General features: G+C 58.3%; 52 protein-coding genes, 4 tRNA genes and 1 pseudogene (2 of these 57 cut by a window edge). 21 read left to right on the top strand and 36 right to left on the bottom strand.

Annotated elements, in window-relative coordinates; translation table 11 throughout:
* Window positions 1-1,161, bottom strand: partial view of an FAD-dependent oxidoreductase gene (locus ICA15_RS09470; protein WP_210553098.1) — the 5' portion only. 231 nt of this gene lie to the left of the window's left edge; 1,161 of the gene's 1,392 nt are visible here — the first part of the coding sequence; its start codon is at window positions 1,159-1,161; the stop codon falls past the left edge of the window.
* Between the two features lie 73 nt (window positions 1,162-1,234).
* Complete coding sequence (locus ICA15_RS09475; protein WP_210553099.1) at window positions 1,235-2,569, bottom strand: MFS transporter; 1,335 nt, start codon at window positions 2,567-2,569, stop codon at window positions 1,235-1,237.
* A gap of 269 nt (window positions 2,570-2,838) precedes the next feature.
* Here ICA15_RS09475 and ICA15_RS09480 point away from each other — a divergent pair, with 269 nt between their 5' ends.
* A complete protein-coding gene (locus tag ICA15_RS09480) occupies window positions 2,839-3,711 on the top strand; it encodes a LysR family transcriptional regulator (RefSeq protein WP_150618333.1) in 873 nt (290 codons plus the stop codon).
* Window positions 3,712-3,824: 113 nt separating this feature from the next.
* On the opposite strand, the gene ICA15_RS09485 is transcribed toward ICA15_RS09480, so the two are convergent.
* Complete coding sequence (locus ICA15_RS09485) at window positions 3,825-4,685, bottom strand: LysR substrate-binding domain-containing protein (protein WP_210553100.1); 861 nt, start codon at window positions 4,683-4,685, stop codon at window positions 3,825-3,827.
* Window positions 4,686-4,797: 112 nt separating this feature from the next.
* On the opposite strand from ICA15_RS09485, the gene ICA15_RS09490 reads away from it, so the two are divergent.
* Complete coding sequence (locus tag ICA15_RS09490) at window positions 4,798-5,907, top strand: 2-aminoethylphosphonate--pyruvate transaminase (protein ID WP_210553101.1); 1,110 nt, start codon at window positions 4,798-4,800, stop codon at window positions 5,905-5,907.
* Between the two features lie 144 nt (window positions 5,908-6,051).
* Window positions 6,052-6,879, top strand: coding sequence for a phosphonoacetaldehyde hydrolase (gene phnX, locus ICA15_RS09495; protein ID WP_210553102.1), 828 nt, complete (start codon window positions 6,052-6,054; stop codon window positions 6,877-6,879).
* Window positions 6,880-6,988: 109 nt separating this feature from the next.
* On the opposite strand, the gene ICA15_RS09500 is transcribed toward phnX, so the two are convergent.
* Entirely contained in the window at window positions 6,989-7,660 is a 672-nt protein-coding gene (locus ICA15_RS09500) for a hypothetical protein (protein ID WP_210553103.1), read from the bottom strand.
* 325 nt (window positions 7,661-7,985) lie between these two features.
* Between ICA15_RS09500 and ICA15_RS09505 the strand changes: the two genes are divergently transcribed.
* Entirely contained in the window at window positions 7,986-8,534 is a 549-nt protein-coding gene (locus tag ICA15_RS09505) for a cytochrome b (protein WP_150605476.1), read from the top strand.
* Between the two features lie 329 nt (window positions 8,535-8,863).
* Here the strand turns inward: ICA15_RS09505 and ICA15_RS09510 are convergent, their stop codons facing one another.
* From ICA15_RS09510 to ICA15_RS09520, 3 genes are all read right to left on the bottom strand, one after another.
* Window positions 8,864-9,778 (bottom strand): 1-aminocyclopropane-1-carboxylate deaminase/D-cysteine desulfhydrase, encoded by a 915-nt coding sequence (locus ICA15_RS09510; RefSeq protein ID WP_210553203.1) that lies wholly within the window; start codon window positions 9,776-9,778, stop codon window positions 8,864-8,866.
* A 199-nt stretch (window positions 9,779-9,977) separates the two neighbouring features.
* Window positions 9,978-10,346, bottom strand: coding sequence for a hypothetical protein (locus ICA15_RS09515; protein ID WP_150618326.1), 369 nt, complete (start codon window positions 10,344-10,346; stop codon window positions 9,978-9,980).
* Window positions 10,347-10,894: 548 nt separating this feature from the next.
* Window positions 10,895-12,934 carry an FAD-dependent oxidoreductase gene (locus tag ICA15_RS09520; RefSeq protein ID WP_210553104.1) on the bottom strand — a complete coding sequence of 680 codons (2,040 nt, stop codon included), beginning with the start codon at window positions 12,932-12,934 and terminating at the stop codon, window positions 10,895-10,897.
* 208 nt (window positions 12,935-13,142) lie between these two features.
* Between ICA15_RS09520 and ICA15_RS09525 the strand changes: the two genes are divergently transcribed.
* Both ICA15_RS09525 and ICA15_RS09530 read left to right on the top strand, forming a co-directional pair.
* The gene (locus tag ICA15_RS09525; RefSeq protein ID WP_210553105.1) at window positions 13,143-14,270 is read left to right on the top strand and encodes a carbon-nitrogen hydrolase family protein; all 1,128 of its coding nucleotides are present in this window, start codon (window positions 13,143-13,145) and stop codon (window positions 14,268-14,270) included.
* A gap of 3 nt (window positions 14,271-14,273) precedes the next feature.
* Window positions 14,274-15,314 carry an AraC family transcriptional regulator gene (locus tag ICA15_RS09530; RefSeq protein WP_210553106.1) on the top strand — a complete coding sequence of 347 codons (1,041 nt, stop codon included), beginning with the start codon at window positions 14,274-14,276 and terminating at the stop codon, window positions 15,312-15,314.
* 360 nt (window positions 15,315-15,674) lie between these two features.
* Here ICA15_RS09530 and ICA15_RS09535 read toward each other — a convergent pair whose 3' ends face one another.
* The 11 genes from ICA15_RS09535 to ICA15_RS09585 all read right to left on the bottom strand — a co-directional run bounded on the left by ICA15_RS09535 (window position 15,675) and on the right by ICA15_RS09585 (window position 26,619).
* Window positions 15,675-16,529, bottom strand: a complete 855-nt coding sequence (locus tag ICA15_RS09535) for a DUF2242 domain-containing protein (protein WP_210553107.1) — start codon at window positions 16,527-16,529, stop codon at window positions 15,675-15,677.
* 691 nt (window positions 16,530-17,220) lie between these two features.
* Window positions 17,221-19,092, bottom strand: a complete 1,872-nt coding sequence (locus ICA15_RS09540) for a SurA N-terminal domain-containing protein (protein ID WP_210553108.1) — start codon at window positions 19,090-19,092, stop codon at window positions 17,221-17,223.
* 229 nt (window positions 19,093-19,321) lie between these two features.
* The gene (locus ICA15_RS09545; RefSeq protein WP_008077714.1) at window positions 19,322-19,594 is read right to left on the bottom strand and encodes an HU family DNA-binding protein; all 273 of its coding nucleotides are present in this window, start codon (window positions 19,592-19,594) and stop codon (window positions 19,322-19,324) included.
* A gap of 148 nt (window positions 19,595-19,742) precedes the next feature.
* Window positions 19,743-22,139 (bottom strand): endopeptidase La, encoded by a 2,397-nt coding sequence (lon, locus tag ICA15_RS09550; RefSeq protein WP_150592364.1) that lies wholly within the window; start codon window positions 22,137-22,139, stop codon window positions 19,743-19,745.
* 163 nt (window positions 22,140-22,302) lie between these two features.
* Window positions 22,303-23,586, bottom strand: coding sequence for an ATP-dependent Clp protease ATP-binding subunit ClpX (gene clpX, locus ICA15_RS09555; protein WP_042559947.1), 1,284 nt, complete (start codon window positions 23,584-23,586; stop codon window positions 22,303-22,305).
* Window positions 23,587-23,699: 113 nt separating this feature from the next.
* Complete coding sequence (clpP, locus tag ICA15_RS09560; protein WP_042559948.1) at window positions 23,700-24,335, bottom strand: ATP-dependent Clp endopeptidase proteolytic subunit ClpP; 636 nt, start codon at window positions 24,333-24,335, stop codon at window positions 23,700-23,702.
* Between the two features lie 92 nt (window positions 24,336-24,427).
* On the bottom strand, window positions 24,428-25,738 hold the full coding sequence (gene tig, locus ICA15_RS09565; RefSeq protein ID WP_042559949.1) for a trigger factor: 1,311 nt from the start codon (window positions 25,736-25,738) through the stop codon (window positions 24,428-24,430).
* A gap of 402 nt (window positions 25,739-26,140) precedes the next feature.
* Window positions 26,141-26,216, bottom strand: a tRNA-His gene (locus ICA15_RS09570).
* A 76-nt stretch (window positions 26,217-26,292) separates the two neighbouring features.
* Window positions 26,293-26,377: transfer RNA gene (locus ICA15_RS09575), tRNA-Leu, on the bottom strand.
* Between the two features lie 57 nt (window positions 26,378-26,434).
* A tRNA-His gene (locus tag ICA15_RS09580) sits at window positions 26,435-26,510 on the bottom strand.
* A 32-nt stretch (window positions 26,511-26,542) separates the two neighbouring features.
* A tRNA-Arg gene (locus tag ICA15_RS09585) sits at window positions 26,543-26,619 on the bottom strand.
* A gap of 275 nt (window positions 26,620-26,894) precedes the next feature.
* On the opposite strand from ICA15_RS09585, the gene folD reads away from it, so the two are divergent.
* On the top strand, window positions 26,895-27,749 hold the full coding sequence (folD, locus tag ICA15_RS09590; protein ID WP_150605370.1) for a bifunctional methylenetetrahydrofolate dehydrogenase/methenyltetrahydrofolate cyclohydrolase FolD: 855 nt from the start codon (window positions 26,895-26,897) through the stop codon (window positions 27,747-27,749).
* 230 nt (window positions 27,750-27,979) lie between these two features.
* The gene (gene pbpG, locus ICA15_RS09595; RefSeq protein WP_210553109.1) at window positions 27,980-28,918 is read left to right on the top strand and encodes a D-alanyl-D-alanine endopeptidase; all 939 of its coding nucleotides are present in this window, start codon (window positions 27,980-27,982) and stop codon (window positions 28,916-28,918) included.
* 54 nt (window positions 28,919-28,972) lie between these two features.
* Here the strand turns inward: pbpG and ICA15_RS09600 are convergent, their stop codons facing one another.
* The 3 genes from ICA15_RS09600 to ICA15_RS09610 form a co-directional block, all read right to left on the bottom strand.
* On the bottom strand, window positions 28,973-29,176 hold the full coding sequence (locus ICA15_RS09600) for a hypothetical protein (protein WP_150605372.1): 204 nt from the start codon (window positions 29,174-29,176) through the stop codon (window positions 28,973-28,975).
* Between the two features lie 12 nt (window positions 29,177-29,188).
* Window positions 29,189-29,395: a DUF6021 family protein gene (locus tag ICA15_RS09605; RefSeq protein ID WP_150605373.1), complete on the bottom strand. Its 207-nt coding sequence runs from the start codon at window positions 29,393-29,395 to the stop codon at window positions 29,189-29,191.
* A gap of 89 nt (window positions 29,396-29,484) precedes the next feature.
* The gene (locus tag ICA15_RS09610) at window positions 29,485-30,210 is read right to left on the bottom strand and encodes a peptidase C39 family protein (RefSeq protein WP_150618318.1); all 726 of its coding nucleotides are present in this window, start codon (window positions 30,208-30,210) and stop codon (window positions 29,485-29,487) included.
* Window positions 30,211-30,390: 180 nt separating this feature from the next.
* Between ICA15_RS09610 and ICA15_RS09615 the strand changes: the two genes are divergently transcribed.
* A complete protein-coding gene (locus ICA15_RS09615) occupies window positions 30,391-30,555 on the top strand; it encodes a hypothetical protein (RefSeq protein ID WP_191626516.1) in 165 nt (54 codons plus the stop codon).
* 144 nt (window positions 30,556-30,699) lie between these two features.
* Here ICA15_RS09615 and ICA15_RS09620 read toward each other — a convergent pair whose 3' ends face one another.
* Both ICA15_RS09620 and ICA15_RS09625 read right to left on the bottom strand, forming a co-directional pair.
* A complete protein-coding gene (locus ICA15_RS09620) occupies window positions 30,700-31,449 on the bottom strand; it encodes a TerC family protein (protein WP_150605375.1) in 750 nt (249 codons plus the stop codon).
* A 29-nt stretch (window positions 31,450-31,478) separates the two neighbouring features.
* Window positions 31,479-31,721, bottom strand: coding sequence for a hypothetical protein (locus ICA15_RS09625; protein WP_150605376.1), 243 nt, complete (start codon window positions 31,719-31,721; stop codon window positions 31,479-31,481).
* A gap of 235 nt (window positions 31,722-31,956) precedes the next feature.
* Between ICA15_RS09625 and nhaR the strand changes: the two genes are divergently transcribed.
* Window positions 31,957-32,856: a transcriptional activator NhaR gene (nhaR, locus tag ICA15_RS09630; protein ID WP_150605377.1), complete on the top strand. Its 900-nt coding sequence runs from the start codon at window positions 31,957-31,959 to the stop codon at window positions 32,854-32,856.
* Here the strand turns inward: nhaR and ICA15_RS09635 are convergent.
* Window positions 32,851-34,014: an MFS transporter gene (locus ICA15_RS09635; RefSeq protein WP_150605378.1), complete on the bottom strand. Its 1,164-nt coding sequence runs from the start codon at window positions 34,012-34,014 to the stop codon at window positions 32,851-32,853. The two genes, nhaR and ICA15_RS09635, sit on opposite strands and share 6 nt — an antisense overlap.
* A 335-nt stretch (window positions 34,015-34,349) precedes the next feature.
* Between ICA15_RS09635 and sstT the strand changes: the two genes are divergently transcribed.
* The gene (gene sstT / locus ICA15_RS09640; protein ID WP_210553110.1) at window positions 34,350-35,582 is read left to right on the top strand and encodes a serine/threonine transporter SstT; all 1,233 of its coding nucleotides are present in this window, start codon (window positions 34,350-34,352) and stop codon (window positions 35,580-35,582) included.
* 151 nt (window positions 35,583-35,733) lie between these two features.
* Here the strand turns inward: sstT and ICA15_RS09645 are convergent, their stop codons facing one another.
* Window positions 35,734-36,243: a DUF1993 family protein gene (locus tag ICA15_RS09645; protein WP_210553111.1), complete on the bottom strand. Its 510-nt coding sequence runs from the start codon at window positions 36,241-36,243 to the stop codon at window positions 35,734-35,736.
* A gap of 125 nt (window positions 36,244-36,368) precedes the next feature.
* Here ICA15_RS09645 and ICA15_RS09650 point away from each other — a divergent pair, with 125 nt between their 5' ends.
* On the top strand, window positions 36,369-37,016 hold the full coding sequence (locus ICA15_RS09650) for a YceH family protein (protein ID WP_210553112.1): 648 nt from the start codon (window positions 36,369-36,371) through the stop codon (window positions 37,014-37,016).
* Window positions 37,017-37,132: 116 nt separating this feature from the next.
* On the opposite strand, the gene ICA15_RS09655 is transcribed toward ICA15_RS09650, so the two are convergent.
* Window positions 37,133-37,651 (bottom strand): cupin domain-containing protein, encoded by a 519-nt coding sequence (locus ICA15_RS09655; RefSeq protein WP_150605382.1) that lies wholly within the window; start codon window positions 37,649-37,651, stop codon window positions 37,133-37,135.
* Between the two features lie 201 nt (window positions 37,652-37,852).
* On the bottom strand, window positions 37,853-38,671 hold the full coding sequence (locus ICA15_RS09660; protein ID WP_210553113.1) for a shikimate 5-dehydrogenase: 819 nt from the start codon (window positions 38,669-38,671) through the stop codon (window positions 37,853-37,855).
* Window positions 38,672-38,926: 255 nt separating this feature from the next.
* Here ICA15_RS09660 and ICA15_RS09665 point away from each other — a divergent pair, with 255 nt between their 5' ends.
* The 3 genes from ICA15_RS09665 (at window position 38,927) to ICA15_RS09675 (ending at window position 40,017) form a co-directional block, all read left to right on the top strand.
* Entirely contained in the window at window positions 38,927-39,307 is a 381-nt protein-coding gene (locus ICA15_RS09665; RefSeq protein ID WP_150605384.1) for a hypothetical protein, read from the top strand.
* 230 nt (window positions 39,308-39,537) lie between these two features.
* Complete coding sequence (locus ICA15_RS09670; RefSeq protein WP_016984641.1) at window positions 39,538-39,732, top strand: hypothetical protein; 195 nt, start codon at window positions 39,538-39,540, stop codon at window positions 39,730-39,732.
* 102 nt (window positions 39,733-39,834) lie between these two features.
* Entirely contained in the window at window positions 39,835-40,017 is a 183-nt protein-coding gene (locus ICA15_RS09675) for a hypothetical protein (RefSeq protein ID WP_150618313.1), read from the top strand.
* On the opposite strand, the gene ICA15_RS09680 is transcribed toward ICA15_RS09675, so the two are convergent.
* Entirely contained in the window at window positions 40,014-41,075 is a 1,062-nt protein-coding gene (locus ICA15_RS09680; RefSeq protein WP_150605386.1) for an AI-2E family transporter, read from the bottom strand. The two genes, ICA15_RS09675 and ICA15_RS09680, sit on opposite strands and share 4 nt — an antisense overlap.
* Before the next feature lie 156 nt (window positions 41,076-41,231).
* Between ICA15_RS09680 and yegQ the strand changes: the two genes are divergently transcribed.
* Entirely contained in the window at window positions 41,232-42,569 is a 1,338-nt protein-coding gene (yegQ, locus tag ICA15_RS09685) for a tRNA 5-hydroxyuridine modification protein YegQ (RefSeq protein WP_210553114.1), read from the top strand.
* A 145-nt stretch (window positions 42,570-42,714) separates the two neighbouring features.
* On the opposite strand, the gene ICA15_RS09690 is transcribed toward yegQ, so the two are convergent.
* Window positions 42,715-43,578, bottom strand: coding sequence for a LysR family transcriptional regulator (locus ICA15_RS09690; RefSeq protein ID WP_210553115.1), 864 nt, complete (start codon window positions 43,576-43,578; stop codon window positions 42,715-42,717).
* Window positions 43,579-43,678: 100 nt separating this feature from the next.
* Between ICA15_RS09690 and ICA15_RS09695 the strand changes: the two are divergent.
* Window positions 43,679-44,574: pseudogene (locus ICA15_RS09695) on the top strand (DMT family transporter).
* A 230-nt stretch (window positions 44,575-44,804) separates the two neighbouring features.
* On the opposite strand, the gene ICA15_RS09700 reads toward ICA15_RS09695, so the two are convergent.
* Together ICA15_RS09700 and ICA15_RS09705 are read right to left on the bottom strand one after the other, a co-directional pair.
* Complete coding sequence (locus ICA15_RS09700) at window positions 44,805-45,035, bottom strand: hypothetical protein (protein WP_150605390.1); 231 nt, start codon at window positions 45,033-45,035, stop codon at window positions 44,805-44,807.
* A 92-nt stretch (window positions 45,036-45,127) separates the two neighbouring features.
* The gene (locus tag ICA15_RS09705; RefSeq protein WP_150605391.1) at window positions 45,128-45,841 is read right to left on the bottom strand and encodes a FadR/GntR family transcriptional regulator; all 714 of its coding nucleotides are present in this window, start codon (window positions 45,839-45,841) and stop codon (window positions 45,128-45,130) included.
* Between the two features lie 365 nt (window positions 45,842-46,206).
* Between ICA15_RS09705 and ICA15_RS09710 the strand changes: the two genes are divergently transcribed.
* Window positions 46,207-47,553: an MFS transporter gene (locus tag ICA15_RS09710; protein ID WP_150605392.1), complete on the top strand. Its 1,347-nt coding sequence runs from the start codon at window positions 46,207-46,209 to the stop codon at window positions 47,551-47,553.
* A gap of 29 nt (window positions 47,554-47,582) precedes the next feature.
* Window positions 47,583-48,926, top strand: a complete 1,344-nt coding sequence (gene gudD, locus ICA15_RS09715) for a glucarate dehydratase (protein WP_210553116.1) — start codon at window positions 47,583-47,585, stop codon at window positions 48,924-48,926.
* Between the two features lie 119 nt (window positions 48,927-49,045).
* Here the strand turns inward: gudD and ICA15_RS09720 are convergent, their stop codons facing one another.
* Complete coding sequence (locus ICA15_RS09720; protein WP_150605394.1) at window positions 49,046-49,912, bottom strand: LysR family transcriptional regulator; 867 nt, start codon at window positions 49,910-49,912, stop codon at window positions 49,046-49,048.
* A 160-nt stretch (window positions 49,913-50,072) separates the two neighbouring features.
* On the opposite strand from ICA15_RS09720, the gene ampC reads away from it, so the two are divergent.
* On the top strand, window positions 50,073-51,239 hold the full coding sequence (gene ampC, locus ICA15_RS09725) for a class C beta-lactamase (protein WP_210553117.1): 1,167 nt from the start codon (window positions 50,073-50,075) through the stop codon (window positions 51,237-51,239).
* A 320-nt stretch (window positions 51,240-51,559) separates the two neighbouring features.
* Here ampC and ICA15_RS09730 read toward each other — a convergent pair whose 3' ends face one another.
* Window positions 51,560-52,129: a DUF4174 domain-containing protein gene (locus ICA15_RS09730; RefSeq protein WP_210553118.1), complete on the bottom strand. Its 570-nt coding sequence runs from the start codon at window positions 52,127-52,129 to the stop codon at window positions 51,560-51,562.
* 206 nt (window positions 52,130-52,335) lie between these two features.
* Here ICA15_RS09730 and ICA15_RS09735 point away from each other — a divergent pair, with 206 nt between their 5' ends.
* On the top strand, window positions 52,336-52,797 hold the full coding sequence (locus ICA15_RS09735; RefSeq protein WP_150618304.1) for a GNAT family N-acetyltransferase: 462 nt from the start codon (window positions 52,336-52,338) through the stop codon (window positions 52,795-52,797).
* Window positions 52,798-53,087: 290 nt separating this feature from the next.
* Here the strand turns inward: ICA15_RS09735 and ICA15_RS09740 are convergent, their stop codons facing one another.
* The 3 genes from ICA15_RS09740 to ICA15_RS09750 form a co-directional block, all read right to left on the bottom strand.
* Window positions 53,088-53,873, bottom strand: a complete 786-nt coding sequence (locus tag ICA15_RS09740; RefSeq protein WP_042560052.1) for a sulfite exporter TauE/SafE family protein — start codon at window positions 53,871-53,873, stop codon at window positions 53,088-53,090.
* 1,170 nt (window positions 53,874-55,043) lie between these two features.
* Window positions 55,044-56,258, bottom strand: a complete 1,215-nt coding sequence (locus ICA15_RS09745; protein WP_210553119.1) for an MFS transporter — start codon at window positions 56,256-56,258, stop codon at window positions 55,044-55,046.
* Window positions 56,259-56,463: 205 nt separating this feature from the next.
* Window positions 56,464-56,676: the end of a hypothetical protein gene (locus ICA15_RS09750; protein WP_150618302.1), read on the bottom strand. It continues 537 nt past the right edge of the window; 213 of the gene's 750 nt are visible here — the last part of the coding sequence; its start codon lies beyond the right edge, outside the window; it ends in the stop codon at window positions 56,464-56,466.

A 56,676-nucleotide genomic window follows, 5' to 3' on the forward strand; every position in this document is an offset into this window, starting at 1 on the left:
CTGCCCGCCCATGTGACACGGGCCAACGCCGCTGCCGGAATAACCGAAACCGTAAAACACATTGCCGCTGCTGCTCATCTGACCGAAGAACGGCAAACCGGTGACCGAGCGATCCGACGGGCCGTTCCAGGTCGCGTCGACTTTCACGTCAGCAAACGCCGGGAAAAAATCGTCAAGGCTGCGCTTGAGCAGGCCCGCGTAAGGCGACGGCTGATCGAACACCGGCAACATCCGCCCGCCAAAGGCGAAGGTGTTGCCACCCTTGCCGAGCATGATCCGGCCGTCCGGGGTGTTGTGGTAGTAGTGCACGAAAATCCGCGAATCGAGCACGGTGACGCCGCTGGTCAAGCCGATTTCCTGCAACAGATCCGGACGCGGTTCGGTGATCAGCATGTCGCTGGAAACAATCGCCACACTGCGTTCGAATTGCGGGAAGGCGCGGGCCATCCACGCGTTCATCGCCAACACCACGCGGTCTGCCTGCACATTGCTGTTGGCCGTGCGAATGCGTGCTGGACGGCCCTCCTCCAAACCGGTCATTGCCGTGTTTTCGTGAATTTTCACGCCCAACTCCAGTGCTACACGGCGCAAGCCGCGCACCAGTTTGCCGGGTTGCACACTGGCTGCTGCCGGAGAAAACCAGCCCTCCAGATGCTTGCTGGAACCGGCCATGCGCTGCACATCAGCCACTGGACGCTGAGTGAACGAGTTGATCCCGTTGCGCTCAAGCGCAGCGATTACCGCGTCAGTCGAACCGACCTGCGCACGGTTGGTCGCGGTATAGAGCGTGCCATCGAGCCGGTAGTCGGCATCGACGCCGTACTGCTCGCAGAACTCGCCGATCGCATGAATGCTGCGTTCGGATTCCTTGACCAGACGCACCGCTTCCTCGACGCCGAACAGGCGTTCCAGGGTGAAGTATTTGGCCGACCACGACAGCGCACACCCGCCGTTACGCCCACTGGCGCCAGCGCCGCAGATGTCGGCTTCGATCAGCAGCACATCGAGCTCGGGGTTTTGTTGCTTGAGCATGATCGCCGTCCACAACCCGGTGTAACCACCGCCGACGATGCACACGTCGGTGCGCACGTCGCCCTGCAGCGGCGGGCAGGTTTCGGAGGTGTCGGCCTGCAGGGCCTGCTCCAGCCAGAACGGTCTCATGGGGTTTCTCCAGTCAGTTGGCCACGGCACAGCCTGCCGCGAACACCGCAGCAGGCCGCGAGGCAAAGGGTTTTCAGTTACGTAGAGGTTTGATCGTCAAGGGGCAGTTGGGGATGGACGCGCGCGGTTCCATGAACCCGACCGGACGGCTGTTCCAGTGCGGAATCAACACCAGCGCCGAGAACAATGCGCAACCGGCGAAGACGATGAACACTGTCACCGTGTCGAAGTAGCCCGGCAGCAAGCCGCCAAGCACGGCGCCGACCGAGCCGCAGCCGTTGACGAATCCGGCAGCGGTGGCCCCGGCCTTGGCTTTGCCGAAATCGATGGCGGCCGCGCCGCTGATCATCGAGTCGGGTCCGTACAGGGTCAGGCCCATGACAAACAGCAATGCGACCACGATCAAAACACTGCCCGTTTGCAAGGCAGCCATGAACAACGCCAGTGTCACGGTCAGCGCCAACAGGCTGATCACACAGGCTGGCATGCGCCGAGCGCCGAACAATTTGTCCGAAGCCAGCCCGATCAGGATCGGCCCGAGCAACCCGGCCAGCTCGAACGAAGTGGGGATGATCGCAGCACCGACCTTGCCGACGCTGGGCATCTGTTCAAAGACGATCACCGGGCCCCACAGCAGGATCGCGTAACGCGCCGGTTTCAACATGAAATACGCCAGGCCCAATACCAGCACCGTGCGATTACGCAGAATTTCCTTCAACGGCTCCCAAACGCTGAGCTTGCTGTTGGCTTCGGTCTCTTCGGCGCTTAACACAGGCTCCGGTTCCACCGCCGGCAGGCCGACATCTTCCGGTTTGTCGCGCTGGAAGATAAAGAACAACACCGCCACCACCGCCACCACCGCCACCACTGCGGCACTGGAAAAAAACGCCGCGTGCCAACTGCCGATCAGCGTGTAGGCCCACCAACCGGCGAACGGTGACGCCACCAGCCCTCCAAATGCGTAGCAGGAACTCCACAAGCCGAGCACTCGCCCGCGCTGCTTGGACGGGAAGAAACTGCCGAGGTTTTTACACAACCCCGACCATCCCGTGGACTGCGCCAACCCTTGAATCAACATGCAAGTGGCGAAGATTGGCAGCGTGGCGAAACTGCCCATCACCAGCGCCGCCGCCGCAGAAATCAGCAAGCCTCCGAACACCACAACCCTTGGGCCGAAGCGGTCAGCGAGCATGCCCCAGGTGAATTGGCCGATGGCGTATGCCGCCAGATAGATGGCATCGAGGTTGGCCATGGTCATTTTGTCGAGCATGAAATTCGGGTCTTCGCCGATGCCCAGTTTGGCCACCGAAAACGCTTTGCGAGTGAAATAGAAAGCGGCGTACGCAAGCCAGGTAATCGCAAAAATCTGCATGCGCCAACGCGCAATGGTGCCGATGTGCTTGTTCATGTGGTTCTGACCTCAGGGTGTGAGTGTGCCGGCAGAATCGTTAAGTAAACGCCTGTGTTTTTTATTGTTGAGCACTGCGATATCACCCCATCCCTTATGGCGATACCGGTCAGATGAGTCCTGCTGTTGCACGCACAGGCTCATGGCCAGCGCCGCTGTTCCATCGAGCAGTCGGCGCTGGCGTGAGCCGATCAAAGCAATTACTGTTTAATAAATAAAATCGATTTATCGTATTTCACACATAAGCTCAGCTTTTAACTGGAGCCGCCATGTCAATTTCCCACGCCCAACTCAAAGCGTTCCACGCCGTGGCCGTGCATGGAAGCTTCACCAAAGCCGCTCAGCGCCTTTTCCTCACGCAACCGGCGATTTCCGACCAGGTGCGCAAACTCGAAGAACGCTTTGGGGTTTTGCTGTTTCATCGCAATAAACGCTCGGTACGCCTGACCGATCTGGGCGAGCGCTTGCTGGCGATCACCCAGCGCCTGTTTGTGATTGAAGCGGAAGCGCAGGAGTTATTGCAGGAATCCCAGGCCTTGCAGACCGGCAGCCTGATTTTGGCGGTGGATGCGCCGGTGCATGTGCTGCCGCAGATCGCGCGGTTCTGCGAGCGCTTTCCAGGCATCAACGTGAAAATCGAGACCGGTAACACCGATGAATCGTTGTTTCGCCTGTTCAACTATCAGGCCGATCTGGCGCTGCTGGGGCGTGATGTCAGCGATGAGCGCTTGCTGTGCGTACCGCTGCGCAACGATCCGATGGTGGCGTTTGTTTCGCGCAATCACCCGTGGGCCGAGCGCGAGTCGATCTGCCTGGCGGACCTGGATGACACGCCGCTGGTATTGCGCGAACACGGTTCGGTGACCCGGCAAACGCTGGAGGAGGAAATGGCTCGGGCGGGGTTTCGCATTCGCCCGGCGATTCAGGTCGAAGGCCGAGAAGCGGCGCGCGAGGCAGTGGTGGTGGGGATTGGTGTGGGGGTGGTTTCGGCGGCTGAGTTTGGCGCCGACTCACGGGTTTGCGCCTTGCCAATCACTGACTGCACCCGACGCTTGACCGAGACCTTGGTGTGCTTGCGCGAACAGAGTTCGCGGCGGGTGGTGGCGACGTTTCTGGATATGGTTCGCGAAAGCCTCAATTGACATTCATCCTGTAGGAGCTGCCGGAGGCTGCGATCTTTTGATGTTGATTGTAAAAAAACAAGATCAAAAGATCGCAGCCTTCGGCAGCTCCTACAGAGACCGGATATCAGGGGTCAGGCCGGGGCCAGATTGAAAAATGCCTGAATCAAACGCAACTCCCGCCGCCGCTCCATGCAACCGATCATGTGCCGATTGACCAAGCCCTCCCCGACAATCGGAATCGCCACCACCCGTGGGTCGTGGCTGACTTCCACCGATGACACCACGCCAACGCCCAACTGCGCGGCGACCGCCTCGGTCACCGCCTCACGACTGTCCAGCTCCAGCAACACGCGCGGATGAATCGACGCCTGCGTACAGGCCAGATCAAATGTGCGCCGGGTAATCGAACTCGGCTCGCGCAGCACCATGATCACCTGATCGAGTTCCTTGAGTTTCACCTCGGCGGCACGCGCAGCCCACGGATGCCCCTCTGGCACCAACGCGCAAATCCGCGATTCGCTCAGTGCTTGCAGATGCAGCCCCTTGCGTGGCTCGACTTCGGTCAGCACCGCGACGTCGGCGTGTTCCGACAATAACGCCGCTAGCGTTTCCTGGGCATTGCCCAAACGCAGATTCACGGTGATCCCCGGATAGCGCGCACGCAAACTTGCGAGCATCGGCATCACCATGTGCGGGCCGTCCGCCGCCACTTCCAGCCGCCCGGTCAGCAACTGGCGGTTGGCCTCCAGCATGGTTTGCGCTTCTTCCGCCAAACCGAACATTGCGCGAGTGATCGCCGCCAGTTTGGTGCCTTCCTCAGTCAGTTCCACCCGTCGCGCAGTGCGTCGCAACAAAGTGATCTGGTAGTGCTCCTCCAGCGCTTTGATGTGCCCGGTCACTGCCGGCTGGCTGATGAATAACCGTGCGGCGGCTCGGGTAAAGCTGCCCTCGCGCGCCACGGCATCGAAAGCGCGCAGCTGAAACAGGTTCATGAATAACTCTCACTGATGGCTGGCATAACAACAAACAATTTGATTGATGCAACGGCAAATTGCAACTTAGGCCCCGTAGCTTCATCCCACAGCGCTATCCGAGGACACACGAATGAGTATCGCCGAACCCATCCTGCTCACTCCCGGCCCGTTGACCACTTCGGCCCGTACCCGCCAGGCGATGATGGTCGACTGGGGGTCATGGGATGACCGCTTCAATCAACTGACCGCCAGTCTCTGCGAGCAATTACTGGCGATTCTCAACGGCGCCGCGACCCACCACTGCGTGCCATTGCAAGGCAGCGGCACCTTCGCGGTCGAAGCGGCGATCGGCACGCTGGTGCCACGCGACGGCAAAATACTGGTGCTGATAAACGGCGCCTACGGCAAGCGACTGGCAAAAATCTGCGAAGTGCTCGGCCGCTCGTTCAGCACTTTCGAAACCGCTGAAGACGAACCGACCACCGCCGCCGACGTCGACCGTCTGTTGCGCGCCGACAGCGACATCACTCACGTCGCGCTGATCCACTGCGAAACCAGCACCGGCATTCTTAATCCGCTGGCGGAAATCGCTCACGTCGTCGAGCAACACGGCAAGCGCCTGATCATCGACGCCATGAGCTCCTTCGGCGCGCTGCCGGTGGATGCACAGCAAGTGCCGTTCGACGCGCTGATCGCCGCGTCCGGCAAATGCCTGGAAGGCGTGCCGGGGATGGGTTTTGTCTTCGCACGCAAAGAGTCATTGGCAGCAGCCGCCGGCAATTCGCACTCGCTGGCGATGGACCTGTTCGACCAGCACGCCTACATGATGAAGACCGGGCAATGGCGCTTCACCCCGCCGACCCATGTGGTCGCGGCGCTGCACGAAGCCCTGCTGCAATACAACGAAGAAGGTGGCCTGACGGCGCGGCATGCGCGCTACGCCGCCAACTGCCAGGCGCTGATGGAAGAGATGGGCAAACTCGGTTTGCGCAGCTTTCTGCCAGCAGCGATTCAGGCACCGATCATCGCGACGTTCCACGCGCCGAATGACCCGCGTTATCAGTTCAAGGACTTCTACGAACGGGTCAAGGCCAAGGGCTACATCCTCTATCCCGGCAAACTGACTCAGGTCGAAACCTTCCGCGTCGGCTGCATCGGTCATGTCAGCCCGGACCAAATGCGCGAAGCGGTCGCAGCGGTGGGCGAAGTGCTGCGCGAGATGGAAGTCCTCGAAATCTGAACCCGCCACGAATCCCCTGTAGGAGTGAGCCTGCTAGCGATGAGGCCCTGCCAGCCAACGCAGATGCTGAATGAATAACCACCATCGCGAGCAGGCTCACTCCTACATTTTGAATTGCATTGCCAACATAGGATTTTCAACATCATGAACTACACCAACCCAACCAAGCTGCAAGCCGCCATCCTCGACTGGGCCGGCACCGTGGTCGACTTCGGTTCCTTCGCGCCGACGCAGATCTTCGTCGAAGCCTTCGCCGAATTCGACGTTCAGGTTTCCATCGAAGAAGCTCGCGGCCCGATGGGAATGGGCAAGTGGGATCACATCCGCACCCTGTGCGATCAGCCACAGGTGGCCGAGCGTTACCGCAAAGCGTTCGGCCGCACGCCGACCGACGATGACGTTACCGCCATCTACGAGCGCTTCATGCCGCTGCAAATCGAGAAAATCGCTGAACACTCGGCGCTGATTCCCGGTGCCCTGGACACCATCGCCAACCTGCGCCAGCAAGGCATCAAGATCGGCTCCTGCTCCGGCTACCCGAAACAGGTGATGGATAAAGTCGTCGAACTGGCCGCCACCAACGGCTACATCGCCGACCACGTGGTCGCCACCGACGAAGTGCCGAACGGCCGCCCTTGGCCAGCACAGGCATTGGCCAATGTCATCGCACTGGGCATCGACGACGTCGGCGCCTGCGTGAAGATCGACGACACCGTGCCGGGCATCCTTGAAGGTCGCCGGGCCGGCATGTGGACCGTGGCGCTGATCTGCTCGGGCAACGCGCTGGGCCTGGATTACGAGGGTTTCCGTGCCTTGGGCAGCGATGAACTGGCCAGCGAACGCGAGCGCATCCACGCCCTGTTCGCAGGATCGCGCCCACACTACATGATCGACACCATCAGCGATCTACCGGAAGTGATTGCCGACATCAACAAGCGTCTGGCCAACGGTGAAATGCCGCAATCCTGCTAACTTTCAATAAAAAAACACCGCCGACTGGAAAGCCAGTCGGCGGTGTTTCTGTTTTTACTGATTGAGAGATGGACAAATATTCGCCCACACAAGTTAGACAACCGCAAACTTATCCGGCAATAAGATTACCTTGCGCATCGTAGGCGAGGCCGTCTGGATATCGGGTACTGCCGTCAGGAAGTTGCTCCGTTCCATCTTCCCAAACTATGCGCCCATCAGGGTATTGGATCGTATTATCCGACCAGATAATCCGGCCATCGGGAAACTCGACACGACCGTCCTGATGATGAATAACGCCATCCGGGCCCTTGAGAGAGTTTTTACCCGCATCGATCAGACTGCCATCCGGAAGGGACGTAGAGCCATCGGTATTGAGGATTCCACCCAGACTGATAATAAGTGTCGCCAGAGCAACCGGATCAATATTGAAGTTGATGGTCGGCCACGGCATGGGTGGCCTTTTCATTGCAACAGGTCGGCCAGTACCATTGGGAGTTTTAGGTTTGGGCGGCGAAACGGGCCTGGCTGGTAAAACGGGCTTGACCGGTGGTTTAACTGGCAAAACAGACTTAACCGGTTTTACGATGGGTTTGACGGGAGGCTTGACTGGTAAAACAGGCTTGATGGGGGGCTTAACCGGCAATACAGGTTTGGACGACACCGGTCTGACGACTGGTTTTGGCTTGAGAACAGGTCGTTTGCCCATAGCCTTTTTAACAACATAAGCATTTTTATTTTTATTAGAGAACATAAATAATCCAATTAAAAAATTAAACAACATTAATACCCCCAAGCCACTAGTTGCAGCCGAGGACTTACCCACACACTAAACAGCACAACACAACCCGGCAACCCAAAGTCAAATACAGAATATAAACAACAAGCCGTTACACCAATATTAATTATTCAAAGCCACACTACAAAAACAATTAACACACCTTTAATACAGTCACTCCACGCAACGTCACTGAATACTTTCAGGTCGCGCCAACGCGTTAAAAAAACTTCGACCATTCAGAGCAAAAACACGCCATCGGGTTTACAGTTAACGCATGCCGTCGTCCAAGAACGGCACGTCTTAACCCTGATCTGTGAGGAAACACCGGATGCCGTGGACAAGTTCCGAATCTCGCTACAGCACCGTGTCGGTCGTGCTGCATTGGCTGATGCTGGTGTTGTTGATATTGGTGTACGCCAGCATGGAATTGCGCGGCTTCTTCCCCAAAGGCAGCGGCGGCCGCACGCTCATTCGTGAAGTGCATTACATGCTCGGTCTGACCGTGTTCGTGCTGGTGTGGTTTCGACTACTGGCCCGAAGCGTCGGCGCGGCACCGAAAATCTTCCCGGCCTCGCCCCAGTGGCAAACGCTGCTGGCGCGGCTGATGCACTGGGCGCTGTACCTGTTCATGATCAGCATGCCGATTCTCGGCTGGTTGATCACCAGTGCCGAGGGGCATCAGGTGATGTTCTATGGCTTCGACCTGCCGCTGTTGGTGGGTGAAGACAAAGCCTTCGCCAAGCAGGTGGAGTATTGGCACGTGCTGATCAGCACCGTCGGTTACTGGCTCATCGGGCTGCATGCGCTGGCGGGGCTTTATCACCACTATGTGGTGAAGGACAACACGCTGTTGCGGATGATGCCCAAGCGCGGGTGATCCCGTCTCAGGCACTGCAAGAACCCTGTGGCGAGGGGATTTATCCCCGTTGGGCTGCGAAGCGGCCCCAGTCCAGACAGCCTACGTTTGACTGACGCACCGCATCGAATGGCTTTGGGGCTGCTTCGCAGCCCATCGGGGATAAATCCCCTCGCCACAAATAAGTCCCTTGGTCCCAGTAGATCTCCATTCCACATTAAATCCCCTGGCCACAGTAGATATCCATTCCACATTAAATCCCCTGGCCACAGTAGGTATCCATTCCACATTAAATCCCCTGGCCACAGAAAAACTCCTTGGCCTCAGGTAGATCCCCTGGTCACAAAAGCTCAGCTCCCTACAGAATGAGTGTTGAACCCCCGCCGCCCTTGCAATCCGCCTGTATGCACGAAAATCAAGCGCGTGCCGGCGGCGAATTTACCCGCCTCGACCTGCTGCTTGAGGGCTAGCAACGCCTTGCCGGTGTACAGCGGCTCCAACGGTACGCCGCAGTCCAGCTCGGTCTGTGCAATGAACGCCAGCAATGCCGAATCAACCCTGGCAAAACCCCCGCGACTGGCATCGATCAGCTCATAGTCAGCCCAGCCGGATCCCTGCAGGATCGACTCCACTTGCGCCGCCACGCCGTGATCCTCAGGCACCGCCAACGCGCCGTAAAGCGGATGCGCCCCCGCCTCGGCGAGTACCAGCCCGGCCAAGGTCGTCCCGGTCCCGCAGGCCAGCCACCAACCGTGATAATCGCGCCAACCCAAACGGCTCAATTGCGCATCGACCTGCGTTTTGATCGCGGCACAACCCAGCGCCCCGACTAATCCGCCACCGCCCTCCGGCACCGCATACAAATTTGGATACTGCGCTCGCCACGGCTCCCAGAACCCCGGCTCATGTCGCGCCCTATAACCGCCGTAACCCAGCCAATGCAGGTGCATGCCGTACGCTTGCAGATCGACGACGGTTGGCGTTTCTTGCGGATGACCGCGCAGCAGCCCCACCGTTTGAAACCCCAGACGCTTCCCCGCCGCCGCCAGCGCATGCAAATGATTGGAGTGCGCGCCGCCGAGACTGATGATGCCTTCGGCGCCGTTGCGATCGGCGGCTTTCAGATGTTCAACGAGTTTGAACCACTTGTTGCCGCTGATCAGCGGGTCGATTTGATCGAGGCGCAGTATGGCGATCTCGATGCCGGCGGCGGTGAGCCAGTCGAGTTGCAGGAGTTCAAGAGGAGCTTGCGCAGGCAAAAACATAAGCACCGCATGACCTGAAAAAGATCACAGTCTACCAGCCACCGAAATCCCTGTAGGAGCTGCCGCAGGCTGCGATCTTTTGATCTTGTTCTTGAAAAACGAAGATCAAAAGATCGCAGCCTGCGGCAGCTCCTACAGGGGGTTTGTTCGTGTTCGTAACCGCAATCAGTTGATCAGAGTTCCGGTTGCGCGGCCATGATCAGGCGGAAACCAGATCACCCTGCACGTTGTAGCGCAGACCGTCCGAATACTTGATCGCCCCGTCTGCCAGTTGCTCGGTACCATCAGCCCAGACAATACGTCCATCGGGATATTCGACGGTGTTATCCGGCCAGACGATGCGCCCATCCGGATGCCCCACCCTGCCGTCGACGTACTGAACAATGCCGTCCGGGCGCATCACCGCGGTCTGCTGCGCATTGACCAGACTGTTATCGATCAGCCAGACGGAGCCATCGGGATAGGTGTGGGAGGTAAAGTTTTCAAGCAGTTTCTTCAGCGCCAACGGGTCATCGTTGATGTTCAGCGGTGGCCAGTCTTTGGTTGCCCATGTACCCGGTGGACACACTATGAGTCCTGGCAATACCGGGCCATTGCCGCTCCCACCGGGAACTTTGATAAGCGGCTTGGGTGGCCGCGGTGAAATGATTCGGGCCTTGGGCTCACCCCTGACCGGAGGCTTGGTCCGTATCCCGGGAACATTCGGGGCGGGAACAGGTGACTTGGCCATGACCTTGCGGACGACGTTGACGTTTTTGAGCGTATGGATAGCCATTTATAAATCCTTTTATTCAGGCATGTAATTGATTGGGCCACTGAGCATTGATAGACCTCCAGTACTCACGGCACACCCACCATAGCCATCGGCCCCATACCGCTCAATTGTTTAGCCAATACAGAATATGAACAATATCTGCTTACCATTCTGCTGATTCAGATCGCGGACAATCTGCTAGCGAATGGGACTTATCGACTTTTCATACATACCTGCCAGGCAAAAAAATCCCCTGTAGGAGCTGCCGCAGGCTGCGATCATTTGATCTTGAAAAACGAAGATCAAAACATCGCAGCCTGCGGCAGCTCCTACAGGGGTTATCCGTTACCGGTGGCCGTTGATCAGAGTTCAGCTGCCAGACGCGATCCCTGATTGATCGCACGCTTGGCATCCAGCTCCGCCGCCACATCAGCACCGCCGATCAGGTGCACGTTTTGCCCGGCTGCCACCAGGCCATCGTGCAGTTCACGCAGAGGGTCCTGCCCCGCGCAGATCACGATGTTGTCCACCGCCAGCAACTGCGGCTCGCCGGTTTCGCCGATACGGATGTGCAGGCCTTCGTCGTCGATGCTCAGGTATTCAACACTGTTGAGCATTTGCACCTGCTTGTTCTTCAGCCCGGTACGGTGAATCCAGCCAGTGGTTTTGCCCAAGCCATCGCCAACCTTGGTTTTCTTGCGTTGCAACAGGAACACTTCGCGAGCCGGCGCGTGCGGCGCAGGTTTGATCCCGGCCACGCCGCCACGCGCTTCGAGGTGGGCGTCGATGCCCCACTCCTTCCAGAACGCCGCGCGATCCTGACTGGTGGCAATGCCTTCGTGAACGAGGAATTCCGAGACGTCGAAACCGATGCCACCCGCGCCAATCACCGCCACGCGTTTGCCGACCGGTTTGCGCTCGAGGATCACGTCGAGATAGCTCAGCACCTTGGCATTTTCGACGCCCGGAATCGCCGGAGTGCGCGGCGCAATACCCGTGGCGAGGATGATTTCGTCGTATCCGCCATCAACCAGTTTCGCGACGTCGACGCGAGTGTTCAGGCACACCTCGACGTTAGTCGTTTGCAGCTTGCGCTTGAAGTAGCGCAGGGTCTCGAAAAACTCTTCTTTGCCCGGCACACGCTTGGCGATGTTGAACTGGCCACCAATTTCGCTGGCGGAATCGAACAACGTTACCTGATGGCCACGCTCGGCAGCGACGGTTGCGGCGGACAACCCGGCAGGGCCGGCACCGACCACGGCGATTTTCTTGATCTGTTGCACCGGCAGATAGTTGAGCTCGGTTTCGTGGCAGGCACGCGGGTTCACCAGGCAACTGGTGAGTTTGCCGCCGAAGGTGTGGTCGAGGCAGGCCTGGTTGCAGCCGATGCAGGTGTTGATCTCGTCAGCGCGACCTTCGGCAGCCTTGTTGACGAAGTCCGGATCGGCAAGAAACGGCCGCGCCATGGAGACCATGTCGGCATCGCCTTCGGCGAGAATCTGCTCGGCGATTTCCGGCGTGTTGATACGGTTGGTGGTGATCAGCGGAATGCTCACCGAGCCGCGCAGCTTGGCCGTAACCTTGCTGAATGCCGCACGCGGCACCTTGGTGGCGATGGTCGGAATACGCGCTTCGTGCCAGCCGATGCCGGTGTTGATGATGGTCGCACCGGCCTGCTCGATGGCTTTGGCGAGGATGACGATCTCGTCCCAGGTGCTGCCGCCTTCGACCAGATCAAGCATCGACAGACGGAAGATGATGATGAAGTTCGGGCCGACCGCCTCTCGTACGCGGCGTACGATTTCCACTGGCAGACGCATACGGTTTTCGTAGCTGCCGCCCCAACGGTCGGTGCGATGGTTAGTGTGCGCGGCGAGGAACTGGTTAATGAAATAACCTTCCGAACCCATGATTTCCACGCCGTCGTACTCGGCGGTTTGCGCCAGCACCGAACAGGTGACGAAATCGCTGATCTGCTTCTCGATGCCTTCCTCGTCCAGCTCTTTTGGCTTGAACGGGTTGATCGGCGCCTGAATCGCGCTCGGCGCGACCTGTTTAGGGCTGTAGGCATAGCGGCCGGCGTGGAGGATCTGCATGCAGATCTTGCCACCCGCCTCGTGCACCGCGCGGGTCACGATGCGGTGTTTGAGCGCTTCTTCCTCGGTAGTCAGTTTGGCCGCACCGGAATACACACCGCCCTCGTCGTTCGGGCCGATCCCGCCAGTCACCATCAGGCCGACACCGCCACGGGCGCGTTCGGCAAAGTACGCGGCCATGCGCTCAAAGCCACCCGGTTTTTCTTCAAGGCCGGTGTGCATCGAGCCCATCAGGGTGCGGTTGCGCAGCGTGGTGAATCCCAGGTCCAGCGGGGCCAACAGGTGCGGGTAATGAGCGGTGGTCATCGGTAACTCCACAACGAGCAATCACGGAAAAAGTGCGGGAGCTCTGCGTCCCCCGTCATTCATGTTCGACAGACTAAGAGTCGCATCGCTGTCACTCAATGACCGTAACTGACAAGTTAATGATCTAAATGCGCAGCGCCCCTTGGCAAGCCAGACCATGCGCCCTACCCTAGTCGCCATACCCTGTACCCGGTCGTTGTTGGTTTTCATGCGCAAACTTTTGTACCTGTTTTTTTCCATGGCCCTCGTTGCCGTCCTTACCACCTACGCCATGTGGGCGGCAGACCGGCCGGCGGGGCATTACCTGTCGGACCTGCGCATCAAACTGGCGGTCGATCAGGGCACGCCCGCCGACCGAGGCAATCTGCTGGGCATCCAGCCGGAACTGTTCCCCACCGACTACCAAAGCCCCGCGCGCCTGCGCCGCAAACTCGCGGCGTACTTGCAGCAAGCGCAGGATCAAGGCTTGTTGAATGACAAAACCGTGGTGGTGTTGCCGGAACATGTCGGCACCTGGTTGATGATCAGCGGCGAAAAAGACGAGCTGTATCAGGCGCCCACTCTCGCCGAGGCGATGAATTGGCTGGCGGCGAGCAATCCGTTGTTGTTCGCCCGCGCCTGGCTCAGCGCCAAGGGCAAAGACCGTCTCGACGATGCCCACCTGCGCATGAAATCGCGCAGCATGGCCAAGGATTACCAGGCACTGTTCGGCGGTTTGGCCAAGGAGTTCCACGTGACGCTGGTGGCCGGCTCAATCGTTTTGCCCGAGCCGAGCATCCGTGACGGCCAGCTCAAACCCGGCAGCGGTGCGCTGTACAACAGCAGCGTGGTCTTCGGTCGCGACGGTGCACCGCTCGGCCAGCCGCAGCGGCAGCTGCACCCGGTGTTCAGCCAGCGTGATGTCATCCAGGCCAATGAAAAAATCATCAACGTTGTCGACACACCGGCCGGGCGTCTGGGCGTACTGATCGGCAGCGACAGTTGGTATCCGGATAACTACCGCAAACTCGACGAGCAAAATGCCCAGCTGGTCGCCGTGCCGGCGCAGGTATTCGGTCATGGTGCATGGAATCAGCCGTGGCGTGGCTATAAGAGTTCGAGTACACCCGGCTCAGTCAGTCTCAAGCCGGGTGAAGTCAGCGAAGGCCAGGCCTGGCATCGCCTGACCTTGACCGCGCAACCGCCCAGCAGCCATGCAGTCGCCGGCATGAGTGTGTTTCTGCGCGGGCAGTTCTGGGATAAATCAGGCGCAGGCCAAAGCTTCCTCAACAGCAACGGCCAGCAGTTTGCCGACGGTGACGCCCGTGGCGCACGTATGCTGAATATCTGGTTGTAAGCGATGAAGCCGCTGCCGATGCGCCTTGGGGATCTGTCGGTAGGTTTCGTCCATAGCCTCGCCGATGCGGTGCGCAGTCACGGCGCCGACCCACAGCCGTTGCTCGAACAATACGCACTGGATGCGGCTAGATTGGCCGAGGCCGGGGCACGACTGTCGATTCCGCGCTACATGCGCTTGGGGCATGGCGCGATTCAATTGACCGGGGACCCGGCACTCGGCCTGCGCATGGGTCAGCTCAGTCGTTTGAGCCAGGCGGGATTGGCTGGCGTCACCGCATCGCAGGCGCCTACCGTACGTGAGGCCGCCCGTTGCCTGATCCGTTTCGAACCGTTGTACGGTTCCAATTACCGCGGTCAGTCGAGCTTCCACGAGGACGCCAACGGCGCATGGCTGCGCTTCTATTCGATCAGCCCGTACAACGCCTATAACCGTTTCGTGGTGGATTCGATCATCGCCGGCTGGCTGTATCAGCTATCCAGTGTCAGCCGCGAACCGCTGCGGGCTGAACGCATTGAAATCGAATTCGACGCACCCGACTATCGCGACGCTTACGCTGCATTGGGTGATTGCCCGATCCAGTTCGGCGCCGAGCGCAACCAGTTGCGCCTGAACCTGGCCAGCCTCGCCCTGCGCAACCCCGAGCATTGCCCGAGCACTTGGCGGCATCTGCTGCAACTGTGTGAAAGAGAGCTGGAGCAACTGACCCGCACACGCAGCCTGCGCGAGCGCATCACGCAACTGCTTGGGCCGTTATTGAATGGTGGCCGGGAACCCGACCTGGAAGAAGTGGCGGCACGCCTGAAGCTGCCGACCTGGACTTTGCGGCGCAAACTGACCGAGGAAGGCACGCAGTTTCGCGCAATCCTCAATGACACTCGCCGTGATTTGGCAATGACCTACATCCGCGATACGGAACTGGCGTTCGGCGAAATCGCTTACCTGCTCGGCTTTGCCTCAGCCGAAGCATTCCAGCGAGCGTTCAAACGCTGGAGCGGCCAGACGCCCGGCGAATTCCGCCGCAGTCATCGCAAAACAGCCTGAGACGTTAAAGCTCGGTGGCGTCTTCCGCAGGCTCCGGCGAATCCAGTTCGTAGGCCTGGTATTCGAGCAGTTCTTCCTGATAGTCATCCATCGCGTAATCCCCCTGCTGCTCTGTTGAATGGGCCTGAGCAAATGCCCAGTGCCTCGAGCATAACGTGCGCGTGTGAAGGAAAAGTGAAGCTTCGCCTTCATGAATAAAACGTAGCAGGCGGTCAGGAATTTATCGCGGAATTTTGTCTGGGGGAATGTAACGAGATGTTCCTCTGTGGGAATGCCGGAGGCTACGATCGTTGATCACTTTTAAGATCAAAAGATCGCGGCCTTCGGCAGCTCCTACAGGGGGCCGAACAGCGGCGTGGGTTATTGGCCGGATGCTGGCATTGCCGGAATCGGCTCGGACGGCGGCGGAATGTCCGTCGGATTGGCCGGTGGCGTGATGGTTTCGGTAGCCGGCGCAGGTTCTGCACTCGGCGTCGGAGCAATCGGGGTCGACTCCGCTGGCGGCGCTACGGGCTCGGAACTGACCGGTGCCGGTTCAGCGGGCGCAGGCGCGGTCACGGCCGGCTCAGGTGCTGGAACAGCCGCTGGAGCGGGCTCTGCGGCTGGTGTCAGGCTCGCGGGGGCCGCTTTCGGTTCAGGCACGCCCAGATCGGTCTTCGGCTTCTCCTCGATATGTGCAGCTTTCTTGGTTTCTGCCGGCAGAAACTGTTCGACCAGAGTAAAGAAGCGCTCATAGAACTTCTGCGCCGTCACCGTCTCGCTTGCGACCTTGACCATCGAATCGTCTGACGAGCCAATCGGCATCGAAACCGAGCCCAACACGCCGACACCAAGACTGGCCGAGTTGTTGGTCTTCTTCAGCGCATAACGATCCTGCAAGGCATTGGCGAACATCGTCGCGTGATGGCCAGCACTGCCGTCATCGGCGCAGACCACATTGAAGCTGATCTCCATGTGCGTATCGCCGGTTTGCTGAAAACTCTTGTGGCCACTGATCAGTTTCGAGTCGCTGCTGGTAATGATGTAGCCCTGACTCAGCAACGCACGACGCGCCGCTTCGCAACTGACGACGTCAGTCACCGGGTAATTACGCGAAAACGTACCGGAGTCATCGAAATTCTCGTGCTCATACATCGGCTTGTCTTTCGCACAGCCGGCAACAACGGTCAACAACAGCGCCAACCCGACAACACGCAGGGGAGTGGAAATCAACATTAAACATCCTGAGGGAAAACAGTCCGGGGCGTATTGTGCAACAGAACGCGCCCCCGCGGCGTATGGATTAGTGTCTTAAAACAGTTACAAGCCTATCGACCGCAGATTGCGGAAAAAGGTCGCGTCGATAATTCGGTGATGAAAACCTGCAAATGCATCGCCTGCCAACCCGCCATCGCTGGCAAGCCAGCTCCCACAAGGACCATGAGCCTTCAGTTAGAAATTGGTCTCTGTCAGGCTTGCTCCCACAGTTTTAAAGTGTGCACCACCAACGCGGCAAAGCCGCCCCACTCAACACAATGAGCGTTAGCTCGAGTGCAGCTCTTGATCTTGATCTGGAAGCCCGTCGGCAGGCTGAGCAGAGGGATTCATCCGGGGAGAACATCGAAAGGAGGTGCAGCGAAGCAAACCGGAATCGATGCCCCGGATGAACCCGGAGCGAAGGTACCCCGAGCCCCAGCGAGCGGGCCGAACGTCAGGGCACAGACCTTTTGGTTACTTTTGGGGCGTTTGCCAAAAGTGACCCGCCGTAAGGGCGGAACCCTAATCCGCCACCCCAAAAAAAACGGATATTCACCCAACACCCAAGAGCATGGCCGGCCCAAAGGCCGCCAAGACCAAAAAGCGAACACCCACAAAAAAGCCCCGGCTGATCAGGCCGGGGCTCCTTGTACTACAGCTCAACCCACCATCAGAACTTCTTGATGTCAGCCTGGCTTTCCAACTGCTTGCGATACGCCGCAAAGTCCTGCTGACCTTCACGCGAAGCAAGGAAGCGACGGTACTGAACCTTCTCTTCCTCAGTCGGCGCTGCCGCTTCGTTCACGCCATTGAGGCGCACGATCATCAAACTGCCGTCCGGCAACGTCACACTGGTGAATGTCGGCTTGTCCTTGGCAGCCGGTTTCGGCATGCGGAACAGTGCTTGCAGCACCGCCGGTTCAACACCTTCCTGACCACGGGTGGCCGCTTCGGTGGTTTTCCAGCTCTGACCGTCAACCGCTTTGTCCAGAGGAGCCTTGCCATCGCGCAGATCAGCAATCAGCTTCTCGGCCTTGGTCTTGGCTGCAGCGCTGGCATGCTCTTTGGTCAACTGAGCGCGGATGGCCGCATTCACGCTTTCCAGAGGCAGTTGCGCAGGCTTCAAGTGTTCCTTGGCACGCAGCACGATCACAGTGTCCGGATCCAGTTCGATGGCGGTGCTGTTGGCACTCTCATCGAGCACTTCGGTACTGAATGCAGCAGTGACCACGGCACGGTTGGCCGCAATCCCTTCGCCACCTTCACGGCCGAATGGCTTGGAAGTGTGAACGGTCAGCTTCAGGTCTGCTGCTGGCTGAGCCAGGTCAGACGCTTCAAACGCGGAGTCTTCCAGTTGCTTGGTCGCCTCGACGAAACGCTGCTCGACTTGCGCCGCTTTCAAATCGCGGGTCAGCTTGTCTTTCAGGCTGGCCAGGGACGGCACTTCAGGTGCTTCAACACCCAGAAGCTTGATCAGGTGGAAACCGAAGTCGGTGCGAACCGGCTCGGAAACCTGATCTTTAGCCAGCGAGTACAGCGTTTTTTCGAAGGCTGGGTCATAGACGCCAGGACCCGCGTAACCGAGGTCGCCGCCATTATTGGCCGAACCCGGATCCTGCGAGAACTCTTTGGCCAGCGCTTCGAATTTCTCGCCTTTGGCCAGACGCGCCTGGACTTCTTCGATCTTGGCTTTGGCTTGCGCTTCGGTGGTCTTGTCGTTTACTTCGATCAGGATGTGAGCCGCGCGACGCTGCTCCGACAGGTTGGCAATCTCTTTCTGATACGCCGCCTGCAGGTCTTCATCCTTGACAGTGACCTGATCGAAGAACGAGGCCTTCTTCAGCTCCAGGTAATCGATGACCACTTGATCCGGGGTCATGAACTCCTTGACGTGTTCGTCGTAGTAAGCCTTGACCTCATCATCGGTCAGCTTGACTGCAGCCGGATCGGCCTTGACGTTCAGGGTTGCGAAGTCACGGGTCTGTTTTTCCAGACGGGCGAAAGCCAGCACTTCGGCATCGGTCACAAAACCGCTGCCCGCCACACCGGCGCGCAGTTGGCCGATCAGCATTTCCTGAGCCAGCATCTGGCGGAACTGCATACGGCTGTAACCCAGTTGACGGATCACCTGGTCGAAACGCTCGGAGCTGAACTTGCCGTCAACCTGAAACTCAGGCGTCAGCAGGATCACCTGATCCAGGGCACCTTCGGAAAAAGCAAATTTCGCTTCGTCCGCACCTTGCAGCAGCAGCTTGCGGTCGATCAGACCCTTGAGAGCCGATTCGCGCAGCATTTTCTCATCGAGCAACGAAGCGTCGAAATCCTTGCCCAGCTGTTGCATCAGCTGACGGCGTTGCATGTCAACAGCCTGGCTGAGCTCATTCTGGCTGATGTCTTCACCGTTGACCGTGGCTGCATTCTGGCTGTTGGTCGTAGCCTGGAAAATGGCCTCGATACCCGTGAACGCCATCAATACAACGATGATCCCGATAATAGTCTTGGCAATCCAGCCTTGTGAATTGTCCCTGATATTCTGCAGCATGCGTCCCCCAGAAACGGTTGAATTTCAATATTTAGGCAACCGTGGAGCGTGGGTAAAATCCGGATAGAAGAAAGGCGCATCCGAGGATGCGCCTTCTCGTAACTGGCGGAGCGGACAGGGCTCGAACCCTCGATCCCGGCGTTACAGGCGGCTGTTTCAGCGACCTGCTCTACCGCTCCGCTGCCAAGTCAGGCTCGACCCCGACCCGGATGGGTAAAAACTTGAAAACTTAGTTAACCGCTTCTTTCAGTGCTTTACCGGCTTTGAAACCTGGTTTTTTAGCAGCAGCGATTTGCAGCGTCTTGCCGGTCTGTGGGTTACGACCAACGCGAGCTGGACGATCAGTCACGGAGAAAGTACCGAAACCAACCAGAACAACGGAGTCGCCAGCCTTGAGAGCGCCAGTGACGGATTCGATTACAGCGTCCAGCGCACGGCCAGCAGCAGCTTTCGGGATATCAGCGGATGCAGCGATAGCATCAATCAGTTCCGACTTGTTCACTCTAAGTCCCCTTATATCTATTTTGAGATGATTCTAAGTTTTTTTGGTGAAAGCAAAAACGAGTGCTGAATGGCCTACAAACACTTAAGAGCCGCTTTATAACAAGGGCTCTAAAAAGCTGTCAAGGAAGCCACCCAGTCAAAAACGATTAATGCGTGCTAATTCTTTCCTTAGAGTCAGACTCACGTTTTTCATCCTTGGCAACTATCTCCGGAGCCACATCCGGCAAGGGCTCCGGCGCGTATTGCAGCGCAATTTGCAGGACCTCGTCAATCCATTTAACGGGTTTAATCTGCAGATCCTGCTTGATATTGTCAGGAATCTCCTTCAGATCGCGCACGTTCTCTTCCGGAATAATCACAATCTTGATTCCGCCGCGGTGTGCCGCCAGCAGTTTTTCCTTCAGACCGCCGATTGCCAGTACCTGACCACGCAATGTGATTTCACCAGTCATGGCGACATCAGCGCGCACCGGAATGCCGGTCAGTGCAGACACCAATGCCGTGCACATGCCCACACCAGCGCTAGGGCCATCCTTCGGGGTCGCCCCTTCCGGCATGTGAATGTGCGTATCGCGCTTCTCGTGGAAGTCCAGAGGAATACCCAGGCTCTTGGCACGACTGCGCACAACGGTCAGGGCAGCAGTGATCGATTCGACCATTACATCGCCCAGCGAACCCGTCTTGATCAATTGACCTTTGCCCGGCACGACAGCGGCTTCGATGGTCAGCAATTCACCACCAACCTGAGTCCAGGCAAGGCCGGTGACTTGACCAATCTGATCCTGTTGCTCGGCCAGACCATAGCGGAATTTACGCACGCCGAGGAAGTGCTCCAGCAGCTCAGCTGTCACTTTCACCGAGAAGCGTTTTTCCATCGCATGCTCTTTCACCGCCTTGCGGCAGACCTTGGCGATCTGACGTTCAAGGCCACGCACACCGGCTTCACGGGTGTAGTAACGAATGATGTCGCGGATTGCTTCGGCGTCGAACTCCAGTTCGCCTTTCTTCAGACCGTTAGCGGTGATCTGCTTAGGCGACAGGTATTTGACCGCGATGTTGATCTTCTCGTCTTCGGTGTAGCCCGGCAGACGGATGACTTCCATCCGGTCAAGCAGCGCCGGCGGGATGTTCATCGAGTTCGAGGTGCACAGGAACATCACGTCCGAGAGGTCGTAATCGACTTCCAGATAGTGATCGTTGAAGTTGTGGTTTTGCTCAGGATCGAGCACTTCCAGCAACGCCGACGCCGGATCGCCACGCATGTCGCTGCCCATTTTGTCGATTTCATCGAGCAGGAACAGCGGGTTACGGACGCCCACTTTTGTCATCTTTTGAATCAATCTTCCCGGCATCGAACCGATGTAAGTCCGGCGGTGACCGCGAATTTCGGCTTCATCACGCACGCCACCCAAGGCCATGCGCACGAATTTGCGGTTGGTGGCGTGAGCAATCGACTCCGCCAGCGAAGTTTTACCCACGCCCGGAGGACCGACCAGGCACAACACCGGGCCACGGATTTTCTTCACGCGTTTTTGCACGGCGAGGTATTCAAGGATACGTTCCTTGACCTCTTCGAGGCCGTAGTGATCGGCATCGAGGATATCTTCTGCGCGAGCCAGGTCCAGACGCACCTTGCTCTGCGCCTTCCACGGCACCTGCACCAGCCAGTCGATGTACGAGCGCACCACGGTGGCCTCAGCGGACATCGGCGACATTTGCTTGAGCTTGTTCAGCTCGGCAGTGGCTTTGGCCAACGCGTCCTTCGGCAGGCCTGCAGCGTCGATACGCTTTTTCAGGTCTTCGATTTCGTTGTGGCCTTCATCGCTGTCACCAAGTTCTTTCTGAATGGCCTTCATCTGCTCGTTCAGGTAGTACTCGCGCTGACTGCGCTCCATCTGCTTTTTAACGCGACCACGAATGCGTTTTTCAACTTGCAGCAGATCAATCTCGGCGTCCAGCAACGCAAGAACGTGCTCGACCCGCGCCGACAAATCGACGATTTCGAGAATTTCCTGCTTCTGCTCGATCTTCAGCGCCATATGTGCAGCCATGGTGTCGACCAGGCGACCCGGCTCATCGATGCTGTTGAGCGAAGACAGGACTTCAGCAGGGACTTTTTTGCCCAGCTGTACATATTGTTCGAACTGCGAGAGCAGCGTGCGCACGAACACTTCGGATTCGCGCTCGACAGCTTCGACTTCTTCGATCAGCGAGACTTCGGCACGGCAGTGCCCGTCGACTTCACTGAAGCGTTCAACGGTACCGCGCTGCTCACCTTCGACCAGCACCTTGACGGTGCCGTCAGGCAGCTTGAGCAGTTGCAGAACGGTAGCGATGGTACCTACGCGATAGAGAGCGTCTTCACCGGGATCATCATCAGCCGGGTTTCTCTGGGCCAGCAACAGAATCTGCTTGTCGCCCGTCATCGCAGCTTCGAGGGCTTCGATGGATTTCTCGCGCCCCACGAACAGCGGGATAACCATGTGCGGATAAACCACGACATCACGCAATGGCAGGAGAGGCAATTCGATGGTTGTCTTCATGATTTCGCCTCTACGGCGGCCATATGGCCGTAATCAGATGGAATTAAGCTTGAAACCAAGATGGGGGCTGCCTTGAAAAAAAACAAGCGCAAAGCGGATGTAAAAAACGACATAAAAAAAAAGAGGCCCGAAGGCCCCTCCTTTATTCCGGCAGAGAGGACGCTTATGCGTCCGGCGCTGCCTTGGCAGTCGGCTCACTGTTCTCATAGATATACAGTGGCTTGGACTTGCCTTCGATCACACTTTCATCGATCACGACTTTGCTCACCTCGGACTGCGAGGGGATTTCATACATCGTGTCGAGCAGCACACCTTCGAGAATCGAACGCAGGCCACGGGCACCGGTTTTACGTTCCAGGGCACGTTTAGCGACCGATTTCAGTGCGTCGGCACGGAATTCCAGATCGACGCCTTCCATCTCGAACAGCTTGGCATACTGTTTGGTCAGAGCATTTTTCGGCTCGGTGAGGATCTGCATCAGCGCAGCCTCATCCAGCTCGTCCAGCGTCGCGAGGACCGGCAGACGACCGACGAACTCCGGGATCAGACCGAACTTGACCAGATCGTCAGGCTCGACTTCACGCAGGGATTCACCGACTTTCTTGCCTTCTTCCTTGCTGCGCACTTCTGCGTTGAAACCGATGCCACCCTTGGTGGAACGGTTCTGGATGACCTTCTCGAGACCCGAGAACGCACCACCGCAGATGAACAGGATGTTACGGGTGTCGACCTGCAGGAATTCCTGCTGCGGATGCTTGCGGCCACCTTGCGGCGGTACGGAAGCGACCGTGCCTTCGATCAACTTGAGCAAGGCCTGCTGCACGCCTTCACCGGAAACGTCCCGGGTGATCGACGGGTTGTCGGACTTGCGGGAAATCTTGTCGATTTCGTCGATATAGACAATACCCATCTGGGCCTTCTCTACGTCGTAATCGCACTTCTGCAGCAGTTTCTGAATGATGTTCTCGACATCTTCACCCACGTAACCGGCCTCGGTGAGGGTGGTGGCGTCGGCGATGGTGAACGGAACGTTCAGCAAGCGGGCCAGTGTTTCAGCCAGCAGGGTTTTACCGGAGCCTGTCGGGCCGATCAGCAGGATGTTGCTCTTGCCGAGTTCGACGTCGTCAGCCTTTTTGTCACGCTGGTTAAGGCGCTTGTAGTGGTTGTACACCGCTACGGCCAGAACCTTTTTTGCACGCTCCTGACCAATGACGTACTGGTCAAGGATGCCGCTGATTTCTTTAGGCGAAGGCAATTTATGCGCGCTGCTTTCGGCCTGGGCTTCCTGCACCTCCTCACGGATGATGTCATTGCACAGGTCGACGCACTCGTCGCAGATAAAGACCGAGGGGCCGGCAATCAATTTGCGCACTTCATGCTGGCTTTTGCCACAGAAGGAGCAATAGAGCAGCTTGCCGTTGTCCTCGCCGTTGCGGGTGTCAGTCATTCGTTCGATCCAAATCCGATAGGCTTGCAACACAAGATGAAGGCTATTGCGGGCTTTTTCAAGCCCGCCGCTGATCAGACCAGCCGACCAAGCCTATTTTGAGCTGCTTATTTTTACGCTGGGCGCTGGTTGATCACTTCGTCGATCAAGCCATATGCCTTCGCAGCTTCTGCACTCATGAAGTTATCGCGGTTGGTATCGCGCTCGATTTCTTCCAGAGTGTGACCGCTGTGCTTGGCCATCAACGTGTTCAGACGTTCGCGAATGAAGAGGATTTCCTTGGCATGGATTTCGATATCCGATGCCTGGCCCTGGAAACCGCCCAGTGGCTGGTGAATCATCACACGCGAGTTCGGCAGGCAGAAACGCTTGCCTGGAGCACCTGCGGTCAGCAGGAACGCGCCCATGCTGCACGCCTGGCCGATGCAAGTGGTCGATACGTTGGGTTTGATGAACTGCATGGTGTCGTAGATCGACATGCCCGCTGTCACCGAACCGCCCGGGGAGTTGATATAGAGATGGATGTCCTTGTCCGGGTTTTCCGCTTCAAGGAACAGCAGTTGCGCGCAAATCAGGTTGGCCATGTAGTCCTCTACCGGACCAACCAGAAAGATCACTCGCTCCTTGAGCAGGCGCGAGTAGATGTCATAGGCGCGTTCGCCACGAGCAGATTGCTCGACAACCATCGGAACCAGGCCGCCTGCGGCCTGGATATCAGAGTTCTGCTGAATATACGAATTACGGAACATGCTCTGCAGTCACTCCCAAATAGTTATGTCTTGAATACGCATAAGCCAGCTCGAGAGCTGGCTTATGTGAGCACTTCTTAACGCAAAAACAATCAGTCGGCTGTTGGAGCTTCTACCGGCTTGACCGCTTCTTCGTAAGAGACCGATTTGTCGGTCACGCTAGCTTTCTGCAGAACAGTATCCACAACTTGCTCTTCCAGCACAACCGAACGAACTTCGTTCAGTTGCTGGTCGTTCTTGTAGTACCAGGACACAACCTGCTCAGGCTCTTGGTAGGCCGAAGCCATTTCCTGAATCATTTCACGTACGCGGGCTTCGTCAGGCTTGAGGTCGAACTGCTTGACCACTTCAGCCACGATCAGACCCAGCACGACGCGGCGCTTGGCTTGCTCTTCGAACAGCTCGGCCGGCAGTTGGTCAGGCTTGATGTTGCCACCGAACTGCTGAACAGCCTGCACGCGCAGACGGTCAACTTCGTTGGACAGCAGAGCCTTTGGCACTTCGATCGGGTTGGTGGCCAGCAGACCGTCCATTACCTGATTCTTGACCTTGGATTTGATCGCCTGACGCAGTTCACGCTCCATGTTCTTGCGAACTTCGGTGCGGAAACCGTCGATGCCGCTTTCCTTGATACCGAATTGGGCGAAGAATTCTTCGTTCAGCTCAGGCAGCTTTGGCTCGGAAACGGTGTTTACAGTAACGGTGAACTCGGCGGTTTTGCCAGCCAGGTCCAGGTTCTGATAGTCCTCAGGGAAGGTCAGGTTCAGAACGCGCTCTTCGCCCGCTTTAGCACCAACCAGGCCATCTTCGAAGCCCGGGATCATGCGGCCGGAACCCAGTACCAGCTGAGTGCCCTTGGCGGAACCGCCAGCAAACACTTCGCCGTCAACCTTGCCAACGAAATCGATGTTCAGCTGGTCTTCGTTCTGGGCAGCACGATCGGCCACTTCAAAACGGGTGTTCTGCTTGCGCAGGATGTCGAGCATTTTGTCCAGGTCAGCGTCAGCTACGTCAGCGCTCAGGCGCTCGACAGTGATGCCTTCGAAACCGGCAACGGTGAACTCAGGGAACACTTCGAATACGGCAACGTATTCCAGATCCTTGCCAGCTTCGAGCGACTTAGGCTCGATTGCAGGCGAACCAGCCGGGTTCAGCTTCTGCTCAACCACAGCTTCGTAGAAGGAGGACTGGATGACGTCACCAACAGCTTCCTGACGAGCATCAGCACCGAAACGGCGCTTGATTTCGCTCATTGGCACTTTGCCTGGACGGAAGCCAGCAATCTTGGCCTTTTGGGCAGTCTGCTGCAGACGCTTGTTGACCTGGCTCTCAATACGCTCAGCCGGCACGGTGACGCTCATGCGGCGCTCAAGAGCAGTAGTATTTTCAACAGAAACTTGCATGGATATTCCTCGTTGCACAGACGTTAGCCGGCCGTTTCCGACCCCAGAATCAAGGGCATGCATTCTAGTGGGTCAAACTCAAGAAGTCACCCTACTGAAAACGGGTAAAAAAACAGCAGGCAATTTATAGGAGCCGATGCACGGATGCGTCGCGCCCCCGAGGCGAATACAACCAATCACGCCAGGGCTCTGCGCCGACCCCTTCTATATATAGAAGCGGTGAACAATCATTCCCTGACGGCCGACCTTGCAAGCAAGCTCGACGAGCAACACAGAATCATCGAGCAATATAAATTCGACGAAGCGCCCTGCCCTTGCGACTCGAAACCGGCAATCGCCGACTTTTCAAATCGCTAAAACAAAAAAGGCGCCAGACTGTTAAATCTGGCGCCTTTCGAAATATGGGGTGGACGATGGGGATCGAACCCACGACAACGGGAGTCACAATCCCGTGCTCTACCAACTGAGCTACGCCCACCATATTGCGTAACAAAAAAGCCAAACAACTTCTTTGTTGAACCTCACCAGCCCAAAGGCATGAATGAAGCTTTAATTGGTGCGGATGAAGAGACTCGAACTCTTACGCCTTGCGGCGCTGGAACCTAAATCCAGTGTGTCTACCAATTCCACCACATCCGCGGATGAAGCTTTTGAAACAAAAACGCCAGACCGTTAAATCTGGCGCTTTTCGAAATATGGGGTGGACGATGGGGATCGAACCCACGACAACGGGAGTCACAATCCCGTGCTCTACCAACTGAGCTACGCCCACCATATCGCGTTACTTGTGCCAAAGCTGCCTAATGGCGCACCCGGCAGGACTCGAACCTGCGACCATCCGCTTAGAAGGCGGATGCTCTATCCAGCTGAGCTACGGGCGCCTTATTAATCTGTATTCTTAAAGGACTACAAACTAAGTGCTTTCCAGTGCCACGGAACGTTGATTCCGCTTTACCTTCTTAACCAGTGCTAGGCTGTGCCCGACAAGTGCGACGAATAGTATAGAGCGCTCCAAAGGTCGTCAAATCCTTTTTGAAAAAAATTCATTTAATTAAAGGAGTTAGGGGAATTTACTGACCAAGCGCCTTTGCCCTCACCGCCCGACATGCGAGAATGCGTTCTCATTTTTTCCCCTCTCGATGGTTAATCACGCGCAATGACTGCACAACTAATCGACGGCAAATCGATCGCCGCCAGCCTGCGCCAGCAGATCGCCAAACGAGTTGCCGAGCGTCGCCAGCAAGGCCTGCGCACTCCCGGCCTCGCGGTGATCCTGGTCGGCAGCGATCCTGCCTCTCAGGTTTATGTCTCGCACAAGCGTAAAGACTGTGAAGAGGTCGGCTTCCTCTCGCAAGCCTACGACCTGCCCTCTGACACCACTCAGCAAGCGCTGACCGATCTGGTCGACCGTCTTAACGACGATCCGGCCATCGACGGCATTCTGCTTCAGCTGCCGCTGCCCGAGCATCTGGACGCTTCCAAACTGCTGGAGCGTATCCGCCCGGACAAAGACGTAGACGGTTTCCACCCTTATAACGTCGGTCGTCTGGCACAGCGCATCCCGCTGCTGCGCCCATGCACGCCAAAAGGCATCATTACCTTGCTGGAAAGCACCGGTGCTGATCTTTATGGCATGGATGCGGTGGTTGTCGGCGCCTCCAATATTGTGGGTCGCCCGATGGCGATGGAACTGCTGCTGGCCGGTTGCACCGTGACCGTTACACACCGTTTTACCAAGGATCTGGCCGGCCACGTTGGCCGTGCCGATCTGGTGGTCGTGGCGGCCGGCAAGCCGGGCCTGGTCAAGGGCGAGTGGATCAAGGAAGGCGCGATCGTGATCGACGTCGGCATCAACCGTCAGGACGACGGCAAACTGGTCGGTGACGTTGTCTACGAAACCGCCCTGCCTCGCGCCGGCTGGATCACTCCAGTACCTGGCGGCGTCGGCCCGATGACTCGCGCCTGCCTGCTGGAAAACACGCTCTACGCGGCAGAAACCCTGCACGCGTAAGTCGGTTTTTTCGCAGTATTCAAACCCCGCCTCGTGCGGGGTTTTTCATGCGTGAGAAAAAACACTAACCGTTCGCCGGAAACCCCTCTTTTTACAGGTCTTTTCACGAGATTTTCAGGTCATCCAAACAACCATCGACAGATCTTCAGCCATACTCCTAGAATGCGACGCTTTGAAGAAATAACCCGTTACAAACTAACGGAATATCCAACTTTTATGAGTTCGCCCGCGTGAAAATTCGTCTTTCGATTCTGAGCCTGTTTTTTGCATTTACAGGCACATTCATCACGCCAACGATCAACGCTGCGGAAACCACCGCTGCCCCACGTGACGCTTCGACACTGAAGATCGCTTCCGGCAGCGCACTGCTCATGGATATGCAGACCAACAAGGTCATCTACTCCAGCAATCCTGACGTGATCGTGCCGATCGCTTCCGTCAGCAAGCTGATGACTGGACTGGTAGTGGTTGAAGCCCGACAGAACATGGATGAATGGATCAATGTCGATATAAGCAGCACACCGGAAATGAGAGGTGTGTTCTCCCGAGTCAAACTGAAGAGTGAACTGCCGCGCCGCGAGATGCTGCTGATTGCCCTGATGTCTTCGGAAAACCGCGCTGCTGCAAGCCTGGCGCATCATTACCCGGGTGGTTACGCAGCGTTTATCGCGGCGATGAATGCCAAGGCAAAAGCACTGGGCATGACCAGCACTCACTTTGTCGAGCCGACCGGTCTGTCGCCGCGCAACGTATCCACCGCGCGTGACTTGAGCAAATTGCTGATAGCGGCGCACAAGCAACCGCTGCTTGTTCAGTTGACCACCACCAAGGAAAAAACCGTAGCGTTCCGCAAACCCAACTACACCCTGGGTTTTCGTAACACCGACCATTTGGTGAACAAGGACAACTGGAACATCAAGATTACCAAGACCGGCTTCACCAATCAGGCCGGGCATTGTCTGGTGCTGGTGACAAGCATGGGCAATCGCCAGGTGGCGCTGGTGATTCTTGATGCATTCGGCAAATACACGCATTTTGCCGATGCCAGCCGTATCCGCAGTTGGGTCGAGACGGGCAAGAGCGCCAGCGTTCCAGCGGTGGCTCAACAATACAAGGCCGATAAAAACCTCAAGAGCCGCCAGAGTGGCGTGGTCGAAGCCTCCAAGTAAAATGTATAAAAACAAAAAGCCCCGAATCTTCGGGGCTTTTTTCATCTGGGCGCGTTAGTCGTTAGGCAACGGCATCTTGTCATCGTCAGGAATGCCATCGCCCCTGCTCGGATCCGGTGCCAACCCTGGCGCCACCAAGGGCCGGGCCATTGGATCGCGCATCGGACTGTCCGGATCGAGCACCGGATCAACGCCCTCCTCAGGCGTCGTCGGCACGCTGTCGGGCTTTTGGTCATCGAAGCTTGAATCGGTACTCATACGCACCTCACATCAAGGTTTCAGATCGGCTAAGGGATCGTAGGGTTTGGCCGGTTTCTTTTCTTCTTCACCGGGCTCCACATCCAGCGGTGCCTTGGCGGGACCTACAGGATCAACTTGTGGATCGGCGACATCCGGCGAATCCGGATCAAACCCCAGGTCATCGCCTGAGGAATGCTCGGAAGAATGCGGGCCTTGCGGGGATCGAGAATCTGTCATGTCGCCTCCTTGTTCACCCGTGAACAACGGGTTGTCATCTTCAGAGGCCTGCCGGGCGCAGTCGTGCCCGGCAGATGACGAACGGAGACTCAGTGCGCGACCAGAGCCTTACGCGCTTGCGCCGCTTCGGGTTCCTGACCGGCCTGGGACAACTCGTCGGCAGCCTTGAGCCAGCGCTGACGATCCACGTCCGCAGGAATCTGCGCGGGTTTCTGGATCAGGATCGCCCAGCCGCCTGACTTCTCGAAAGCAGCCTCAAAGGCGCTGAAGCTCATCAACTCGCGACGGTTCATGCCCGCGCGCAGCAGCACCTTCTGTTTATTGCGGTCGTAGCCGGAAAGGATGGCGTAACGCGGCTCAGCCCAAAATGCCGAACCTTCGCTGAAGCGTACCATCACCGGAAAACCTGCAGCGACCTGAGTCAACAAGGCCGGCAAGCTCTTGTCCAGCGGATAGACAACCATGCCGTATTCCCGGGCCAGATTCTGGATGTTCTGTTGCAGCTTGTCCTCGGCACCCGGCAGGTGCAGCGGTTTTTCCAACAACCCCGGCGTGATCACGATGCCTTGCTGCGACAACAGACTGGCCAACACCTGCGGGCCGCTTTGATTGGCCTCGCCCCGATAGAAGGTGCCGCTAAGCTCGACCCGCTCCGGCAGTCGCTTGACCTGCGGCGCGACACTGCCCGCGCACCCGACCATCACGGCCGCGCATCCGGCCACCAGCAGCGCCGCACGAATTCGAGAAAATACCTGCACCTTTGTCACTCTCTGTTCAGACGCCGGTCGTCGTGTTCCGGCAAGGTCAAGGATCATAGGACGCCGCAAGGCTGCGGTATAGCCTTAAAGCGCAGACAGATCGATTGCATAGAGCGAACTGATTGGTCACCACCGACCTTTGGTCAATAGCTTGAAACACCCCAGTGACTAGACTGTCACTGAGACAGAGCGAACTGAAAAAGTGGGCGCCCGATGCAGGGCAAAGAGGAGGCACTGATGAGCCTGACCATGACCATCGTAATGTTGATTGCCGGCTGGCTGGCTGTGGCCACCGCCATGCTTTGGGGAGTGCTGCGAATTGCGCGGCGTCATCATCCTGTCCAAACCACGCTGGTGGAAAAGGCAGAAGAGCAACGCGTACGCCACGCGACAGTGCATTAAAAGGTAAAAGCCCCCTCACCCTAGCCCTCTCCCTGGGGGAGAGAGCTAGGGTGAGGGGCCTGCTCGAATAGACACCACAAGTCTTCAGTCGAAAAAAAACCGCCTGAACTCTCAGAGTTCAAGCGGCCTTTTGTCTTTCAGCTATTACGCCTGCACAGCCAGCTTCTTCTGCCTGGCACGACGCGACAACATGTTCAGCACTTCAATCCCGGCCGAGAACGCCATGGCCGCATACACATAACCTTTCGGTACATGGGCGCCGAAGCCTTCGGCGATCAGCGTCATGCCGATCATGATCAGGAAGCCCAGAGCCAGCATCACCACCGTCGGGTTGTCGTTGATGAACTTGGCCAGTGGATCAGCCGCCAGCAACATCACCAGCACCGACACAACAACCGCGATGATCATGATCGGCAAGTGCTCGGTCATGCCGACCGCAGTGATGATGCTGTCGATCGAGAAAACCATATCGAGCAACAGGATCTGGCCGATAGCGGCAGCGAAGCCCAAGGTCACGGTCGAGGTGGCCGACTTCGGGTCTTCCGGCGCCGGGTCCATGCTGTGATGGATCTCGGTTGTGGCTTTCCAGACCAGGAACAGACCACCGGCAATCAGGATCATGTCCTTCCAGGAGAAGGCCTGGCCAAGGATCTCAATCACCGGCTCAGTCAACTGCACGATGAACGCGATGGTGCTCAACAGCGCCAGACGCAGAATCAACGCCATGCCGATACCGATGCGCCGCGCTTTCTGGCGATGCTGCTCAGGCAACTTGTTGGTCAGGATCGAAATGAAGATCAGGTTATCGATGCCGAGCACGATTTCCATCACGACCAGTGTGGCCAAGGCAACCCAGGCGGTGGGGCTGGCGGCGAGTTCTAACAGATATTCCATGGGTCAGTCCTGACTCTGTGTAAGACGATTTAGATGGTCTTGGAGGAAGATTCGGAAGTTTCCGAGTCTTTTTCCGATGGTTCTTTTTTCTCGATCAGCCCGCCAGTGGCGTCGCTGAGTGCTTGCTCGGCAGCTTTGTGGGTGTCGTCGATGGCTTGCTTGGCGCTTTCGGCCGCTTTGCCCATCAACTGCTGAGCGCTTTTCTCGGCCTGATCGCAGCCGGTCAAAACCAGTAAAGACGTAAACATCAAAACAGGGAATGTGTATTTCATGAGGCTTCCTTCGAATAAACAGTCAGGGTCACAGACCGACCCTCGATGGCTGGGCATTCTAGGGAGCCAAACACTTCAGGAAAATTCGTATTTTTAGCGGCTATACTTCGGTTTTTACGAACCCAAACATCACTAATGCAGGAGCTGCCGAAGGCTGCGATCTTTTGATCTTGTTTTTACACAGCAACATCAAAAGATCGCAGCCTTCGGCAGCTCCTACAGGGGAAGCGAGTCGATGCTCAATTACCGTCAACTGCATTATTTCTGGGTGGTCGCCAAGACCGGCAGCATCGTGCGGGCCTGCGAGCAGCTGAACCTGACGCCACAAACCATCAGCGGGCAGATTTCGCTGCTCGAGCAAACGTATGGCATTGAATTGTTCAGACGGGTTGGCCGGCAACTGGAGCTCACCGAAGCCGGACGTCAGGCCCTGCCTTTCGCCGAGCAGATGTTTCAACTGGGCGGCGAACTGGAACTGATGCTGCGCGCCCAGCCCAATGAGCAGCAGATCCTGTTCCGCGTTGGCGTCGCCGATGTGGTGCCCAAGTCTATCGTCTATCGCCTGATCGCGCCGACCATGGAGCTGAACGAACCGCTGCGCATTACCTGCCGCGAAGACAAACTCGAGCGATTGCTGGCGGATCTGGCGATTCAGCGCCTGGACCTGGTGATTTCCGACAGCCCGATGCCGTCGCACCTCGACATCAAGGGCTACAGCCAGAAACTCGGTGAATGCGGGATCAGTTTCTTCGCGACCGCCGAACTGGCTGCGCGTTACGGTCAGGATTTTCCGCGCAGTCTGCACGGCGCGCCGCTGTTGATTCCCGGACCGGAAACCGTGGTGCGCAGTCGATTGCAGCGCTGGTTTGCCGAGCAGCAGATCCAGCCGCAAATCGTCGGCGAGTTCGATGACAGTGCCTTGATGCAGGCATTCGGCCAATCCGGCAGCGGGATTTTTATCGGCCCCAGCGTGATTGCCGAGGAAGTGAAGCGCCAGTACGGCGTTCAGTTGATCGGCCAGACCGACGCGGTGACCGAGTCGTTCTATGCCATATCCGTGGAGCGCAAGGTCAAGCACCCCGGCATCGTTGCGATTACCGAAGGTGCCCGACGCGAGCTGTTTACCGCGTTATGAAGCCTCGGCGCAGACGTCGCGCGGCTTGAGCGTCATGAGCACCATGGCGAGGAACACCGACAGCAGAATGAACCCTGCGGCAGCAAACCCGAGGAAGCCCAGGCCCGCGCTGTCGATGACCCGGCCGCCAACCATCGCACCCAGACCGATCCCCAGGTTGGCCCCGGCGATGTTCAGCGATGCTGCGAAGGCCGGCGCTTCCGGCGCGGCTTTCATCAGGCGCACATGGCTGACCAGGAACAATGCCGCCTGAGTCACGCCCCAGATCCCCATAGCCACCGTTAAACCCAGCGGTGAATGAATGTTCGGCACCAGCGACACCATGCCGGCAATCATGAACGCACAGAACAACACCGACGCCCCCAGCGGATGGCGGTCCACTGCACGACCACCCAACGAGTTGCCGATCAAGCCGACCGCGCCGAAGCCCATCAGGCACCAGCCAACCACTGTGCCGTTGAAACCGGCGAGGCGTTCAAGGATGTCGGCCAGATAGGTGTAAACGGTGAACATGCCGCTGAACACCAGAATCGACAGCACGACGTGGCCGATCATCAGCGGGCTGCGCAAGATCTTGAACTGCGAGCTGAAGCTGACCTGATGCTGGTGCAGATCGGTTTTCGGCAGATACACAAACAGCAGCAATGCCTTGGCAAAGGCGATCACCGCCAGAATGCCAAACGCGCTGCGCCAGCCGAACGCATCGGATATCAAGGTGCCGACCGGAATGCCGAACACCGTGGCGCAGACAATGCCGAAGCCGATCTTGGCGATGGCGCGACCGGCAAAGTCCGGGCCGACGATGTCCACCGCCGTTTCACTGGCCAGCGCCCAGAACACCGGCAGCCCCAGCGCCGGAATCAACCGGGCAATTGCCATCACCCAGATGTTCGGCGCAAATGCCGCCACCGTATTGGCCAGACCAAACATGATCAGGATGCTGATAAACAGCTTGCGCCGTTCGAAACGAGCGAAATACGCGGTCAAGAATGGGCCGAACATCGCCACGGTAAAAGCGAATAGAGTCACCAGCAGACCGGCCTGCGGGATGGTGACTTCGAGGTCTCGGGCAATCGCCGGCAGCAGGCCGACGATAACGAATTCCGTGGTCAGCACCGTGAATCCGGCGGCGGACAACAGAAGGATGGGCAACAGCATGGGAAACTCCAACGAAACGACGACACCAGCGATGACCGGAAGGCCCGCTGGCAGAACTTGAAAATGAGGATGCGCAATCTTAACAGAGTGTGCCCGGGCTGACTTGCACAAACCTGTCTATCTTGCTGACAGATCGGGTGGCAGATCGTCACATGCCTGAAGGATAAGGCCTACGCTGTGATAAAGTCCGCGCCCTGAAAAACGTACACCTGTTCAGCGGCCTGTTTAAGGACGTTGAATTTGCGTCAACACTTTCGCTGCGTGGTGATGGTCTGCCCTGGTTTTGCCACCGCCTCACGCAACCTTGTACCCAATAAAAAAACAGAGATGCCGTCATGACCGCTTCATCCCCTTCTCTAATGCAACGCTTGAAAAACCTGAGCCTGGTCACGCAGATCGTGATCGGCCTGATTGCCGGTATCGCCTTGGCGATGTTCGCGCCGGAAGCGGCGAAGTCGACGGCGTTTATCGGCAAGGTTTTCGTTTCGGCGTTGAAAGCCGTGGCGCCGATTCTGGTGTTCGTGCTGGTCATGGCGTCGATCGCCAACCACAAGCACGGCCAGGAAACCCACATCCGTCCGATCCTGTTCCTTTACCTGCTGGGCACGTTCGCAGCGGCGGTGGTTGCCGTGGTCGCGAGCATGGCGTTCCCGTCGAATCTGGTACTGGCCACTGAAAACGTTGCGGTAACGGCGCCGGGCGGTATCGGTGAAGTGCTGCAAAGCCTGCTGCTGAGCGTGGTGGATAACCCGGTCAGCGCGCTGATGAACGCCAACTTCATCGGCATTCTGGCCTGGGCGATCGGCATGGGCATCGCGATTCGTCATGCCGGCGATACTACCCGCGAAGTGCTGGGTGATCTGTCCAACGGCGTCACCGTTATCGTGCGCGTGGTGATTCGCTTCGCCCCTCTGGGGATCTTCGGCCTGGTCGCTTCGACGCTGGCCACGTCCGGTTTCGGCGCGCTGATCGGTTATGCGCACCTGCTGGCGGTGCTGCTGGGCTGCATGCTGTTCGTGGCGCTGGTGATGAATCCGCTGATCGTGTTCTGGAAACTGCGTCGCAACCCGTATCCGCTGACCCTCAAGTGCCTGCGCGAAAGCGGCATCACTGCATTCTTCACCCGCAGTTCGGCGGCGAACATTCCGGTCAACCTGGAATTGAGCAAGCGTCTGGGCCTGCACGAAGACACGTACTCGGTATCGATCCCGCTGGGTGCGACGATCAACATGGCCGGCGCGGCGATTACCATCACCGTGCTGACCCTGGCTGCAGTGCACACGCTGGGCATCGCCGTGGATATTCCGACGGCGATCCTGCTCAGTGTCGTCGCCGCAATCTGCGCCTGCGGCGCCTCGGGTGTGGCTGGTGGCTCGCTGTTGCTGATCCCGCTGGCGTGCAGCCTGTTCGGTATTCCAAGCGAAATCGCCATGCAGGTGGTTGCAGTCGGTTTCATCATCGGCGTGCTGCAGGATTCCGCCGAGACCGCGCTGAACTCCTCCACCGACGTGCTGTTTACCGCAGCGGCGTGCCTGGGTGAGGAAGAGAAAGCTCGACGCACCGCGTAACACCTGCAGGAGTGAGCCTGCTCGCGATTGCGGTGTGTCCTCAGATAATGTGGCTGACACGACCCTATCGCGAGCAGGCTCACTCCTACAAAAAGCATTAAAAAGCCCGCCAAGGCGCAAACCTTGGCGGGCTTTTTTGTTGCCGAGTGTTTTAGAACGCGCCCATGTAATCGCGTTTGCCCACTTCAACACCGTTATGACGCAGCAAGGCGTAAGTGGTGGTGACGTGGAAGAAGAACTGCGGCAGACCGTAGGTCAGCAGGTAGGACTGGCCACTGAAGCGCTTCTCTTTTGGCGTGCCCGGACGGGTGACGATTTCGATGCCATCCTTGCCATCGATCTGCTCAGGCTTGATCTCGCCGATGAAGGCCAGCACCTTGGCGATCAAGGCTTGCAGCTCGGCGAAGGTAGTTTCGCTGTCGTCGTATTTCGGGATTTCGACTTCAGCCAGACGCGCCGAAACACCTTTGGCGAAGTCCACGGCAATCTGCACCTGACGGGTCAGCGGGAACATGTCCGGGAACAGGCGCGCTTGCAGGAAGGCGTTCGGGTCGATGTTTTTCTCGGTGGCGTGGGCTTCAGCCTTTTTCAGGACATCGCTCAGGGCGTTGAGCATTTGTTGAAAAACCGGGACGGATGCGGCGTACAGGGAAATGGTCATGGCAGTCTCATGTAGTGGCTGGGTGGAACATGGGGGCGATTATAGCCATGCTTGATGACCACACGGCTTGCCTTTTGTTTGGCAAGGATTACGCTAGGCGCCTTCGACTGCTGAGGGAACGCGCGATGACCACCGAACCAGAATCCACCTTCGACGAACCACGGCTTAACGCCACGGAAATCCGTATCCTCGGTTCGTTGATCGAGAAACAGGCGACCAGCCCGGAAACCTACCCGTTGACCCTCAACGCACTGGTCACCGCCTGCAATCAGAAAACCAGCCGTGAACCGGTGATGAACCTGACCCAGGGCCAGGTTGGCCAGAGCCTGCGCGCCCTCGAAGGTCGCGGTTTTGCCAAGCTGGTCATGGGCAGTCGTGCCGACCGCTGGGAGCACAAGGTCGACAAGGCGCTGGAACTGGTGCCGGCGCAGGTGATTCTGACGGGGCTGCTGTTTCTGCGCGGCCCGCAAACCATCAACGAACTGCTGACCCGCAGCGGACGCATGCATGATTTCGAAGATGCCGAGCAGGTACTGCATCAGCTGGAGCGCTTGATTGCTCGCGGGCTGGCGGTGTTGATTCCACGTCAGTCCGGGCAGCGCGAAGATCGTTACACCCATGCGCTGGGCGATCCGGCGGATATCGAGGTCATTCTGGCGGCGCGGCAGAATCCTCAGGAACGCGGCGCGGGTGGCGGTGTTTCGGTGGAGCGTATCGAAGAGCTGGAGGCGCGGATTGCGGCGCTGGAAGAGCGTCTGGCACGCCTCGAGTAAATACCACCGAACCCTTGTAGGAGTGAGCCTGCTCGCGATAGCGATTTGTCCGGAAAACAGCTTTCGAATGTGCCACTGCTATCGCGAGCAGGCTCACTCCTACAAGGATCTATGCACTACTCGCCATCCCAGTAATCCACCCCATCCGCTTGTCGCGCCACAGCGACAAAGCCTGACGCATTGCCCTCAGCATCCACCGCGAAGTTGTCCATCACCGCATATTTGTTCGAATCCGGGTATTCGCAAATATCCGGCTGCTGCTGGGTGCTGACTGCCAGATAACGCAGTTCGCCCGCGCTGGTATTGATGATCTGGTGCGCCATCTCCGGGCCGCCCGCTGGGCAGGCAATCACATCACCTTCCCGGATCGGGAATCGCTCGGCGCCAAGACGCACCTCGCCCTCCCCGGCCACCACGTAGAACATTTCCTCATTGACCCGATGGCTGTGAAACGGGCTGCCGCGCATGCCCGGTGGCAGTGCATACAGGCGATAGCCGAGTTTCTGTGCACCGAGTTGCAGGCCTATCCGCGCTGAGCGTTGCTGGTAACGTGCGGCGGTTTCGCCCTCGGGAGACAGGGCTTCGGGCAGCGGTTCGAGTTCGACCTGATGCAGATTGAGAATGCGCGGGGGCATGCTGACCTCGGTTTTTGTGGGTGGGCAAGTCTGTGCTTGCTGGCCAAGCAGTATAGGCAACCCGATACACCGCAGTGACTTCATCGCTGGCAAGCCAGCTCCCACAGGGATCTCCGGTGAACACAATACCTGCGTATCACCAAGACCCAATGTGGGAGCTGGCTTGCCAGCGATGGGGCCTGCTCACTCACCGCATGACTTTCAGCTACGCGCAAACTCCACCGCCGCCTGAAACTGCTCTTCAGTCGGCCGGACGCCCGTATAAAGCACAAACTGCTCCAGCGCCTGGATCGCAATCACCTCCAGCCCGGTAATCACTCGTTTGCCTTCAGCCCGTCCGCGCACGATCAGCGGTGTTTCCGATGGAATCGCCACCACATCAAACACAGTCTCCGCCGCTTTGATCACCTCAGGCTCAAACGCCAGCTGCCCTGCTTCCGGGCCACCGTCCATCCCGACCGGAGTGACGTTGATCAGCATCTGCGGCCGTTCATCACCCAGCTCTGCCTGCCAGCGATAGCCCAGCGAGTCCGCGAGTGCACGCCCGGCACGTTCGTTACGGGCGACGATCAAGCCGTTTTTGTAACCGCCATCGCGCAGGGCACTGGCCACAGCCTTGGCCATGCCGCCGCTGCCGCGCAGGGCGAAGGTCGATGCCTTGGGCACCGCGTGGGTTTCCAGCAATTGTGCGATGGCGATGTAGTCGGTGTTGTAAGCCTTGAGATGGCCATTGGTGTTGACGATGGTATTGATCGACTGAATCGCCGCTGCCGACGCATCCAGTTCATCGACCAGCGCAATACTGGCCTCCTTGAACGGCATCGACACGCCGCAGCCGCGAATGCTCAGCGCACGAATCCCGCTGACCGCGCCGGTCAGATCCTTGCTGGCGAAGGCTTTGTAATAGAAATTCAGGCCCAACTGCTCATACAAATGGTTATGAAAACGCAGACCGAAATTACCAGGCCGTGCGGACAGGGACATGCACAACTGGGTGTCTTTGTTCGGGTTCATCTGCATGAAACTTCTCCTTCAAACGCACTTTCGGATGGACGGGATTAGCCAGCCCATCGGGTTCTGTTCGATCATATTGGCGGGTCTGTACGCGATGGCGTTACCGCTGAGCGCCCGGTAAAGAAAACGGTACAGACCTTACACAAAATTTACCCGGCGGCTGTGCTGAATTTCAAAAAAACGCTGTCTTAGAAGTATCCCCGCGACGACTGCGGGCCTGGTTCAGGCCCTGCCGCCGGGTCGAAGAACCGAGGAATTATCATGATTCGTAAACTCCCCATTATGGCACTGTTGATTGGCGCACTCGCGGTCACAGGACAGGCAGAAGCCGGTGGTGGCCATGGCTGGCAAGGCCCTGCGGTGTTTGGCGCGATCGTCGGCTCGGCCATCATCGGCTCGGCGCTGATCAATCAGGATCGGCCGGTGTACGTCCAGCAACAGCCGGTTTACGTTCAGCCCCAACCGGTTTACGTGCAACAACCGCCCCCACCGGTTTATTACCAACCGGCCCCGGTTTATGTGCAGCAACCGGTGTATATCCAACAGGCGCCCGTCTATTACGGCCCGCCTCGCGGTTATTACGGTCGGCCACAGGGTTATTACGACCGGCCACACGGTTACTACGGTGGCCCACGCTGGTAACCGAAATACAGAGCCCCGCTTTGATAGCGGGGCTTTTTTGTGACCGTCGGTCGGCCAGCGTCTGAAAAAATCTCGCCAAGGTCGCTGTGAGGACAGTTTCAACAGCTAAAGTCGGCATGATGGATTTGACCGTTGGGGGTAAAACATACAACGGTCATTTATTTGTCATGACGGAACCGCAAGCTGAATCCGTCCGTAAACAACAGGTTGATAACAACAAGGACGACTCCATGCCAACACAAAATCCGCACCGCATCGTCGGCTTGTGCACCTCCAGCAAGGTGTACAGCGCACTGACCGAGCTCAAGCACCTGGAAGGCCACCGCTGCGCCAAGTTTCTTTCGCTGCTGGCCGAGAACCTTGTGCACAAAGGCCTGCTCAATGAGCGCGAAGTGATGCACATGCTTGATCAAGTGGTCGATTGAAACAGCCCTCACTGTTATCAATGACCACTATCGAAAGCGTTGATTGTCCCTGAGAACGCCGAGTCCCTAAGGTAGCGCCATCGATTGATGGAGGTCCTTGTCATGGCTCAGGTTCAAATCATGTCCGTTGTTGGCAGCGCCGTTCCCGCCTCACTCAGAGAGCTGGGATTGCTCGCCTGTTGGTATCTGATGCGTGACGGCGAGCCGATCAGCGGCCCGCTCACGTCCTTGCCGGCAGCGCAGGCACTGTCGCAACAGGTCGCCGGCGCGCGGTTTCATGTTTAAGGCAACTGCACCTTGGGTTTGGTTTCGATAAACAGCGCCCAGCTGGACATGAACAGCGCGGCAATCAAAGGTCCGATCACAAACCCGTTCAAGCCGAACACTGCCAGGCCACCGAGGGTCGAGATCAGAATCATGTAGTCGGGCATCCGCGTGTCCTTGCCCACCAGAATCGGGCGCAGCACGTTATCCACCAGACCGATCACAAAGATGCCGAACAACCCCAGCACGACGCCCTGCCAGATCATCCCGCTGAGCAGGAAGTAGAGCGCCACCGGCGCCCAGACAATCCCCGCCCCCACCGCTGGCAACAGCGACAGAAACGCCATCAATACCGCCCACAGCAACGCGCTGGGGATATCGAGAAACCAGAAAATCGCCCCGCCCAAAGCCCCTTGAGTGATCGCGACCACCAGGTTGCCCTTGACCGTCGCCCGCACCACGCGGTTGAACTTCAGCTGCAATCGACGCTTGTGGCTCTCCTCCAGCGGCACGGCGGTACGCACCTTGCGCGCCAGTTCGGCGCCGTCGCGCAAAAAGAAGAACAACAGATAGAGCATGATGAAAAAACTCACCACGAATTCGAATGTGCCCTGACCAAAACTGAAGGCCTGACTCGCCAGCACCTGGCTGCCCTGCATCGCCGACTTGACGATTTTCTCGCGCAACCCATTCAGCTCACCCATGCCGAAACGGTCCAGCAGGTTCTGGAAATACGGCGGCAAGCTCTGTTTGAACTGCGCCAGATACGCCGCGATGTCCAGCTCGCCGCTTTCGATATTCTTGTAGACCGACGCGCCTTCCTGCACCAGCAATAAGCTGATGATGATCACCGGCAGAATCGCGATCACCAGACAGATGCTCAACGTGCACAGCGACGTCAGGTTGCGCTCCCAGCCGAATTTCATCTGCAATTTGCGCTGCATCGGTGCGAACAGAATGCCGAGGATCACCGCCCAGAACACCGCGCCATAGAACGGCAACAGAATCCAGATGAAGGCCACCGTCACCAGTAACAGCAACACCGTCAGCGATTTGAATTGAATACTTTTTTGGTTCATGTCCAGTCCATGTCAGTCAGGCGCCATGCACGCCAGCCCAACTTAGTCAGCCGCCGCCCGCGCGAGTGCCATCTTTATTCAAGGAGCATAGATCCAGATCAATAAGCCCAGCGGACAACCGCACTACCCTGCCGCGCTTTTGCGAGCGCTGCCGCCATGACTCCCACCTCCACTCCCGCCGCCCCCGAACTGCTCGCCCCCGCCGGCACCCTGAAAAACATGCGTTACGCCTTCGCCTATGGTGCCGATGCGGTCTATGCCGGCCAGCCGCGCTACAGCCTGCGGGTGCGCAACAATGAATTCGATCACGCCAATCTGGCACTGGGTATTCGTGAAGCTCAGGCGCAGGGCAAGCGCTTCTACGTGGTCGTCAACATCGCGCCGCACAACGCCAAGTTGAAAACGTTTCTCAAGGACCTGGCGCCGGTCATCGAGATGGCGCCGGACGCACTGATCATGTCCGACCCGGGGCTGATCATGCTGGTGCGCCGGCATTTCCCGCAGATGCCGATCCACCTTTCCGTGCAGGCCAACACGGTGAATTGGGCGAGCGTCGAGTTCTGGCAGCAACAGGGTTTGAGCCGGATCATCCTGTCCCGCGAACTGTCGCTGGAAGAAATCGGCGAAATCCGCGAGCAGGTGCCGGGCATGGAGCTGGAGGTGTTCGTTCACGGCGCGCTGTGCATGGCTTATTCCGGACGTTGCCTGCTCTCCGGTTACATGAACAAACGTGATGCCAATCAGGTCACCTGCACCAACGCCTGCCGCTGGAAATACTCGGCGCAGGAGGCCACCGAGAATCAGCTTGGCGAGATCGTCCAGACCTTCCAGCCCGAGCCAACCCTGGGCCTCGGCGCGCCGACCGATCAGGTGTTTCTGCTGCAGGAAGCCAATCGCCCTGACGAATTGATGCCCGCCTTCGAGGATGAGCACGGCACCTACATCATGAACGCCAAGGACCTGCGCGCGGTACAGCACGTCGAGCGCCTGACCCGCATGGGCGTGCATTCACTGAAGATCGAGGGCCGGACCAAATCGCACTTTTACTGCGCGCGCACCACACAGGTGTATCGCCGGGCGATTGATGATGCGGTGGCCGGGCGCGAGTTCGATCGCAGCCTGATGAACGATCTGGAGTCACTGGCCCAGCGCGGCTACACCGAGGGTTTCCTGCGTCGTCATGTACACGACGAGTATCAGAATTATCTGCATGGCAGCTCGGTGTCGGAGCGTCAGCAGTTTGTCGGAGAGCTGACCGGTGAACGGCGTGACGGGTTGGCCGAGGTCAAGGTGAAGAATCGGTTTGCGCTGGGTGATCATCTGGAATTGATGACGCCCGGCGGCAACTTTCATTTCGATCTGCATGAATTGAAGAATCTGAAGGGTGAAGCGATCGAAGTGGCGCCTGGTGATGGGCATACGGTGTATGTGCCGATTCCGGACGGGGTGGATTTGCGCTTTGGGTTGTTGATGCGCGACCTCAAGCCAAACTAACCAGCTCCATCATCCACACGAACCCGTGTAGGAGCTGCCGAAGGCTGCGATCTTTTGACTTGGATTTAAAAAAGCAAAATCAAAAGATCGCAGCCTTCGGCAGCTCCTACAGGGTGATGTGTTCGGAGCATAAAGGACGGCTGGGTCAGGTGAATTCTTCACGCAACATCGCCACAAACGCCTCGCGCGCCGGGTGCACCCCGGCGTTTTCATGCCAATAAAACAGATTGTCGATGGCCGTCAGTTCGGGGAACTCATAGCCCACACACCCCGCGCCTTTGGCGTATTGCTCGAACACCCCTTTGGGCACCAAAGCCACGCCCGCTCCCGCACTGACGCACCCGACAATGGCCCCGTAACTGGCCAGGCTGACAATCGGCAACGCCTGCCCCTGACGCAATAACCAATGCTCCAGCGCCGCCCGATACGGACAGCCTTGCGGCCACATGAACACGGTTTTGTCCTGCAGATCATCGATGCCGCGCACCGGCCCGAACGACGTCGAGGCAATCAGCAGCAACTCTTCGCGATACATCGGTGTGCGTTTCAGATGCGAGCGCTCAACATCCACCGCGACAATCGCGCCGTCGAGGCGATGGCTCAGCGTGTCGTCGAGCAACTGGCCCCAGGAGCCGGTGGTGAGTTCCAGCGCGACCTGCGGAAAACGCTTGTGAAACTTTGCCAGCAGCCGTGGCAAACGCCCGGTGGCCGACGATTCGATGGCGCCGATGCGCAACGGCCCGGATGGCTCGGCCGAAGGATCAACTGCGCGTTTGGCCTCCGCCGTCAGCGCCAGAATTTTCTGCGCATAGGCAAGAAACGTCTGCCCTGCCGGGCTGATCCGCAACCCACGCCCCTCACGCAGAAACAGTGCAACGCCCAACTCCGCCTCCAGCGCCTTGATCCGCGCGGTGATGTTCGACGGCACGCAGAACAGTTTTTCCGCCGCCCGGGCGATGCTGCCCTCCTCGGCCACGGTCTTGAACATACGGATTTGTGCCAGCTCCATATTCATCACTCTGAGTGAACATTCAGCGCAGTATAAGTCAGTTGTGGCGAATGATTGGACCCCCGGATACTTGGCGCATCATGCCTACTGGTGCTCGATCATGCCGCCCCCTTCTTCGCTGAAAATCTTACTGGCCATGGCGTTTGTCGTCGGCTGCTGAGCGTATTCGCCAACCGGAATACACATCGGCCTGCAAGCCTACGATCCCGGGCACCTGGCGTTGCTGCGGTTTCTGTTGGCGTCGTTGTTCATGGCGGTGATTGCCGCGTTCAAAGGTATTCAGCTTCCCCGCGTGAGGGATGTACCGCTGCTGTTCGCCTTGGGTTTCTTTGCGGTCAGCCTGCACCACGTCGCGCTGAACATCGGCCAGCAAAGCGTCAGCGCCGGGGCGTCGAGCGTGCTGGCGCAATCAAGTCCGCTGTTCAGCACGCTGCTGGCGCGTTTTGTCTTCAGGGATCAGGTCAGTGTCTGGCGTTGGGGCTGCGTGTTGCTGGGTTTGGTCGGCGTGGCGATTGTGGTCAGCGGTGATCGTGGAGTGGGCGAGATCGACGCGCATGGCTTGCTGATCTTGCTGGCGGCGGTTTCATGGAGCATTTATTTCGCCCTGCAAAAGCATCACGCCCGACGCTATGACGGCTTGAGTCTGACGTGCTACGCGGTGTGGTCGGGGACGTTGCTATTGCTGATTTACCTGCCGGGTTGAGCGACGCGGTAATGAAAGCGCCGCTGCGGGTGCAATGGGCGGTGTTGGCGCTGGGTGTGTTTCCGAGTGCCCTGGCCTATCTGGCGTGGGGGTTTGTGCTCAGGCATATGGATTTGAGTCGGGCGACCATGACCCTGTACCTGATTCCGCCGACGGCGATGGGGATTGCGTCGGTGGGGCTGGGCGAGCGGCCGACCCTGTTGATGCTTGTGGGCTCGGCGGTGGTGTTGGTGAGTGTGCTGGCGTTGAATCTGGAGCGGCGGTTTTGGGTGGGGCGGACTGCCGGGGTTTGATCGTTGATATCTACTGATGCTGCCGCCGCCATCGCTGGCAAGCCAGCTCCCACATTGAATGCATTCTCCGGGGAGATCCTTTGTGGCTGCCGCCGCCATCGCTGGCAAGCCTGCTCCCACAGGGTTCGGGGTTGTACAAAGGTTCTGCTGCACACCCGCATAACCTGTGGGAGCTGGCTTGCCAGCGATGGGGCAAGCACAGACATCACATCAATCAGAGCCAGATCCACTCAGCGCCGATCATCCGACAACGGCGTCGGCTCATCCGCCGGCGGCATGTCTTCATCTGCTGGCGGATCCTTCCAGTCTTCCGGCCGATCGGCGTCACTCAACGGATCGCGCCCCGGAGTCATCCCTGGCGGTGCATCGTGATCGCCCAGTGACGGCTCATCGGTGCCGGGCACCGGAAGGGTTGGGTCGGTGGGAAGAACTCCCCCCTGAAACAGCAAGTCGTTAGCCATGACGCACCTCACCAAGGAGGTCCGGAAAACCCGGGCCGTGCAATTTGGAAGCGGCCCCGTGAGCGACGTGCCATCGAACAGACCAACGGCGCTCAACCCTGTGCGAGGAACCGGTCGCGACTGTTGGTCAGATGCAGCCACATGGCTGCCCGCGCTGCATCCGGATCCTGGCGCTTGATCGCATTCAGAATCGCCTCGTGCTCCAGATTGGCCAGTTGCCCCAGCTTGCTCAAGTCCGCCGCCCCGCGCTCGACTGCATTGACCCGCGCGCGCGGAATCATCGCATTGCCCAAGTGCTGCATGATCTCGCTGAAGCAGACGTTGCCGGTGGCCTCGGCGATCAGCAGATGAAAGCGCCGGTCGGCCTCGACGCAACTGTCGTTGTTGGCCAACAGACGTTGATAGTCATCCAGCGCCTGGCGCATCTGCAGCACTTGCTGCTCGCTACGGCGTTGCGCTGCCAAAGCGGCGGCTTGCGTCTCCAGGCCCATGCGCAATTCAAGGATGCTGCGCACCCCGAGCGCGGTGTCGACGTTCAGCCGCAACCCCTGCTCCGGCGCCCGCTCGATTACGAACGTGCCGATGCCATGCCGTGTCTCGACCAGCCCCGACGCCTGCAATTTGGAAATCGCCTCGCGCACCACCGTGCGGCTGACCCCGTGCTCCTGAACGATGGAATTCTCCGACGGCAATTTGTCGCCGGGCGACATCTGCCCGAGCAGGATGCTCTGGGTGAGCTTCTCCACCAGGTCATGGGCCAGGTTGTGCGCGCGTTTGCGCGCGGGGGCGTCGAGGTCTTCTTGCATGGTCGGTTCCGGTGAACGGGGCTTGCGGATCGTAGCACTGCGGGGATGGCTGACAAGGTCCATTTTACTCCTCCGACCCCGACCAACTTGTATGACAACACTTGATAGCGGCGCAAAATATAGTTCGCGAATCAGCACTTTCTCAGAAAAAAAAGCCACGAAACTCAAAAATACATGTCCGCAGAACAGACGAGACCCAATAAAATCGGACTGTACGACCGGAAAAGTATAAAAAACCTGCATCACCAAAGAATTTAATCGGTCGCTCCCACTTGTAGGACAAAAAAACCTAGTTGTATGATGTCTATCAACATCGCAGTACCCAGCCCTACCCCGCATAAAAATAATCAGTGGGAGAAAACCTAGTGAAAACCTCCGTCTCCGGGATGAACGAGGGCGTTGATGCAACGCTGGCGTCCGCCATCTCGAAAGTGAAACGCCACGTCCTGCCGCTCTTCGTGATCATGTTCATCGTCAATTACATTGACCGGGTGAACATCGGTTTCGTCCGTACCCACATGGAACATGACCTGGGCATTGGCGCCGCCGCTTACGGCTTCGGCGCCGGCCTGTTCTTCATCGGTTATGCGCTGTTCGAAGTCCCCTCCAATATGCTCTTGCAGAAAGTCGGCGCGCGCATCTGGCTGACCCGAATCATGTTCACCTGGGGCGTGGTCGCTACCTGCATGGCGTTCATCCAGAACGAAACCCACTTCTACATTCTGCGTTTCCTGCTTGGCGTCGCCGAAGCCGGGTTCTTTCCCGGGGTGATCTACTACTTCACCCGCTGGCTGCCCGGCGCCGAACGCGGCAAGGCCATTGCGATCTTCCTCAGCGGCTCGGCTATTGCGTCCCTGATCTCCGGCCCGCTGTCCGGCCTGCTACTGCAAATCAACGGGCTGGGCATGCACGGCTGGCAATGGATGTACTTTATTGAAGGGATGTTTTCGGTGTGCCTGTGCGTGTTCGTCTGGTTCTGGCTCGACGCCAAACCTCACGATGCGAAATGGCTGAGCCGCGCCGAACAGGACGCACTCGTCACGGCCATCGACGACGAACAGAAGGCCCGCGAAGCCGCCACACCGATCCGGCCATCAATGGGCAAACTGCTCAAGGATCGGCAGATCCTCCTGTTCTGCCTGATCTACTTTTTCATCCAGTTGACGATCTACGCCGCGACCTTCTGGCTGCCGAGCATCATCAAGAAAATGGGCGACCTCAGCGACGTGCAGGTCGGGTTGTTCAACTCGATTCCGTGGTTGCTGTCGATTGTCGGCATGTACGCCTTCGCCTCCCTGTCCACCAAATGGAAACACCAGCAGGCATGGGTCGCCACCGCCCTGTTGATCGCTGCAGCGGGGATGTTCATGTCCACCACTGGCGGGCCGATCTTCGCCTTCGTCGCGATCTGCTTTGCGGCGCTGGGTTTCAAGTCGGCTTCGTCGCTGTTCTGGCCGATACCGCAGGCGTATCTGGATGCGCGAATTGCCGCCGCCGTGATCGCGCTGATCAACTCGGTGGGCAACCTTGGCGGTTTCGTTGCGCCAACCACTTTCGGTCTGCTCGAAGAACACACCGGCTCGATTCAGGGTGGCCTCTACGGCTTGGCCGCTACCTCGATCATTGCCGCGATCATCGTCTTCTTCGCCCGCACCAAGCCGAAGCCGGCTGCGGATATTGCTATAGCTGAAACTGCGCCGAAACACGCCTGATTCTGAAAGATACGAAAAGGATAAAAACAATGAACGCACACGACACCGCCAAAGCCCCGATCATCACTGACATGCAGGTCATTCCGGTGGCCGGACACGACGGCATGCTGCTTAATCTGAGCGGCGCCCACGGGCCATTTTTCACCCGCAACATCGTCATTCTCAAGGACAACGCCGGCCACACCGGTGTCGGTGAAGTACCCGGTGGCGAGCGCATTCGCCAGACGCTGGAAGACGCTCGCAGCCTGGTCATCGGCAGCCCGATCGGCACGTATCAAAAGATGCTCAATCAAGTCCGCCAAACCTTTGCCGACCGCGATGCCGGCGGCCGCGGCCTGCAAACCTTCGACCTGCGCATCACTATTCACGCGGTCACCGGCCTCGAAGCCGCGCTGCTCGACTTGCTCGGTCAACACCTCGACGTGCCGGTCGCGGCGCTGCTCGGCGAAGGCCAGCAACGCGATGAAGTGAAGATGCTTGGCTACCTGTTTTACGTCGGCGATCAGCGCGAAACCGACCTCGCCTACCGCAGCGAACCGGACGCCGACAACGACTGGTTCCGCGTGCGTCACGAGAAGGCCATAACCGCCGAAGCCGTGGTCCGCCTCGCCGAAGCGGCCCACGCGAAATACGGCTTCAAGGATTTCAAGCTCAAGGGCGGCGTGCTCAGTGGCGACGCGGAAATCGAAGCGGTGACGGCGCTGGCCGAACGCTTCCCGCAGGCGCGCATCACCCTCGACCCGAACGGCGCCTGGTCACTCAAGGAAGCGATCCGCTTGTGCCGCGACCAGCATCAGGTTCTGGCGTATGCGGAAGATCCGTGCGGTGCGGAAAACGGTTATTCCGGCCGCGAAGTCATGGCTGAATTTCGCCGCGCCACCGGCCTGAAAACCGCCACCAACATGATCGCCACCGACTGGCGCGAAATGGGTCATGCGATCCAGTTGCAATCGGTGGACATCCCGCTGGCCGACCCGCACTTCTGGACCATGCAGGGTTCCGTGCGCGTGGCGCAGATGTGCCATGAGTGGGGGCTGACCTGGGGCTCGCACTCCAACAACCACTTCGATATTTCGCTGGCGATGTTCACCCACGTTGCGGCGGCGGCACCGGGTGAAATCACCGCCATCGACACCCACTGGATCTGGCAGGACGGCCAGCGCCTGACCAAGGCACCGCTGCAAATCGTCGACGGTTGCGTGCAGGTGCCGAAGACCTCGGGGCTGGGTGTGGAGCTGGATATGGATCAAGTCGCCAAGGCTCACGAACTGTACAAAGGCATGGGCCTGGGCGCACGGGATGACAGCGTGGCGATGCAGTTTCTGATTCCGGGCTGGAAGTTCGATAACAAGCGGCCGTGTCTGGTGCGCTGATTTCCGAAAACAACACTGATCCCCTGTAGGAGCTGCCGAAGGCTGCGATCTTTTGATCTTGTCTTTTAAGATCAAAAGATCGCAGCCTTCGGCAGCTCCTACAGGAGGTTGTGCCAGCTTCAGAGCTGTAGCAACCAGTTTTTAAACGCATTCATCGCCGTCGTTTCCGGCCGCGACTGCAACCGTGTCAGCCAGTAACTCCCGGTCGTGATCTCGATCGCGAACGGCTGGCGAATCGCATCCGCCGCCAGTTGCCGGGCAAACATCAGCGGCGGGGCCAGCGCCACGCCACTGCCCTGCAACGCCGCTTCCATCATCGCCAGCGACGAGTCGAACATGATGCTTTGCGGTGGCGCTGCCTGTGTCGCCAGACCCGCCGCCTGAAACCACGCCGGCCATTCATCGGTGCGATAGGACCGCAGCAACGTCTGCTGCAACAGGTCGCCCGGCGTGTGCAATTGCCGGGCGATATCCGGCACGCACAGCACTGATAGCGGCGCATCGAGCACGCGCATCGCCTCGATACCGTGCCAGGCCCCGGCACCAAAACGGATCGCGTAATCCAGCCCTTCGGCGGCAACGTCCACGCGATTGTTGTTTGTCGACAGCCGTAAATCTATGAGCGGATGTTTCGTCCGGAAGTCCGCAAGCCTCGGCAACAGCCAACCCACGGCGAACGTGCCGACCGCGCCGACGGTCAACATCTCGCGATACTGTCCACCGGCAAGGCGTTCGAGGATCTGCGCGATGTGGTCAAACGAAGTGCTCAACACCGGCAGCAACGTTTCGCCTTCACTGGTCAGCATCAGCCCGCGGGGCAGGCGTTTGAACAGTGTTACGTTGAGCTGCGCTTCGAGGCTTTTGACCTGATGACTGACGGCGGCCTGGGTCACGCACAGCTCCACGGCAGCTCGAGTGAAACTCAAGTGACGCGCCGATGCTTCGAAAGCGCGCAGTGCGTTGAGCGGCAATTGTGGTCGAATCATGCCCAGTCCCAAATTTTTCTAATGGCTAATCCGAGATTTCGTCGTTTGTCGATTCACGTCGGACTGCCTAAATTGTCGGCGCTGATCAGCCGTCCATTACAAAAATCGCCCGCAGTATAGCGGGACACCATCATCAACACTCATGGAGAGTGGTTCATATATGTCATCCATCAACCCGACCAAAGCCTTTTCCTACGGTGCATTTAGCCTGATCTTTGGTGCCGCCACTTGCCTGGGCGCTCCGCAAACCGATGAGCAACTGCAAGCGCTGGTCAAGGCCGCCGTCACGCCGGTGATGCAGCAACAGAACATTTCTGGCCTGGCCGTTGCGCTGACCATCAACGGCCAGCCGCATTACTTTAACTACGGCGTCGCCAACAAGGACTCCGGGCAGAAGGTCAGCGAAAACACCCTGTTCGAAATCGGCTCGGTGAGCAAAACCTTCACCGCCACATTGGCCGGTTACGCGCAGGCCACGGGCAAACTGGACCTGTCGACCAAGGCCAGCACGCTCTGGCCGGAGTTAAAAGGCAGCGCCTTCGACAACATCAGCGTGCTGCAACTGGGCACCTACAGCGGGGGGGGACTGCCGCTGCAATTTCCCGCTGACGCGGATTCGGCGGACAAGATGCTCGGCTATTACCAGCAGTGGAAACCCGCGTATCCGCCGGGCAGCCATCGCCTGTATTCCAACCCCAGCCTCGGTTTGTTCGGCTATCTGACGGCCAAAAGCCTCGGCCAACCCTTTGCTCAGGCGATGACTGAAACCCTGCTGCCGAAACTGGGCCTCAAGCACACCTTCATTGAAGTGCCCGCCTCCGAAGCGAAGCTCTACGCGCAGGGGTACGACAAGAATGACAAACCGGTTCGCGTCAGCCCCGGCGCACTGGACGCCGAAGCCTACGGCATCAAGACCAGTGCGGCGGATCTGCTGCGTTACGTCGAGGCCAACCTCAAGCCTGCGAACCTTGAACAGCCAATGCAAAAAGCCATCGCCGCGACCCACACCGGTTACTACACCGTCGGCGATATGACTCAGGGTCTGGGATGGGAGCGCCACTCCTACCCGATCAGCCTGGACAAGCTGCAAGCCGGCAACTCGACGCCGATGGCGATGGAGCCGCACACGGTCAAATGGCTGAACCCGCCACAACCTGAACCGGCCAATGTGCTTTACAACAAAACCGGCGCAACCGGCGGTTTCGGTGCGTACGTGGCGTTTGTGCCATCGAAGGATATTGGCATTGTGATTCTGGCCAACAAGAACTACCCGAATGCGGAACGGGTGAAGATTGCGCATGAGATTTTTGGTGGGTTGACCGATTAAAGATCAAAAGATCGCAGCCTTCGGCAGCTCCTACATTGACCGAGTGAAAACCCGATCCTGTAGGCGCTGCCGCAGGCTGCGATCTTTTTTCGTGAAGAGACTGTCTGTGGTCAGGGAATGATCTGTGGCGAGGGGATTTATCCCCGTTGGGCTGCGAAGCGGCCCCAGTCCAGACAGCCAAGGTTTGTCTGAAACAGATAAATCCCCCAAACACAGGCATGCCCTCTCAACACAGCTAAATCCCTGACCACAGGGTTTTAAACGGGCAAAAAATGGGCGACTTGCAAAGGTCGCCCATTTTTTGGATTCAGATCCCGCCATCAATCATTCGGCATTTCTGGCGGCTTGGTCGGTTTGGCGGGTTTGCTCGGCTTGGCGCCTTTCGCACCTTTGGCCGGTTCAGGTTCGGCAGCGGCAGGGGTCTGGGCTGCTGCGGCGGCGGCCGCTTCTTTCTCGGCCATAGGCATGGCGTCGATGGTGTCGAAGATTTTCTTCAGGTCGACGGCCTTCGCGTCATCCCCCGAGGCGGAGAGTTTGGTCTCGCCGTCCTTGCCCACCAGGAACACTTTCGGATAAGCCCCGGCGCCCAGTTTCAGCGAGCGCAGAAGAGCCATGGTGTCCTGCTGGCCCATGTCCTTGCCGTCGAGCTGACCCGACATATTGAGGATGGTGTAAACCTTGATGTTGCGATCGGCGACGCCTTTTTTGTTGGCGGGGTCCTCCAGCGACTTTTTCAGGCTTACCCACACCGGGTCGACAGTGCTTTGCGCGATCACGATCAGCGGTCGGGCGCGGCCTCTGTCCCCGGCAATCGGCGAATCGTTGTCAGCGGCGAACAGGGGGCCGGCAACTGCCAGCAAGAGTGTCAGGGTCAGTGACCTTATGAGCATGCGCATCTCCTTTTGATATCCACGCTCTAATGATTGCGCATCACGGCGATTGTTCCGGGGTATCCGGCAAATATCTGTCGCCCTGCCAGAAGCTTAGGTCAGGCCCGACATTGCGCAACTGCACAAACGCGATTGCCACGCCAATTTGATTACCGTTCAAGAGCGCATTAGGGTGGCTGTTCTGCTCACGAAATGGAGGTCACCGCGTGCACATTGATTACCTGTGCGATCACCCTGAATTGATCGAAGAACTGGCCGAACTCAACTTCAAGGAGTGGGGTAGCTTTCGTCCCGGCGACACCCTTGCTGCCCGCACCGAACGCATGCGTGCGGCGTGCGGCAAAGGTGCGATCCCCAGTGTCGTGGTTGCGATTGAAGACGGCAGGTTACTGGGCGGCGCACTGCTGATCGACAGTGACATGAAAGTCCGCCCCGAACTCACGCCCTGGCTGGCCGGGGTTTATGTGAAGGCTGAAGAACGTGGCCGCGGGATTGCTTCGCAACTGGTCAAGCGCATTGTTGAAGAGGCTGAGGCGTTGGGCGTGCCGGAACTTTACCTGTACACCGACGCAGCGCAGTCGCTGTATGCGCGGCTGGGTTGGGAGGTGGTCGAGGAGATGGTTTACGAAAATTTGCCGGTGACCGTCATGAAATACACCCTGCGGTAGCCGACGTAACAGATCTCTGTGGTGAGGCGCATTTATTTGTAGCTGATGGGATTATCTGTGGCTGAGGGCATGCGTCTGTGGATGAGGAGATTTATCTGTGGCGAGGGGATTTATCCCCGATGGGGCGCGAAGCGCCCCCATTCAGGCAGCCAATTTTCCCTGACACACCGATTCAAATGGCCTTGGGGCCGCTTCGCAGCCCATCGGGGATAAATCCCCTCGCCACAGATAAATCCCCTCACCACAGGAAATTCCATCACCACAGTTACAGCCAGGAAATTGGGTTTGTACTAAAAAGCCAGTTTATAGCCGATCAACACCAGCATCGTCGCCAGGCATGGTCGCAGCACTTCGTCGGAGATGCGGCCGGTCAGGTGGCTGCCGAGCCAGATGCCTGGCAACGAACCGATCAGCAAGAAGCCCAGCACGCTCCAGTCCATGTTGCCCATGCTCGCGTGGCCGAGGCCGGCGACGAGGGTCAGCGGTACGGCGTGGGCGATTTCGGTGCCGACCAGGCGGCGGGTCGGCAGCAGCGGATAGAGGATGAACAGCGCCACGGTGCCAAGGGCGCCGGCGCCGATTGAAGTCAGCGCGACCATGGTGCCGAGGATCAGACCGGTAATCACCGTCATCACGTTCAGCCGCGAACCGCTCGGGTTGTAATTGCCGCCAGCGCGTTTGTGGGCGAATTCCAGCAAGCGTTTCTTGAAGAAGATCGCCAACGCCGTGGCAAACAACACAAAGCCCAAGGCTTGTTTGATGATGGCGTTCATCGCGTCTGGCGCGGTGTGCAGCGTGCTGAGAAACCACAAGGTCATGACCACCGCCGGCACGCTGCCGAGGGTCAGCCAACCGGTGATGGCCCAGTCGATGTTCTTGTTCTTCTTGTGAACGATGACGCCACTGGATTTGGTAATGGCCGCGTACAGCAGGTCGGTGCCGACCGCCGTTGCGGGGTTAATGCCGAACCACAGCAGGATCGGCGTCATCAACGAACCACCGCCGACACCGGTCATACCGACAATAAAACCCACCACCAGCCCGGCAATCACCAGGCCGAAATTTGCCAATTCCATTAAGACGTCCAGAAAAACGACAGGAAAAATCTGGCCCGCAGCATAGCGATTTTTCTTATAACCACATATATCGATGCGGTCTATCGTTATGCCCAATCACCACTTCCCCCTGTAGGGGCTGCCGAGGGCTGCGATCCTTTGAAGGTCACGTTTTCTGGTTTTGGGGGATTTTGGTTGCGCTTTTTTTGTGTCTTGGCGGCCTGTGGGCCGACCAGGTCGTTGGGGGGTTCTGTGTGAATATCCGTTTTTTGGGTGATGGCTGAGTAGGGTTCCGCCCTTACGGCGGGTCACCTTTTCCAAACGCCGAAAAGGTAACCGAAAAGGCTTTGCCCTGACGTCCGGCCCGCTCGCTAAAGCTCGGGGTTCCTTCGCTCCGGAATCCATCCGGGGCATCGATTCCGGTTTGCTTCGCTGCACCTCCTTTCGATGTCCTCCCCGGATGAATCCCTCCACTCAGCCTCCCGACGGGCCTGAAGATCAAAAGCTCAGTCGAGCTAACGCTCATCCTGTTGTGTGGTGGGAGAGCGATGCGGTCGGCTTTGGTTTTAGGTGCGCCCCTCATCGGAACGCCGCCCGCCCAGCCCTCTCCCGAGGGAGAGGGAGCCGGCTTGTGGGCTTTTCAGAACTTGAGTTCGACTCGGTATCTCACGTCGGCGCAACTCGCCCAAACAACGCGGTCAGTCCCCTCTCCCTCTGGGAGAGGGCTAGGGTGATGGGCTCTTGATCTGGCTTTTGATTTGTTGCCCCTTCGGCAGGCCGAGCGAAGGTGTTCATCCGGGGGTTAGGCGCGCAGCGCCGTGCGGCGAAGCCGCATACATCGAGAGGAGGTGCAGCGAAGCAAACCGGAGGCGATGCCCCCGGATGGACACCGTAGCGAGGGAACACTGAGCCTCAGCGAAGTGCCGTACGCCGGGGCAAAGCCTTTTGGGTTACCTTTTCGGCGTTTGGAAAAGGTGACTCGCCGTAAGGGCGAAACCGCCAGCGGCAACACCCGCAGCAACGGATATACCCCCAATCCCAATCCCCCCAATCCCAATCCCAATCCCAATCCCAATCCCAATCCCAATCCCAATCCCAATCCCAATCCCAATCCAGCGTTCAGGTGCTTCACGACGAACGCAACAAGAAAGATCAAAAGATCGCAGCCTTCGGCAGCTCCTACAGAGGGGATCAGTGTTGGCGTCGTCCGGGTTTGAAGCTGTGTGTGCTGTTGATCCACACGGTTACCAGCGCAATCAGCGACAGAATCAGCAGCGCCCACGGAAACGACATCGCCCCCGCTCGATCCAGCAACAAACCACCAAACAGCCCGCCCCCGGCAATCGCCACGTTCCAGGAAGTAGTCAGCATTGCCTGCACCACATCGACATGATCACCGGCAGAATCCGCCGCGGCCGTCAGCAACAACGTCGCCGAACCACCGAAGGACAACCCCCACACCGCCATGCAGCCGTAGATCAGCCATGGCGACGGATTCGCCAGGGCCAACACCAGCGCCGTCACGGCAAACACTGCGAGGCTGATCAGGGTCAGCCAACGCAACCAGCGATCCACCAGCATGCCGATAATCCAGATCCCCACCAGCGAACACACGCCAAACACCAGCAGCACCAGATCCACACGCTCTGCGAGTCCGGCCTGCATCAAAAACGGTGAAATGTAGGTGTAGAGAATGTTGTGCCCGAGCATCCACGTCAGCACCACCAACAACACCGGGCGCACACCCGGCAGGCGCAGCGACTGCATCAATGGCAGACGCTCGGCACTGGCCTGCCCCGGACGATCCGGCACCGCGATGACGATCCACGCCGCCAGCACCAGCGCCAGTGCCGACATTATTCCGAACGAAGCGCGCCAACCGATCAGATTGCCCAGCCACGTTCCCGCCGGTGTGCCCAACGACAGCGCCACCGGCGTGCCGAGCATGGCAATCGCCAGCGCTCGCCCCTGCTGATGCACCGGTACGATCCCACGGGCGTAACCGGCCATGATCCCCCACGACAACCCCGCCGCCATCCCGGCGAGAAAGCGCGAGGCCAGGGTCAGGCCGTAATGACTGGAGAACGTGGTGATGGTGTTGAACAGCAGAAACCCGCCAACCGTCATCAGCAGCACCCGACGGCGTGGCCAGCCACGGGTGGCCACGGTCAGCGGAATCGCCGCGACAATCGAACCCAGCGCATACAGCGTTACCAGCTGCCCGGCGAGCACTTCGCTGACGTTCAGCCCGGCACTGATTTGCGGCAACAACCCGGCGGGCAGGGTTTCAGTGAGGATGGCGATGAAACCGGTCATCGCGAAGGCCAGCAACGCGGCATAGGGCAGTTTGTCGGCGCGGGTCGCGTGGTCGACACGGCTGAAATCGGCGCTTGCGGGGTCGGTCATGACGAGTGCAGCTCCATTTGGATCGAAATTAGCGACTGATTGTATACAAGTTATCCAACCACCATTCAACCCAATACAACTGACATCCCCCTGTAGGAGCTGCCGAAGGCTGCGATCTTTTGATCTTGATCTAAAAAACCAAAATCAAAAGATCGCAGCCTGCGGCAGCTCCTACATTTATTGCGCCAGCAGCGTATCCACAAATTTATTGCACCGGGAGGAAGTTGAGGAACAGCAGACTCTGCGCGTAATTCAGCCCGATCCGCCGGTAGCGCTCATCAAGCATTTGCGTCAGCAGATCCAGGCGCGCAACGATTTTGCCGAACTCCACGGCAAAACTGAGGTTGCTGCCCTCCTCCGAGATTTCATTGGAAAACAACAGCGGCTGGCCTTCCTTGTTCTGACGCTGCGACAGAAT

The organism is Pseudomonas sp. P116, assembly GCF_020149425.1.
In the GTDB taxonomy this organism is placed as follows: domain Bacteria; phylum Pseudomonadota; class Gammaproteobacteria; order Pseudomonadales; family Pseudomonadaceae; genus Aquipseudomonas; species Aquipseudomonas anatoliensis.

What these genes read in the sequence shown, in the direction of transcription:
- ICA15_RS09705 (WP_150605391.1), bottom strand. Translation starts at nt 45,841, where the DNA reads ATGCAAGAAGACCTCGACGCCCCCGCGCGCAAACGCGCGCACAACCTG.
- ICA15_RS09475 (WP_210553099.1), bottom strand. Translation starts at nt 2,569, where the DNA reads ATGAACAAGCACATCGGCACCATTGCGCGTTGGCGCATGCAGATTTTT.
- ICA15_RS09700 (WP_150605390.1), bottom strand. Translation starts at nt 45,035, where the DNA reads ATGGCTAACGACTTGCTGTTTCAGGGGGGAGTTCTTCCCACCGACCCA.
- tig (WP_042559949.1), bottom strand. Translation starts at nt 25,738, where the DNA reads ATGCAAGTTTCTGTTGAAAATACTACTGCTCTTGAGCGCCGCATGAGC.
- ICA15_RS09505 (WP_150605476.1), top strand. Translation starts at nt 7,986, where the DNA reads ATGCCGTGGACAAGTTCCGAATCTCGCTACAGCACCGTGTCGGTCGTG.
- ICA15_RS09665 (WP_150605384.1), top strand. Translation starts at nt 38,927, where the DNA reads ATGATTCGTAAACTCCCCATTATGGCACTGTTGATTGGCGCACTCGCG.
- ICA15_RS09600 (WP_150605372.1), bottom strand. Translation starts at nt 29,176, where the DNA reads ATGAGTACCGATTCAAGCTTCGATGACCAAAAGCCCGACAGCGTGCCG.
- ICA15_RS09660 (WP_210553113.1), bottom strand. Translation starts at nt 38,671, where the DNA reads ATGCAGATGAACCCGAACAAAGACACCCAGTTGTGCATGTCCCTGTCC.
- gudD (WP_210553116.1), top strand. Translation starts at nt 47,583, where the DNA reads ATGAACGCACACGACACCGCCAAAGCCCCGATCATCACTGACATGCAG.
- ICA15_RS09605 (WP_150605373.1), bottom strand. Translation starts at nt 29,395, where the DNA reads ATGACAGATTCTCGATCCCCGCAAGGCCCGCATTCTTCCGAGCATTCC.
- ICA15_RS09625 (WP_150605376.1), bottom strand. Translation starts at nt 31,721, where the DNA reads ATGAAATACACATTCCCTGTTTTGATGTTTACGTCTTTACTGGTTTTG.
- ampC (WP_210553117.1), top strand. Translation starts at nt 50,073, where the DNA reads ATGTCATCCATCAACCCGACCAAAGCCTTTTCCTACGGTGCATTTAGC.
- ICA15_RS09620 (WP_150605375.1), bottom strand. Translation starts at nt 31,449, where the DNA reads ATGGAATATCTGTTAGAACTCGCCGCCAGCCCCACCGCCTGGGTTGCC.
- ICA15_RS09740 (WP_042560052.1), bottom strand. Translation starts at nt 53,873, where the DNA reads ATGGAATTGGCAAATTTCGGCCTGGTGATTGCCGGGCTGGTGGTGGGT.
- ICA15_RS09730 (WP_210553118.1), bottom strand. Translation starts at nt 52,129, where the DNA reads ATGCTCATAAGGTCACTGACCCTGACACTCTTGCTGGCAGTTGCCGGC.
- ICA15_RS09655 (WP_150605382.1), bottom strand. Translation starts at nt 37,651, where the DNA reads ATGCCCCCGCGCATTCTCAATCTGCATCAGGTCGAACTCGAACCGCTG.
- ICA15_RS09500 (WP_210553103.1), bottom strand. Translation starts at nt 7,660, where the DNA reads ATGTTGTTTAATTTTTTAATTGGATTATTTATGTTCTCTAATAAAAAT.
- ICA15_RS09680 (WP_150605386.1), bottom strand. Translation starts at nt 41,075, where the DNA reads ATGAACCAAAAAAGTATTCAATTCAAATCGCTGACGGTGTTGCTGTTA.
- ICA15_RS09535 (WP_210553107.1), bottom strand. Translation starts at nt 16,529, where the DNA reads ATGTTGATTTCCACTCCCCTGCGTGTTGTCGGGTTGGCGCTGTTGTTG.
- clpP (WP_042559948.1), bottom strand. Translation starts at nt 24,335, where the DNA reads ATGTTCCGTAATTCGTATATTCAGCAGAACTCTGATATCCAGGCCGCA.
- ICA15_RS09690 (WP_210553115.1), bottom strand. Translation starts at nt 43,578, where the DNA reads ATGGAGCTGGCACAAATCCGTATGTTCAAGACCGTGGCCGAGGAGGGC.
- ICA15_RS09525 (WP_210553105.1), top strand. Translation starts at nt 13,143, where the DNA reads ATGCGCAAACTTTTGTACCTGTTTTTTTCCATGGCCCTCGTTGCCGTC.
- sstT (WP_210553110.1), top strand. Translation starts at nt 34,350, where the DNA reads ATGACCGCTTCATCCCCTTCTCTAATGCAACGCTTGAAAAACCTGAGC.
- ICA15_RS09530 (WP_210553106.1), top strand. Translation starts at nt 14,274, where the DNA reads ATGAAGCCGCTGCCGATGCGCCTTGGGGATCTGTCGGTAGGTTTCGTC.
- ICA15_RS09520 (WP_210553104.1), bottom strand. Translation starts at nt 12,934, where the DNA reads ATGACCACCGCTCATTACCCGCACCTGTTGGCCCCGCTGGACCTGGGA.
- nhaR (WP_150605377.1), top strand. Translation starts at nt 31,957, where the DNA reads ATGCTCAATTACCGTCAACTGCATTATTTCTGGGTGGTCGCCAAGACC.
- ICA15_RS09670 (WP_016984641.1), top strand. Translation starts at nt 39,538, where the DNA reads ATGCCAACACAAAATCCGCACCGCATCGTCGGCTTGTGCACCTCCAGC.
- ICA15_RS09645 (WP_210553111.1), bottom strand. Translation starts at nt 36,243, where the DNA reads ATGACCATTTCCCTGTACGCCGCATCCGTCCCGGTTTTTCAACAAATG.
- ICA15_RS09720 (WP_150605394.1), bottom strand. Translation starts at nt 49,912, where the DNA reads ATGATTCGACCACAATTGCCGCTCAACGCACTGCGCGCTTTCGAAGCA.
- ICA15_RS09510 (WP_210553203.1), bottom strand. Translation starts at nt 9,778, where the DNA reads ATGTTTTTGCCTGCGCAAGCTCCTCTTGAACTCCTGCAACTCGACTGG.
- ICA15_RS09745 (WP_210553119.1), bottom strand. Translation starts at nt 56,258, where the DNA reads ATGACCGACCCCGCAAGCGCCGATTTCAGCCGTGTCGACCACGCGACC.
- folD (WP_150605370.1), top strand. Translation starts at nt 26,895, where the DNA reads ATGACTGCACAACTAATCGACGGCAAATCGATCGCCGCCAGCCTGCGC.
- ICA15_RS09635 (WP_150605378.1), bottom strand. Translation starts at nt 34,014, where the DNA reads ATGCTGTTGCCCATCCTTCTGTTGTCCGCCGCCGGATTCACGGTGCTG.
- lon (WP_150592364.1), bottom strand. Translation starts at nt 22,139, where the DNA reads ATGAAGACAACCATCGAATTGCCTCTCCTGCCATTGCGTGATGTCGTG.
- clpX (WP_042559947.1), bottom strand. Translation starts at nt 23,586, where the DNA reads ATGACTGACACCCGCAACGGCGAGGACAACGGCAAGCTGCTCTATTGC.
- ICA15_RS09540 (WP_210553108.1), bottom strand. Translation starts at nt 19,092, where the DNA reads ATGCTGCAGAATATCAGGGACAATTCACAAGGCTGGATTGCCAAGACT.
- ICA15_RS09615 (WP_191626516.1), top strand. Translation starts at nt 30,391, where the DNA reads ATGAGCCTGACCATGACCATCGTAATGTTGATTGCCGGCTGGCTGGCT.
- yegQ (WP_210553114.1), top strand. Translation starts at nt 41,232, where the DNA reads ATGACTCCCACCTCCACTCCCGCCGCCCCCGAACTGCTCGCCCCCGCC.
- ICA15_RS09650 (WP_210553112.1), top strand. Translation starts at nt 36,369, where the DNA reads ATGACCACCGAACCAGAATCCACCTTCGACGAACCACGGCTTAACGCC.
- ICA15_RS09485 (WP_210553100.1), bottom strand. Translation starts at nt 4,685, where the DNA reads ATGAACCTGTTTCAGCTGCGCGCTTTCGATGCCGTGGCGCGCGAGGGC.
- phnX (WP_210553102.1), top strand. Translation starts at nt 6,052, where the DNA reads ATGAACTACACCAACCCAACCAAGCTGCAAGCCGCCATCCTCGACTGG.
- ICA15_RS09490 (WP_210553101.1), top strand. Translation starts at nt 4,798, where the DNA reads ATGAGTATCGCCGAACCCATCCTGCTCACTCCCGGCCCGTTGACCACT.
- ICA15_RS09480 (WP_150618333.1), top strand. Translation starts at nt 2,839, where the DNA reads ATGTCAATTTCCCACGCCCAACTCAAAGCGTTCCACGCCGTGGCCGTG.
- ICA15_RS09610 (WP_150618318.1), bottom strand. Translation starts at nt 30,210, where the DNA reads ATGATCCTTGACCTTGCCGGAACACGACGACCGGCGTCTGAACAGAGA.
- ICA15_RS09675 (WP_150618313.1), top strand. Translation starts at nt 39,835, where the DNA reads ATGGCTCAGGTTCAAATCATGTCCGTTGTTGGCAGCGCCGTTCCCGCC.